The sequence below is a fragment of the Gluconobacter sphaericus NBRC 12467 genome (assembly GCF_006539125.1).
In the GTDB taxonomy this organism is placed as follows: domain Bacteria; phylum Pseudomonadota; class Alphaproteobacteria; order Acetobacterales; family Acetobacteraceae; genus Gluconobacter; species Gluconobacter sphaericus.
The window spans coordinates 56,380-114,050 of the sequence record NZ_BJMK01000006.1; the positions used below are offsets into that span (position 1 = coordinate 56,380).

Genomic DNA, 57,671 nt, shown 5'->3' on the forward strand with positions numbered 1-57,671 from the left:
GTACAGATCGCCCAGAACCCGGCGCCCAAGACCGGCAAACTTTTCATCCCGCGGAAACCAGGCAGAAACGAGAAGATCGACTTCCGCCCCTTCAAGAGCTTCTTCGATATCATCGGGGTCCAGATCGACATATTCGACCTCAACCTCGTAAGCCTCAAGAACGCGCGCGACCGCGCTGGCACAGCCCGCATGCAACGAGGTGTACAGATGGCCGATCGTCATTTGCGTCATGAGAATGGGTCCGTCAGGTAGAGAAAGTGAAACGTGAGACCGTGATTAGGCCCCACGTTCCGATTTGTCACGACCTTACCAGATCTTTACGCGCTGATCTGGTGCCAGATAGAGCTTCTGGCCGGGCTTCACGTCGAACGCATCATACCAGGCATCGATATTGTGAACCGGGATGTTGACGCGCGTGATAGCCGGGGCGTGCTCGTTCGACAGCATCTGCTGACGCAGCGCATCCGGACGATCCTTCTCACGCCAGACCTGAGCCCAGCCAAGGAACACGCGCTGGTCACCCGTCAGACCGTGCACGACCGGCGCGGGCTTGCCGTGCAGGAAATCATGATAGGCCTGCAGACCGAGGTTCAGCCCGCCGGAATCCGCGATATTCTCGCCCATGGTCATCTTGCCGTTCACATGCGCTCCCGGCAGAACTTCCTGCGCGTCGTACTGCGCGGCCAGACGGTCAGCCAGCTTCTGGAAGGCATCCGTCGAAGCCTTGGTCCACCAGTCATTCAGGCGGCCATGCTCATCGTAGTGACGGCCCTGATCGTCAAAACCATGACTCATTTCGTGACCAATCACGCCGCCGATGGCACCGTAATTAACGGCAACATCGCCCTTGGGATCAAAGAACGGCGGCTGAAGGATCGCAGCCGGGAACACGATCTCGTTCATGGTCGGATCGTTGTAGGCGTTCACCGTCTGCGGCGTCATACCCCATTCGTCGCGGTCCACCGGCTTGTCGAGCTTGTCCAGATCGTGCTGCCAGCTGAACGCCGCACCGCGCACGGCATTGCCGTAGACGTCGCCCTTGCGGATGTCGAGCTTGCTGTAATCCCACCACTTCTTCGGATAACCGACCTGAATGGCGAAATGGTCGAGCTTGTTCAGAGCGGCCTTGCGGGTCGGCTCGTCCATCCAGCTGTTGTGCTCAAGGCGGTCATGGAAGGACGCCTTCACTTTCTGCACCAGATCCGTGATCTGCGCCTGTGCGGAAGGCGGGAAGTAGCGCGCGACATATTCGCGGCCCAGTGCCCAGCCCAGTGCACCGTTCGTCACGCGCACGGCACGCTTCCAGCGCGGAGACTGCTGCGCCACGCCCGACAGTGTATGGCTGTTGAAGTCGAAGGACGCATCATAGAACGTGCTGGACAGATAACCGGCCGCATTGTCCCCGAGATGGAACGCCAGCCACGCGCGCAGCGTCGCAGGGTCTGCAGCCTTGAGAACTGTCGTCATCGCCTTGATACCGGCGGGCTCGCGCACGTCGATCTTGCGATTTTCCAGGCCTTCTGCCGGCAGTCCGGCGCTGGTCAGGAACGTGACCCAGTCGAAGTCCGGCGCAAGCTTCTGAAGCTCGGACACCGGCATCGGGTTGTAGATCTTGAGCGGATCGCGGGTCTGGTCGCGCGGCACTTCAACTTTGGCCAGAGCCGTTTCGAGATCGACCACCGCCTGCGCGTTCTTCGCAGCATCCGGCCAGTCCTCAAGCGTCAGCATCTTGGCGACATAGGCCTGATAGGCCTTCTTCTTATCCGCCAGCTTGGGATTTGTGTAGTAGCTCGTGTCCGGAAGACCGAGGCCGCCGCTCACACCGATGCTCATGCCCTGATCGAGCATCAGCATGTAGCGTTCCGGGTCCTTCTGGTCCTGCTCCACACCGATCTGGAACGTGGAGAACATCATGGATTTCAGGGACGCACCGAACGCTGCGGCAAGAGACTTGCCATCATTCACGTTCCGAATCGTTTCAAGATCGGCTGCGAGCGGCTTGCCACCCAGACGATCCACAGCCTTCTGGTCCAGGAAGCTGGCGTAATAGGTGCCGATCTTGCCCATGTCGTCCGTGGGCTGCTGGGCAACCTTCTTCGCGGCCTCGTCCAGAATGGTCTTCTGACGCGACAGGGAGAGTTCATACAGGATACGGAACGGGCCGTAGCTGCTCATGTCTCCAGGGATCTTGAGGTTCTTGAGATAGGTGCCGTTGGCGTATTCGAAGAAATTGTTTCCCGGCTGAACGGCACGGTCCATTCCGGCTTCGTCAAAACCCCAGCCCGCGTTGTAACCGGCAGCCTGCGCGCCGGAGACCATCAGACCCGCGGCAAGGGCTACAAGGCTGGCACCATGCTTCAGAGCATGTCGCGACGTAAGAAATCGTTTCACAATGTACCTCATTCCAGAATGGTGCCTCTAGAATGAGGTATAAAGTATCATTTCGTCAAAAGGACAAAACGCGCCTGCTCTGCTCAGCGGGTTTTGTGAGTTTTTTTGGTTTTTGCGCCTGTACCTTCTGGCGTGACGACCGCCGCAACCGGATAGTCAAAAACAACGATCTTTTCGAGATAGGGCGCGGCAAACTCTTTGAAGGCCTCATGGGCGGGGTCAATAAACGCCACATCCGTCACGACAGGTTTGCCGACATAATAATTTCGGTCTCCTTCAGAACGGAACGTCACAAGAAATGCCTGCTGAAGACCGGCATCAGCCCCTTCTCCGCTGTTCTGGAAGCCGGTTTCGATGCTGACGACAACCGGCTTACCGTCCGCACGCCGGCTGTCCTGAACGAGATGCAGGAAACGTCCCGACACTTCAGCGCGCTGTGCCGTGGTAGCTTCTTTGGTGTAGCGGAACATGACCATGTGCCTGACCGGACCAACACGCCAGTCTGGAGCAGTGAACTGCGCGTAACCAACCTGTTTGGCCAACTGCTGGGCGGACAGGGTAGCGGGGCTCACCGTATCGGTTTTGACCGGACCAGACGATGCGATCGGCAGTGAATAGGGGTCCGCTTTCGCCGTCGGAAACTGATACAGACCAGCGGCGCAAAGGGCCAGGGTTGCGCCGTAGACGGCACGACGGGAGAAAATAGCGGAAACGGTCATCGAAATCTCCGGACGCAGGCGAAAGAATCAGGCGTCTTTCATGGCACAGACGCCCGGTTTCGTCTTCTTTTTTCCAGTTTCCGGATGTTGCATGGAAGTCCTCAGGCCTGAACCTGCTTCCTGAAGACTTTCCGGCGCCACTGGATCAACCGGTAGACCAGCGAAGATGCAAGCTTCTGCCAGCGAGAATGCGGCGCAAACCCGATCGTCTTGAAAATCATCGCCGTCACGCGGTCGATATGTTTGGGCTGATAGAAGCCCATCGCCTTGGACATATAGGCCGCAATGCAGCGCTGATGGTCATAGGCCATGCCTGACGGCTCGTTCGTCGTATGATAGGCCGAGGCCAGCTCGTCGTCCTCGCTCTCCGTCACGCGACCCAGCGCAATGCGTGTCCGGGCCCAGACACTCAGCTTCTCGCGCTTAAGATAGCGGCGCATGTGATCGTAAAACAACTTGAAATGCCGGTATTCATCGGCCGCGATCTGCTTGCAGATAGCCTTGAGCAATGGCTCGTCCGTCCCGTCCGCGAGTGCCGTATAAAAAGACGATGTGCCGGTTTCGACCATACATCGCGCAATCAGTTCGCCCGTGCGGGAACCGCGGATCGAGGCATCTACATCGGCGTCGATCTTGTACGACGCACGATAGCGGTCGAACGCCTTTTCATAATCCCAGGACGGATCTGCCAGCATGGCCCAGCGGCCAAGCGCGTCGCCGTGCTGCACTTCCTCAACAGCCCAGTTCGCGGCAGCCGCGCTGAAATCCGGATCTCCGACGAAGACGCGACGCAGATATTCGGCATAATCAAGACCGTTCTTTTCTACCACGGAAGCGGCCTTCACGAGGGGGATGATCTCGGGGTCCACGCGGGACGGATCAAAGGAGTTCCAGTCCATCTGATCAATATGCCAGTGTTTCATTCTGCGACCTCGTCCGTTTTCCGGCTCATCAATAGTGACGATCAGATGACACGGTGGGACAATTTTGGGTAGGTGTGATGCAGCAACCCTTGGAGATTGATCCGTGACGGCCACCCATACGCCCCACCCAGACATCCGCCACGACTGGACCCGCGACGAAGTCGAAGCCCTCATCAGCCTGCCTTTCCCCGAGCTGATGTACCGCGCACAGACTCTGCACCGTCGCTACTTTGACCCCACGAAAGTGCAGATTTCCACGCTTCTTTCGATCAAGACCGGCGGCTGCCCGGAAGACTGCGCCTATTGTCCGCAGAGTGCGCTGCACGAAAAAAGCGTCAAGGCCGAGCGCCTGATGGCCGTGGAATCCGTCCTGAAGGAAGCACGCGCTGCAAAGAAAGCCGGTGCAGGCCGATTCTGTATGGGAGCGGCCTGGCGCACGCCGAAGGATCATGACCTCGACACCGTCTGCGAGATGATCGAAGGCGTGAAGTCGCTGGGGCTGGAAACCTGCGTGACGCTCGGCATGCTCGATGCGCAGCAGACGGAGCGCCTGAAGACGGCGGGGCTGGATTATTACAACCACAACCTCGACACGTCCGAAGAGTTTTACGGCTCCATCATTTCCACCCGCACCTACCAGCAGCGTCTCGACACGCTTTCGAACGTGCGCGACGCAGGTATCAATGTCTGCTGCGGTGGAATCGTGGGCATGGGTGAAGACCTGTCCGACCGTGCCGGTCTGCTGATGACGCTCGCCAACCTGCCCAAGCACCCCGAGAGTGTGCCCATCAACCTGCTTGTCCGCGTTGAAGGCACTCCACTGGGTGAGGCCGAAGCCGTCGATCCCATCACCTTCGTCCGCATCATTGCTACGGCGCGTATCATGATGCCGGAAAGTCATGTCCGTCTTGCCGCAGGGCGCGAAAACATGACCGATGAAGCCCATGCACTGTGCTTCCTCGCGGGTGCGAATTCGATCTTCTGTGGCGAGAAGCTCCTGACCACGCCGAACCCGGCTGAACATCGCGACCGCCAACTCCTCTCCGCGCTCGGAATGTCACCCATGGTGCAGTCCGAAGCCAAAATGGGCACGATGCGTCCGGCCGTGACGGAAGAAGCCGTGTGCGAGATGGCCGCGTCCTGATCTCAGCCACTGCACGAGAAGGGGAAGGACCTGAAAGGGTGCTTCCCCTTTTTTTATGCTTGGCCTTTGACGGCTTCTTCCCTAAACCCACGCCCTTTGCCCAAACCGGAAGAAAGCAGAACCAATGACGACGCCCGGACACAACCAGACCAAAATCCGCGTCGGAATTGACTTCGGCACCACCAACAGCGTGGTCGTGATTGCGGATGAAAACGGCAATACCCACCCTGCCCGCTTCGTCTTTACGGACCACGCCACCAGCGAGACCTGCCGCACCCTGCTTTGCCTATGGATGGATCAGGACGGACGACGACGCGTCATGAAAGACGCGATCGGGCTGGACGCCATCGAGGCCTATCTCGACGATCCGGCCGAGAGCCGTCTCATCATGTCCATGAAAACCTATCTCGCGCAGGGCTCCTTTCGCGAAACGCGGGTCTTCAGCAGTGTCATGACGCTCGAAGCCCTGATCGCCCGTTTTCTGACGTCTCTGATGGATAAGGCCGGGCTGGAGCCGTCCGATGTAAGTGCCACGATCGGTCGCCCGGTGCGATTTGCGGGCGAACTGGCAGATGATTCGCTCGGTGTCGCCCGACTGCGCGAGAGCTTTCTGAAAGCGGGCTTCCCCGAGCCTAATATCGTTCTCGAACCAGAGGGCGCAGGCTGGCGCTTCATGCAGCGCCTCGACAAACCCGCCACCGTTCTCGTCGGCGATTTCGGCGGCGGTACCAGCGATTTCTCGATCATGCGTTTCGACCCGCAGGGCAGCCCGCGCGTCACCACGCTCGGCCATTCGGGTGTCGGCATTGCCGGCGACCAGTTCGACTACCGCATCATCAGCCACGCCGTCGCCCCGGCTCTGGGCCGGGATGCGACCTATCGCGTCATGGGCGGCCAGCCCCTGCCCGTCCCGGCGGAATGGTTCGCAAGCCTGGGCCGCTGGCATCGCCTGTCGCTGATGCGCACCCCCCAGACCCTACGGGACATCGCAGACGTCGCCAAAACATCATCCGAGCCTGAAAAACTGCGCAGTCTGCTGCGTCTGATCGAGGATCAGGAAGGCCAGAACCTCTATCGCGCGGTCGGACAGGCCAAAAGTGACCTGTCGCGTCAGGACAGCACTGTCCTGCGCTTCATTCACCGCGATCTGAAGATCGAAGAAACCATCACCCGCAAGGACTTCGAAAGCTGGATTGCGCCTGATCTGACACAACTGGACGCCGCAATCGAAGACGCCCTGATTCAGGCCAGACTTGGGCCGGACGATATCGACCGGGTCTTCCTGACCGGGGGCACGTCCTTCGTGCCTGCTGTACGCAATCTGTTCGATCGCCGTTTCGGAGCGGAGCGTGTGGATGGCGGATCGGAATTCGTCTCGGTCGCCGAAGGGCTGGCCCTGATCGAGCGCGAACGCCATCAGGCCTGAATAGGTCCTGATCCAGTCGAGCGCCCCATAAATCCTACCAGACCGGTCTTCGAAAAGTTTGCCTAGCCATCCTGAAAATTGCAGCAGACCGCACGAACAGCGAGGCCTGCCATCGGGTCTGGGTCAATACCGCAACGCATGTCTATCATGTTCAGGGCAACTGCTGGCACAACGCCACGACACACAGGACGTATATGTGTAAAGCGGACGCCAAGCGTGCAGGCAATATCCGCAGCCACTCATGACAGACTTTACTAACAGGCTTCAAACCTCATGAACTGTGAGTTCCGAAGCCTGTGAGCGTTCAGTCAGATGCGCCGAGACCTGACTGGTCGACCGGGGTTCCATGAACCTGCACCGTAACCTTTCCAGGTTCTGCCTTTTCAGGGGCGGTCGCTTTAGGCGCGACGCTATCGTCTCCAGCCTGCTTTGCCGCCACCTGCTCGCTGATGTTTTCCTGCTGTCGAAGGGCCGCAGCCTGTGACTGATGCCCCGCCGCATCGGCCGCATCCGCCGCCAGAGTAAGTGCCCGGCGCATCCCGCGATAATCCAGCGCATCACGGCGACTTTTCACAACCGACAGGGACTCGCTACTGGCCAGTTCAGGCTGCCCGCGCAGCAGGTTCAGACGGGCTGTCAGTTCCTGCCGGTCAACCTGTGCGCTGGTTTCACGGAAGGTAGCCAAATCATTCACGCGCTGGGCCAGAACCGTGTCCTGCCTCAGATCCGCTGCGATCAGACCTGACAGGTAAAGCGCCCGTTCACGAATTCCCATATCCGGAGACTGAAGCGCGCGCGCCACAGCCTGCGAGGCGAACACCGTGTCATGAAGCCTGTACAAGGCAGCCGCGCGAATTACGGCCAGATCGGACGTATCCGAAACACCGCGCAGGCTGAGCGCGGCTTCGGTCTCTCCAAGACTTTGCAGGGCTTTCTGCGGCTCGTTTTCCGCCAGCAGGACTGCCGCCAGATTGAAACCGGCCTCGTGAATGGACGCCGCATCATCGCGCATCAGAGCACGGTCCATCGCGGTGCGATACTGAGCCTCAGCCTGTGTGGCCTGTCCGATCCCATAGACGCTCTTGCCGGTATCCATGGCATCTTCATAAGGCTGATCGGGCTTTGGCCCCTTCGTCGCGATTGAAGACGAGCAGCCGCCCAGCGTCAGGACCATCAGGCCCGTGCAGGCCAAAAGAACACACTTCATGGCCGCACCGCCTGCGCCGGCAGACGACGCGAGGGCTCCTGCTTGCTGCCCCCGCCACCCAGCAACCACAATCCACGCAGCTGATCCGTCAGCTTGCGCAGGCTGCTCGCACTGGCTTCCGCCTGAGCCAGAAGAGCCGGAAGCTGCGCCATGGCCGTATTGGCATGCGCCACGGTCTGCTGGACCTGCGGCATGCTCTGACGCAGGCTTGCCGTCGCGGCCCGTGCATTGGCCATCGTTCCATCCACCTTCGTCATGACGTCGCCTGCCTGCTTTTCAATGGGTCTGAGATCCGCGATGACAGCATCGAGATGAGCCAGCGCAGCATTGGCCTTGTCGAGTACGTCATCCTTGACCAGCAGTCCGCCGATCGTGCCCTGCCCCTTGCGCATGTCTGTCAGCATGTCGTTGACCTGCGTTGTAATGAGTTGGACGTTGTTCATGGCTGGTACGAGCTTGTTGCGCAGATCCACGACGGTCTGAGTAATCACATCCGCCGGATTGGCCTCAACCGTCGCCTGAAGGACTGCGTAATCCCAGTCGAGCGGCTTGCCCTGACCCCGGCCCAGTTCAATGTAACTTGCGCCCGCCACGATCAGACGATGGCGAATGATGGCCGTGCTGTCCTGACGGATAAAGTTGGCGAACTGCGGGTCCAAATCCCCTTCCGCATACATCCGCCCTGTCTCGTTGAGCTTCAGGCGCCGGATTTCACCCGCATGGACGCCCATGACCTCGATATCGTTACCAATCGCGAGCCCTGCCACGCCGCTCTCGGGTAGCACGAAATGGAGTTTCTTTTCCGGCGTCAGCCACTGTCGCAGGAAACCGGCCTCCACGACGGCGACCGAAAACATGACAATTGCGGCAAGGACAAGCAGCCCGACCCATTCATCCGCATAGCGGTTCTGAAAGAGCGGACGGGCGGTTTCGGTCTGGCGTACGCGAAACATCAGGAACCTCGCATCGAAAACAGTCCGTCATCATAAAGGCGCAGGCGGATGGTGGCGTCGGACGCATAATCCCCCCACCCGCTTTCATCCGGAGCCATCCACACAACCGCGCATCCCCGGTCCCGCAGATCGGTCACGAGAGACAGGAACGCATTCATCAGACCGGCCGAGGCCCCTTCCATCGGATGCTCCAGCAGCAGCAGCGCCGGCTCGCCCATCATGGCCCGCACACAGGCCGCGCGCTGGCGGTCCATGGCCGACAGGCGGTTCGGCGGGATTACCGGAAGGCCAGGCAAACCAAGCCGGACGGCAAGATGCACAGCCTGGGACTGAAGCCTGTCGATCGGGATGCGTGTATGGTGCAGTTGTGGCCACAGAATGTTCATATGCGTCCCGTACAGGTCCACCCATCCGCCCGTCATCACAACCCGTCCGATCCGACCCCGCAGCGCGTTGCTGCGCCGTTCATCGAGGTCGGCCCAGTCCAGCCCCATGCAACGGACATGGCCATCGCCCAGCGGAATGAGACCAACGCACATATCGGCAAACAGCGCCGCCTGGCCCATGTCCCGACACTCGATCAGGGCGCATTCTCCAGCATTGAGACGCAGGTTGTAACGGCTCGAAACCAGCCCGCTCTCATCGAACTGCGGCTTGGCATCCAGCAGTTCTAGCCGGGCGTCCAGCGTATTCGGTAAGACGTCGTCAATCTCAGCCATCGAAGCACACACTGAAAACGACGTTGATAACCATGATGGAGAGCATACCGCGCGCAAACCCGCGCGGCAGCATGCTCGACAGATCGTCCTCAGTGGTGACATCCATGCCGGACAGACACGAACACACCCCCACGGCATAGCCGCTGAAAATGAACTTGGCCGGAATCACGAAATAATCGATCGGCTTCACACTGCTGACGACCTGATCCAGAAACGCCCAGATCGGCATCGTGATTGCATCCTCGACACGACAGACGGCATAGCCAACAAGAAGAGCTGTCATGCTGAAAATGATGCCAAGGGTGAAGCCACTGATCGTCATGGCGAGGCTGCGCGGCAGCAGGAACGAGATGAACGGATCAACCCCCATTCCGGTCATGGCGCGCATCTGTCCCCCCGTCGTGAGCGTGCCGAGTTCGGTGAGCATCAGCATACCCGACCGCCCCAGCAGGATCACGCCAACCAACACCGGCGCAATCTCGCGCACCAGAACCGTAGAGAGGATGGAACCGGTCATCTGTGCCATACCCGCGAAACCGAGCCAGTAGACGGTCTGCGCCACAATGCCGAAACCCGTTAGTGCCGCCGTCACCAGCGTACTGAGAATACCACCACCGACTGCCTGATGCAGAGAAGCCCAGAACTCAATCCTCACCGTCCGCCGCCATGTCGTCAGCCGCGTCGCCTCGCGCATGATTCCCCAGCCGGCGCCGATCATCATGAGCGTAAAACGCATCTGCGTGCGGGAAAAATACCCCAAATGCACCAGCATGCTCCGGACCATCGTGATCCGGTCAAGATTGCGCAGCCCTTTCATCGGCGCCCCGCCAGCACAAAGCTGCGGGTAATGCCGCTGTTAGGCAGATAGAACATACCCCGCGCCCGAAAGAGAAAATGCTCGCGCAGGATCATATAGGCCTGTTCGGACACCTGGATCGTTCCTGCGTCCGGCGCGCTGCCGGTCAGGAGTTCGGCACCATTGAGCGCATCGCCCCAGATGTTGAAGACCGAAGGCGATTCACCCAGCTCCGAAGCCATGACCGAGCCGACATCCATGCCGATCCGGAAAACAGGATCCAGATCCGCCGCAGCCAGCGAGGACAGGCAGGCCTCACGGATCGAAACCGCAGCGTCTGCCAGCCTCACCGCAGCCGAGGGGTCCGGCGTCTGCGAGCAGCCGCCCACGAGGACGAGCCGGTTGCTCACGACCTGAACGGAGAACAACCCGCTGTCACGCGCGATTTTCTGGATTTCCAGACTAAGCGTACGGATGACATTCATGGCGCGCGCAATGCTGTCTCGGTCCGGCGCATAGGGGTCTACAAAGGAAATGACCATAACCGGAACCTGCGGATACACACCCGCTGCAACCGGTTCACCAACCGTGGCCGACGGCTCCAGAAGAAAGCCTTCGTCAAACCGCGTGTCGTGTTTTTCGGTTGGTATCGCCAGGCCGGAGGAACCCTCGCCCGCCGCCGCATCGAACGGATTGGCAAAACGCAGGGCCACGATAGAACCTACGATGGCGATGATGTGCTCCATTGTCTCCGGCTGCCCCGGATCTTCCAGAACGATCGCGCCAACGGTCTTGTGCGCATTGCGAACCGGCTGGAACAGCAGCGTACTCGCCCCTACGGACCGCATGATGACGCGTTGGAAGTGCTGGGTGCGCTCGTCCTGCGACGCATCCGCAATCGACAGGGTGTGCCCCTCGTCCAGAGCTTCGAACAGCTTACCATTGTCTCGTCGTCCGATCTCGACACCCGTGCTATGCACGTCGCGCGACGGATCGAAAGCATCTTCGCAGAGCAAACGATCCCCGTCCGGCAGCAGGCGCCACAGGCTGGCGCGTCGCGCGCTGGTCCGTGCCGTCAGGGCCTCCGTCAGGATCGGCACCTCGTTCGTAGGGTCGAACAGGTCCGGCGTGCTGGCAATTTCCAGCAGGGAAGCGTTTTCCGCCTTCACCTGCTCCCGTCCCCTCTGAAGCCGCTTTCTCAGACGTTCCACATGCCGCCCCTGCGCGACCAGCGCTAGCGCCAGCACCGAAGCCAGTCCGACGACCAGCAGCGAGAACCCGATATTCTGCCGCCGGGCCGTCTGGGCAAAATCGGCAAAATCACTTTCCGGCGCATTCAGCAGCAGCACCCAGTGCCGATGCACAAACGGCAGCTCGGTAGCGATAGTGACGTAATTCTTGCCCCGTGCCTGCACCACGCCCGTCCCAGGGCCCTTAATGCGAAAGCGGTTGAGCGCATGGGTGAAAACGGGCTGTGTCTTGGGATCAAGGAACACATTCCCTGGATCGAAGGTTTTCGGATCCTGCCCGGCTACGACATTGTGCCCGGCTATGATCTGGCCGTGCATGTCCACGATCACGGCCTGTCCGCTGCGCCCGACCTGAAGCTTGTTGAGAAAGGACGTCAGCTGGTTCAGGGAAATATTGATCGCAAAAACCGATTTGTGTCCGTCATGTCCGTCAAAGGCGATCGAGGCCGTGATGATGAACTGGCGCGTCGAAATATAAGCATAGGGATCAGTCCAATGGAGCTGCCGCTCCGGATCGTTCTGATGCTTTACAGCTTTGGCGAACCATGGGCGGGTGACGACATTATAGCCTTCCGCCGGATCTGCGCCTTCGCCCGTGATGTTACCGTCCTTGTCCGTGTAGACGTGATGATAGACCTGCTTGCCGTCATCAGTCTGGAAATGAGTCTGCTCGAACCCGTCCTGACCATGCCGCGTGATCATCCAGAACTGGCCCTGATCATTCGCGATATAGAAACTGTCTACCTGCGGCGTATGCGTCAGGATGGAGCGTCCGTAGAGCATGAACGTGTCAGGCGTAGTGTTGGTCAGCGTATCGCGCAACATGTCCTGCGCGATCAGGGCGCCAATAGAGGCCGGGGCCAGATAATCGCTAACCTCCTGCGTCACATAGCGTTGCTGGCTGCGCAGAAGATCGTTGGACAGTGAAATCGCGCCCTGGCGGGTCGTCTGGTAATTATGAAGGCTGATGCCTGTAATCGCAGCGATGACCAGAAGCACGCCCACGAAAGGCCCCAGGATCTGGAAGATCCGGCGCCGGTCACTGGCAGGATTCTGGGTGGGATTCACGATTTCTGCGGCTGACAACGTTCTTTCACTCCGAACAGAGACGGGATCGCGGAACAGGGCCGTACTACCACGATAAGCCAATATCCTCCGACTATTACCAGACTGCAACCCACAGTCATGAACTGAAACACGTCTGCACGTCCAAAGTTTACTGTTCCCACATAATCCAGTCAGAGATCTTCCGCGCACTCCATCCCGACGCAAAGATGGCGGGTGAAGGATTTGCCCGCTATGGTCAGGCGCTTTTCCAGCGGGGTAGTTTTGCTGGAAGCCGTCGGAACAGCGGTGTCTCACATGCACGAATATCTTCTTCACCGCGCCGTCCTGTCTTTTACGGGAGCGGACCGCGCCAGCTTTCTTCAGGGACTCATCACCAATGACGTCCAGGACCTGACGGACACGACAGCCGTCTGGAGCGCGTTACTCACACCGCAGGGACGCTGGCTGAGCGAATTCTTCCTGTATGCCACGCCTGATCGCATCCTGATGGACTGCCCGGCCGATCACACGGAGATGCTCACCAAGCGCCTCTCCCGCTTCCGTCTGCGCGCGGACGTGCAGATCGAGAGCACACCCTTTCAGGTCGTCACAGGCGCGGAAGGCTGCCAAATTCCGCAAAATATCCTCACAAGCGCCCCGGACCCGCGCTGCGACGGTGCAGGATGGCGAGCCATCGTGACCGAACCTGACCAAAGCGGCGAAACGGCTGCCGATTTTCTGGAACGTCGCCTGACGCTCGGCCTGCCAGACGTCATGGACTTCGAAAGCGAGCAGACACTGGCGCTCGAAGCCGACATGGACCTGCTACACGGCGTGTCTTGGAAAAAGGGCTGCTATATGGGGCAGGAGCTCACCGCGCGCACCCATTACCGCGGCCTCGTCAAACGCCGCCTTCTGCCCGTTACGCTGTCAGACGGTAAATTCCCGGACGAAGGCGGCGTCATCGTTTCCGGAGAGCGTGAAGTCGGTGACATCCGCTCCCGCAACGGCGATCGGGCGCTCGCGATGCTGCGACGTGACGCTTGGTCCGCATCGGATCTGACATGCAACGGGCAGCCGCTTTCTGTAGTCTGGCCCATTTGGTTTCCTGAGGAGATGCGTGCGTGAGCTATGTTCCCCCCACCCCGTCCATTATCGATGACATCATCGCGCAGGTGAAGTTCGATGCGAACGGCCTGATTTCCGCGATTGCGCAGGCACCGGATGGCGTGGTGCTGATGCTGGCCTGGATGAACGCAGACGCCCTGCGCGAGACGCTTCTGACGGGCCGAGTCTGCTACTGGTCGCGCAGTCGCCAAAAATTGTGGCGCAAGGGCGAGACCTCGGGCCAGCAGCAGAAACTCATCGAAGCGCGGCTGGACTGTGACATGGACGCCGTTCTCATGGTCGTCGACCAGACCGGCGTGGCCTGCCACACCGGGCGCCGGAGCTGTTTCTATCACGGAGTGACACCGGAGGGGCTGCGCGATACCGCACAGCCCGAAATCAGTGCCGAAGAACTTTACGGCCGCTGATCAGCCACAAACGGTGCAGTCCAGCCCGGCACGAGGAACGTAGCCGGGCAGCCGTTCTGGTCGTTGGGTGAGGACAGATAGGCGCCTTCATAGGGGAAACGCGACAGCTTCTTCGGATCCAGCGTGAACCAAAGCTGCGTCAGAACCATCTGCCCGTTATGGGCAGGTTCGCAACGGACCTGAAGAGCGCGGGTGTCCCCGACATTCATCAAACGCGCGAAAGTCGCCAGCATGTCATCACGCTTGACCTGAAATCCGGCCTGCTGCGACAGCCATAGCCCGAACGCCGAGGCTGCGAACCGATCCCGCATTTCCATGGATGTGACGAAAAAGCGGTCTGCATCATAGCCGAAGCAGCGGGCATGCTTGGTATATTCATGCATGTAAAGCGGCTTTTTCAGGTGCGGCACAACACCACGCAGCGCCTCGACGGTTGTCGGCAGGAGCTTCGGCGGCGTATCATTGTGATCATAGAGATCACAGCCTTTGGACCACCATTCCTGCACTGGCACGCCCTGTGCTTCCAGACTATGCGGCTCGGACGCCCAAAGTCCGTGCAGACCGATCGAGATACGATGCGTCTGGTCCCATTCACATCCTCCGCCCGTGGCACAGAAACCCGGCTGCCAGGTCAGGGCCAGCGTGTCATGCCGGAAATCGGTATGAGCCGTGGGCGTGATCGAAGGACCGGTCGGAGCCTGCGAGGCACATCCTCCCAGCAGGAAAAGAGCGGCAAGAACAGAACGCTTCACGCAGAAAGCCCTTTGGCATGGTGCGTCAGATGGTCCGCAATGAAACTCTGTATGAACCAGTAGGAATGGTCATACGCGGCATGTCGGCGCAGTTCGAGGGACTGTCCGCCTTCCTTTGCCGCGGCTTCGAGCGCATCGGGGCAGAGATCCGCCAGATACTGGTCCATCAGCCCCTGATCCACGAGAATGGTGGACGGATGGGTATGCTTCGAGCGCAGCAACAGCGTCGGGTCGCAACGCTGCCATTTCATCGGATCGCCGCCGAAATACGCATCAAACGCCTTCTGCCCCCAGGGCACGGTGCTGGGATGGCAGATTGGTGCGAAAGCCGAAACGGTTTTCCAGCGATCGGGATATTTCAGTGCCTGAAGCAGTGCCCCCATACCGCCCATGGAATGTCCCATGATGCCGCGACGACTGCCATCCAGCGGATAGAGTCGTTCTGTCAGCGAGGGTAGCTCCTCGCCGACATAGGTCTCCATCCGGTAGTGGTGGCTCCAGGGTTCGGACGTGGCGTCGATATAGAACCCGGCACCTGACCCCAGATCATAACTGTCATCCTCCCCCTTGATGCCTGTATGGCGCGGTGAGGTGTCCGGGGCGACGAGCGCGATGCCATGTTCGGCAGCAAAGCGGATCGCGTTAGCCTTGATAAGGAACGTCTCCTGCGTCGCGGTCAGCCCGGCCAGCAGATGAATAACCGGAACCTTTTGACCCGACAGGGCCTCTTTCGGCAGGAAGACCCCAAACGTTGCGGGAACACCGAGCGCCTGCGAGTTGTGCCGGACAAAACGCAGAGAGCCATCAAAACAGGCGTGATGCGCCAGAACCTCGATGTCGGACACGCTCAGTACTCCACGACGGTACGAATGCTCTCACCCCGGCTCATCATGTCGAAACCCAGATTGATGTCAGCGAGCTTGAGCTTGTGGGTAATGAGATCGTCGATGTCGATCCGGCCTTCCATGTACCAGTCCACGATCTGCGGCACATCGGTTCGCCCGCGCGCGCCACCAAATGCCGAGCCGATCCAGCGGCGTCCCGTCACAAGCTGGAACGGTCGCGTGCTGATTTCCTGCCCTGCCCCGGCCACACCGATAACGCAGGATACGCCCCAGCCACGATGCGCACTCTCCAGCGCCTGACGCATCAGGGTCGGATTGCCGACACACTCAAACGTGTAGTCCAGACCACCACCGGTCATCTCGATCAGATGCCCTACAAGGTCGCCATCCGGCCCCAGATCCTTCGGATTCACGAAATCCGTCATGCCGAACTTTCGGGCAATCGCCTCGCGCTCCGGATTGATGTCGATGCCGATAATCCGGTTGGCGCCGACCATCTTTGCACCCTGAATAACGTTGAGGCCAATGCCCCCGAGCCCGAAGACTCCAACCGTCGAGCCAGGCTCCACCTTGGCCGTGAACAGCACGGCGCCAATGCCGGTCGTCACGCCACAACCGATATAGCAGACCTTGTCGAACGGCGCGTCGGAGCGGATCTTGGCAAGTGCGATTTCCGGCAGCACTGTGAAATTCGCGAAGGTCGAACAGCCCATATAGTGATGGATCGGCTGACCTTTATAAGAGAATCGGGATGTGCCGTCTGGCATCAGGCCCTTGCCCTGAGTGCTGCGGATGGCCGTGCACAGATTGGTCTTGCGCGACAGGCAAGACGGACATTCCCGGCACTCCGGCGTATAGAGCGGAATGACATGATCACCGGGCTTAAGATGCTTTACCCCGGCCCCGACTTCTCGAACGATGCCCGCACCCTCATGCCCGAGAATGGCCGGAAACAGTCCCTCAGGGTCCTGTCCGGAGAGCGTGTACTTGTCGGTATGGCACAGACCGGTCGCCATGATCTCGACCAGTACTTCCCCGTCGCGGGGGCCTTCAAGCTGAACCGTGTCGATTTCCAGCGGTTTGCCGGCTTCGAACGCAATGGCGGCGATCACATCCATAACATCACTCTCCTCTGAAACAGTGCGGACAAGGTGTCGTATTAAACGGCATGGCGGCAAGAATGCACTGCAAAAGAAAGTAAAGTGACAGACACCCTTTGGTGTTGGCCAAAAACTGACTTCGCCGCTACGCTTCCACACGACTTCCCTGCACATCCCGTCATCCAAGGAGACAGCCATTTGATCGTCAATCGCCCACATGGACTGGCCATTCTTTTCCGGGAAGCCCTGCCCCCCCTGATCATCCTGACCCTGTGGGACTTCGTCGTGGTGGTACTGTTCCAGATCTTTCATCAGGACTGGATGGAACAACCGGCTCTTCCGATTTCCCTCATGGGCTCGGCGCTCGCGATCTTCCTGAGCATGCGCAACAACGCGGCCTATAACCGCTGGTGGGAAGGCCGGACCCTGTGGGGAGCGATCACCAACAACTGCCGTTCCTTCGGCCGCGAAGCCGCGACACTTCTGGGCGGGCGTCCGGATCTGGCCCGCGCCATGGCCGCCTATCCACATGTCCTGCGCGCGGCACTGAGGGGTGACGCACCCAACGAGGATACCAAAAGGCTCCTGACGCCTGAAATGTACGAGAAAGTTTTTTCCTGCTCGAACACGGCCAACATGCTGCTCTACCAGATCGGTCTGGGAGTGCGCGACGAAGTCGAACTCAAAGGAATCGACGGGGCAGTACACGGCACGGTGGACCGCATCCTGTCCGACATCGCCAACGCGCAGGGCGGGCTGGAGCGTATCAAAAACACTCCGCTTCCCGCGCAGTATTCCCTGCTGCCCGAAATCACAACGCATCTGTTCTGTATCATCCTGCCGCTTTCGGCCGTGCAGACGCTCGGCTGGATCACGCCGCTGGGCTCCAGCATCATCGGCATGCTGTTCCAGATGCTCGATCGCAGCGGACGCGATCTTCAGGAACCATTCACAAATAGTGTCCACGCCCTTCCCATGCTGACCATGGCCCGCACGATCGAGCGCGATCTTCTGCAACCGATCGGGGATCTCCCGCCCGCCCCCATACAGGCCATCCGCGGTGTTCAGCCCTGACAGATACAGAAGCCCACGCTTTTCCCCTTGCGATCAGACAAGACAGCAGGGGGTTTTTCTGCTATAAGCTGGGGCTATGAACACGTTCAAAAGCCCCCAGAAGGGCGGCATGACCGATGAAATGGCTCGTGTCGCAGCCAACAACACTGCCCGTCAGACTGATCCGGAACACAACGCGGACCCGTTCCGCGAAGGTGACTCCATTGTCTACGCCGCGCATGGCGTCGGACGCGTGGACAAGATCGGCATGGTCGAAGTCGCCGATACTGTCATCGAGATGATCCAGATCTCGTTCCCCGGCAACCAGATGACGCTGCGCATTCCGCTGGCCAAGGCCCGCAAAGCTGGCCTGCGCAAGATCGTCACGCGCGATATCGTCGATAAGGCGATGACCGTCATCAAGGGCAAGCCACATGTCAGCAAGGGCATGTGGGCCCGCCGCGCCGTGGCTTACCAGGAAAAGATCAACTCCGGTGACCTGATCCAGATTGCCGAAGTGCTGCGTGACCTGCGTCGCAACGTCGACAGCCTCGATGGCAGCTTCTCCGAACGCAAGCTGTTCGAAGCTGCGCAGGAGCGTTTCGTGGCCGAGGTCGCCGTTCTCGAAAATGCCGATCCCACACAGGTTCTCGAAAACCTGACCAAAACCATGAAGGCCGCCTGAATCGCGGTCAGGAGCGCAGTTTGAAAAAGCTGCACTTCTCTAATATGGATCAGGGTGTGGTTTTTTTCGCATCCCGGGCAGGGTCTTTCGCGTTGGCGACACGAAAGACCTTTTCCGTGACGCGTTTTCAGTCACCGTTTCAAACCTGCATTCCAGAGGAGAGGTGAGGCCACATGCCTGCCCCTTACAAAGACCGTTTCGCCGGCAAAAAAGTCCTCGTCACCGGGGCATCCCAGGGAATTGGCGAGGCCACTGCGCTTCGTTTTGCCGAAGAAGGCGCGCAGGTCGCCCTCAACGGCCGCAAAGAAGACAAGCTGATCGCCGTACGCGAAAAGCTGCCCAAAGTTTCTGGCGGAGAACACCCGATCGCCACGGGTGACATTTCCAAGGAAGACGACGTCAAACGTCTGGTCGCCGACAGCATCAAGGCCATGGGCGGTCTGGACGTTCTGGTCTGCAACGCAGGCTATCAGATCCCGTCCCCTTCCGAAGACATCAAGCTCGAAGATTTTGAAGGTGTAATGGCTGTCAACGTCACGGGCGTGATGCTGCCGTGCCGCGAAGTCATCCGCTACTGGCTGGAGAATGGCATCAAGGGCACGATCATCGTGAACTCCTCTGTTCACCAGATCATCCCCAAGCCGCATTATCTGGGCTATTCTGCCTCCAAAGGTGCGGTCGGCAACATCGTCCGGACACTGGCGCTGGAATATGCCGGTCGTGGTATCCGGGTGAATGCCGTGGCACCAGGCGCCATCGTAACGCCGATCAACATGTCGTGGATCAACGATCCAGAGCAATACAAGGCCGTTTCAAGCCATATCCCGATGAAGCGTCCTGGTGAAAGCCGCGAAATCGCGGACGCCATCACCTTCCTTGCCGCCGAAGACAGCACCTACATCACGGGCCAGACCCTGTATGTCGACGGTGGCCTGACCCTCTACGGCGACTTCGAAAAGAACTGGTCCTCGTAAACTTATATGGCCCCTTCCCTTACCGTTCTGCTGATCGAGGACGATTTCCTCATCCGGACCTGCCTGGCAGAGTTCCTGCTCGACAGCGGCCTGACGGTCAGGGAAGCGGACAACTGTGCCGAAGCCCGCGCCATCATAGGCGCGGAGCCGACGCTTGATGCCCTCGTGGCGGATATGTCTCTCCCGGACGGAGATGGCATGACCCTCGTCCAACCGGCCCGTGACCGCTGGCCCGATCTTCCAGTCATCTATATCAGCGGTCATGGCGACCTGCGGCGTGACGAGACCTCCGGCGATCCCGCACGGGACCGTTTCATCTCCAAGCCTTATACGCTAGCAAGCATTCTGGAGGTCCTTCTGGAAATGACATCAGCGGCCTCGGACTAGGAGATCCGTATGTCTGCCAGTCTGGACAGACCAGCCCCTGATGATCCGGCTCTACCCCACGAAGAAGAGCAACTTACATCAGACAGCCGTCTGGCCCGGGCACAGAATGCTCTCGTCCGCCGCAACCCCGAAGAAGCGCTGACCATCGCAGACGCCTTCGCGCACGATACGACTGAAATCCCGGCTCTGCATTACGTCAGGGCCCGCGCCTTGTTTCACCTTCACCGCTACGCCGAATGTGCAGAAGAGCTCGAAAAAGCCAGCGCCAATGTCGGCCCGCATGCCATTGTGCTGCTGCTGGACGAAGCCGTCTCCGTACGCCGGCGGGACGACCTGCTGCCGCTGCTGGAAATCTGCCGTAGGCGCAAACCCGATGATGCCCGGCTGATGGATGCCGAGGCGACGGTGCTGATCCAGCTCGCACGCTTCGACGAGGCAGAACTCCTGCTGCGCCAGAGTTTGCACCGCCGCCCCGGTAACCGCAACACGCTCAACCTGCTCGCCCTTCTCCTGACGGAAACAGGCCGTTTCGAGGGTGCGCTCGCGATCATGAATGACCTGCGCGTGAGCGATCCGCAGGACTGGGAACCGATCTGCAACATGGCCTGCATCCTCAGCAGCCTAGGGCGGATGGAAGAAGCGGCCAATCTGTACCGGCAGGCGGTCCCGATGGCGCCGAGAGACCCGCGTCTGCGTCTGAACCACTCCATTACCATGCTCAAAAGCGGACGCATGGCACAGGGCTGGGCAGAACATGAATGGCGTTTCGGGCTGCCGGGGCATACCAGCATGCCGCTGGATCGGCTCCTGCCAAACATTTCCCCATCGCTGGATCTCAGGGGAAAACGCGTTCTCATCACGCAGGAGGAGGGTCTCGGCGATACGCTGATGTATCTGCGCTACATCCCGCCCCTCGCCCGTACGGGCGCCATCGTCCATATCTGGGGCACCGAGACACTGGCGGCAATCTGCGAACGTGTCGTCGGGGTGGCGGAAGTTCAGTTTGGCGGTGAAACACCGGAATATGACTATCACTGCCCGTTTATCAGCCTGCCCCGCGCCTTTTCCGGAACGTCGGACGCAATGGGCGCGCCCGTTCCCTATCTCAGCGCGGACCGCCGGAAGGCGGAGATGTGGCGTCAGCGTCTGCAGGATGATCATAAGCTACGTGTAGGTCTGGTCTGGGCTGGCGCAGCACGGCCTGAGGATACGGCGGCGCTCATGGTGGACCGCCAACGTTCCATGCCGCTTTCCACCCTTACCCCTTTGGCCAACATTGAGGGCGCGAGCTTCTATTCCCTGCAGAAAGACCGCCCGGCAGAACAGATTCCCGATTTTCCGGGCAAACTGATCAATTTCATGCCTGAATGTCACACAATGGACGACACCGCAGCGCTGATGGTGAACCTGGACATCATCGTCTCGGTGGATACGTCAGCCGTTCATCTTGCGGGGGGGCTGGGCAAGCCAGTCATCATGATGGACCGAGTCAATAACTGCTGGCGCTGGCTGCATGGTCGTGAGGACACCCCTTGGTATCCTCAGATGACGATCATCCGTCAGACCCATTTTGCGGACTGGTCGGACGTCGTAGAACGCGTAAAACGGCGCCTCGAAGACGCCGTTGCAGCACATTAAAGCTCAGTAACTGTAGCCGTAGGACAGACCAATACTCGATCCCGGATCATTTTCCGGCGTGGTGAAGCCCGTGACCTGACCGCCGGTGCCGACCGTAGTGTTGAGCTTCAGCCGTTTCGTCAGATCGATTTGCACCTGCGCCTGCGTTCCGGAGCCGGATGTCGCCTGCTTGGCGCCGACATAGACACCTTTCATCACGTATTTTCCGGCCTCGACACTGGTGCCGCCATTGTCCACACCGCTGCCACCACCCACGGCCAGACGATCCAGCCCCAAGAGATTACGGACCTTGCTCAACGGATCAAAGGACGAGCCGCCCGCAAGCTGGACAACGGCCGCGCCTAACTCAGCGAGCTGCGTCGTGGAGAGCGAATGGCTGTCGGTGCCGAACAACAGGATAGACAGGACCTGATCACGCGGCAGGCTTGGCGTAGAAACAAAGTCTATCTTCGGTTCGCTGGCATAACCCGTCACCAGAAGGCTCGCGAGCGTGCCGCTGGCGTTGCGGTCGGCGCGGAAATCCAGCGTCGGATCAAGCTTGTGGTTCACGCCAGATCCATTGAACGCCACGCGTCCATTGGTGAAGTTGAGGTTGATCGCACCCAGGTTGAAATTACCTCGCTTGAGATCAAAGCCACCACTGACCGCAGGTTCCGCGCTCGTACCCCGAACGCGTAGACGGCCCTGCATTTCCGCGAAGATGCCATGACCGCGTACAAAGAATTCACCTGGCGAAATCACATCCACGCCCAGCCCGATAATCAGGCTCGAGCTAGAACTGGACGGCGGCTTCTGCCCCGGACGAATGACATCGAGTTGCGGGACAGAGGCCGGCATGGAGTCCGGAATATTGATCGCGGCATTGGGAATATTGACTTTCCCGTCCACATCCAGCCGCGTCGTGGCCTGCCCGTGGATATGCAGATCGGTGTTGACCGTCGCGGTCAACAAGTCACTTGAAACCGGCCGCGCCTTTTCGGACGTGATGTGCAGATCGACCGGAAGATCAGGCCGGAAGGCTCCGACTGTTCCTTCCAGCACAATCGTTCCCGGGCCTGCATGGGCAACGATATGATTGACGGCAATGCTGTCCCCGGAAGCGACAAGTGCGCCATCGATGTGATTAAGATGCACGCCCTGAGCGTAGTGATCGAAGGAAGCGTTTTCCAGCGTCACCTGCCCCGTCGCCCGTGGCTGCGCGGCCGTTCCGGCGACATTGAGGTTGATGCCGACCTTGCCGGCCACTCCCATGCCACTGGCCCCGAGGACGGCATTGCCCACGGACAGATCAACATGTCCCGTGGTCGCAAGCGCCATTGCTCCCGTGCTGGAAAGCGGCGCAGTGCCGCGCACGGCCAGGGCGACGGACGGACCGGCGCCCAGAGTTGCATCAATCTTCGCGGAGCTGCCGGCGAGACCCACATTGGCCAAAATCTGCGCAGCCGGAAGGGACGCCGCAGGGCCGGTCCGCATCCGCAGATCACGCCCGGTCAGCGAGACTGTGCCTGTCGGCGCGGCCAGCGTTCCGCCGAGTTTGGCATTCAGCGAGATTGCGCCCGTCGCTGACAGATCCGGCGCAAAAGGTTTGGCGATCGCAGGTGTAATGTGATCCAGACGCGCCGTAAGCGCGAGAGCCGGTTTCAGCGTTCCCGCCACATCGATCGTAGCAGGCGCGACACCCTGCGGGGCCACCGTTGCCAGAAGATGATCCACCCCCATCGTCTTGCCGAAAGAGACCACGGCCGGACGGCTCAGACGCAGGCTCTCGCCCTTTGCCAGAGCTGTCAGTTGTCCGAGGCGGACCGTCTTTTCGGGCACGTTCAGCACAAGGGCTGTCTCAATATTTGCCGGGGCGTCCATCACGTTCTGGAAAGCCGCGTTCAGCGCAATGGCCATCGCGGTTTGCGGCCCCTTAATCGTGGCATGCGCCTTGCCGGTCATAGCCTGATAGCGCATTCCGACCAGATCAAGGACCAGCGCGGGTTCGGGCGCATCGATCGGATTAGTGATGGTGCCGTTGACCTTCAGGGACTGGACAGCGGCCTGCGCCATCGACAGCATTCCGTCCAATCCAAGCTTCACGACAGGCGGTGCATTTTCAGCTTCCGTCGTGTGCAGACCCAGCGTCAGGTGACCTGAAATCGCCTGCCCGATCAGGCGCTGGAAATCGCCCAGATTGCGGATCGAGACGTCCAGATCTCCGAGCGGAACTTTTGCCCCTTTGGGCAGGCGCAACTTGCCCTTCCCGGTCAGGCTGTTCCAGTCCAGCGTGTTGAGATCCAGATGATACGCGCCCGCATCATCCTGCTGAAATGCCGTATCAAGCACGAGTGGCGCGTGATCCAGGGTGCCTTTGGCCGTCAGCGTCCCATCCGGATGAGAAGGCAGATGCTGGAAGTCCGCATGCAGCTCCACAGGCCCTTTCGCGACTTCTTTCGTGCCGAAATCACCGTTCAGCTCGACCTTGACCGCCAGATCATCCGTCGGGCCATCGGCCGTGGCCGTCAACGTCGTATTGCCGAGAATGGCAGGGCTGGCTTTGGCAAGATCGGGCAGTTGGACGGTAGCCTTCGTCTGCATCCGGTTGCCATGCGCCATATCGATCACGGATGATACCAGCACATGCAGAGCCGCGCCATCCAGTCCGAAGCTTTTCAACGTCAGGACATTGGCAGTGGATTTCGTCAGATCGAGCGAGAACGTGCCGCCCTTGCCGATCAGGTTCACGGCCTGGGCCTGACCGCCCGTGATCGCAAGCGTCCCCGTGCTTTTCAGCGTCAGATCGTCCTGTTTCGTGACCGGCATGGCAAAATCGGCATGCAATCCGGCGCTGCCTTTGATGTCCGTGCTGCCTATCGCCGCCAGCGGATGCAGATCCGGCAGGTCGAGATCCAGATGACCTTTCGCAGCAGGTTTCAGGTCCGCCGTGCCCGAAGCATGGAGCAATGGATGATCCAGCTTTGCCACGATTGGCACAGACGGCGCCAGCGGGTGCGCCAGAACATCCAGCGTCAGAGGAGCGGCGGCCAGAAGCGTGGGCTGGGAGCCCGGGATTCTCAGCCCGTCCAGAGAAGCGGTAAGATGGCCTGTCGCATTATCAGGCTGATCGCTCTCGATGCCCTCGAACTGTGCATGCAAATGCCCGATTCCGGCACCCGCCGCGCTCAGGGAGTCGATATCCAGAGCGCCCTGCCCGTTCGGCGCCATCAGCGGCCCATGCAGATCCGTGTCCAGCGCGATGGCATTCCATGCAATGCCGGGGCGTAACGTCATGGAAGGCGCGTTGGCCTTCAGATGCAGGTTCCCGACACGCGTCAACAGATTCATCGTACCAGTGGCTGAGGCCTTGATGGGGCCTGCGTCCAGTCCGAAATCCAGCACGGACGCCGTGCGCGGCCCGTTGAGGTTCAGGTGCAAATCCAGCGGGTCGAGCTGCGGCATCTGACCCAACGTCGTGGCAAAGCCGTTGGCACCTTCCTGAAACCGAATCCCGACTGCAATGCGTTTCTTCGGCGTCTGGACGTTCAGTGTCAGGCTGCCCGGTTGATCGAGCCGCTTCAACGCCAATGCCGCATCCATGACCGGCAACGTCTTCACCGTCACGCCATCCAGAAACGGTGCGATGCTGTAGATATGGGCGTGACCGTCCAGCGAGAAAGCCGTCGGCGTGACGGTATAGTCCGGCCCGACCTCCAGCCGCCCGACATGCAGGGACGCCAGATCGACGCGCAGATGCAGCTTAGACGGTGCCGTGCTGGTCGTCGTGGACTTTACAGGCGTCGTATCCGGAGCGGCGACCATTTTGCGCAAAACGGCGATCCGCGAGGCGCTCAGATTGGTGATCTTCGCATCCAGATGCAGCAGCGACAGCGGCGACCATTTCAGATCGGCATTATCCAGTTCGATCCAGGGGCCTTTCGTATCCTTGATAAGTAGTTTCGTCACCGCCAGATGATGCGGCAGGAAGCCCGAAAGGCCGGAAATTTCGACCATGCCTCCCGTCAGCGGGCCGATCTTGCGCTCAATCAGACGCTGTCCCGGCGAGATGTTGATCCCGACCAGAACTCCCGTAACAGCCACAGCCACAAGCCCCACAGGCACGATGACCAGACCGGCCGCGACACGGAGAAGAATCCTGCGAACACGCATCAGAATGTCTCCCCGAGGCCGAAATACAGTTCCCATTTATCGCCGTAAGCCGGGCGGTTCATCGGTAGCGCCACATCCACGCGGATTGGCCCGATCGGCGTGAAATAGCGCACGCCTCCGCCATAGCCGACACGCAGCGTGCCCTGCCCCGGTCGCGATCCCGTACCAACCTGACCGGCATCCACGAACCCGGCAAAACCTAGATTCATCGGCAGGCGCTGGCGGAATTCGACACTGCCTGCATCCATGGACGTGCCGCCGATACCGTATTTCGTCTTGCCATATTGAGGCCCCACACCCTGATAACGGAATCCGCGCACGGTCGCGGGGCCACCGGCATACAGACGCTGGTCAGGCGGGATCTGATAGGTGGACGCGCCCTGCACCGAGCCTACGATGCCACGCACGGCAATCACGCTGCGTCCGGGACGCGAAATACCAAGATGCTTCAGATCGAAATAGGTCGAGACCTGAGCCGAAAGCAGCGTGAAGAACGACGATCCGTTTTCAAGAGATTCCGATGGCGTCACCGAAAGCGAGGCGCGGACGCCATGCGTCGCCGGGTCGATCGGGTTGGAGAGCTGGGTGTTGTCGAACGTGGCGTTCAAGGGGGCGGCGATAATGAAGTAGCTCCGCGTATCGCCGAACTGCTTAATCTGTTCCTGTTCGCCCATCACGCCACCCGAGACGTTCCAGTATTTTCCGACATGGCGGTTCAGTCCGGCACGGCCGATAATGGCGGTCTGATGATAGGAATAAAGAAGCTGGCGGATACCTTCGAGACGCACGCTCAGGTTCTGCCCCTTCGAGAGGAAATCCGGCTTCATGAAATCCGCATAGACGTCATAACCCAGTCCCTGCTGGGCGGAGCCGCCAAGCCCCGTGACCAAAGCTGTCAGGCGCAGTTGTTCGGCATTACCAAGCAGGTTGTGATGCGTCCAGCTCACACCCACACGCCCACCGAGATCGGTTGAGTACCCGACCTGCGCCGAGAGTGTACGCCGCTTGGCCTCCTTGAACCCGAATTCGATCGGCATGGCCTGAAGGATTCCGGGCATGAGGGTGCGCGAGGGCGGCAATGTGATGATCGGCGGAGTATTGCGGACCTGAACAGACGCGAAAACACCCGTGCTGGCCAGATCCTGGCGCGCAGCCTCGATCCGGGAGGGGCGGTAAAGCTCACCTTCCCTCAATTCCAGCCGGTTCATGAGGTAGCGCTGTTTGGTATGCACCAGCCCGGTCATGCTGATAGGACCGATCACGACCTTTGGCCCACGGCTCACCCGGAACACAATATCCAGCGTATGCGTCTGGGGCTTCAAATAGGCCAGAGGGGGCGAGACACTCGCCGTAGCGTATCCTTCTTCCTGAAGCTGGTTGAGCAGGCTGTTCTGTGCGGCCAGGACGTCCGCCGCCACGGCAGGTTGCCCCGAAGACAGGCCGAATGCCTTGCGCTCTTCGGGCGAAAGGCTGATCGGCTGGGCCTGGGCGATCGCCTGCTCCGAGGTCGCCGCTCCCGCTGCAGCGGGCGGTGGGGTCGGGACGGATTTTCCGTCAGAAGGCCTTCTCCCCAAGGGGGTTTGGGCGGATGTCTTCGCAACAGGTGTCTTAGCAGCCGAATCCTTCACGGCGGGCGCCGTCGCCGTCGGTGCTGGAACGGCTGCGGTGGGGGCTTGCTGTGGCGGCGTGGTCAGCACTACGTTTCCCAGACTGAACCTCGGCCCGAGCGTGGCCGAAATCGTGATCGCGACCTTCTGGTTCTTGCCAAGCGCCTTGAGAATATCCGGCAGGGACGGATCCTTACCATCCACGGTCCGGGCGCCCGCCTTGACGCTGATTTTCACCGATCCCGCATAATATCCCTGCGATTCAAGGGCGCTGTTGACGCGATCATAATCACTGCGTATCCGCCCGGCGAGCGCATAGGCTCCGACGGTGTGGGATGTCTGAAGGGATTTGAGCTGCGAGGATGCAGCGATCGCTGCGTCCAGATCCGCCTGTTTCGTCGGTGTCAGCGTCACGTCATAGGGGATGGCAGGATCGGACGTGCCATCCGTCACCGGCTTTGCATTTGCAGCCGCTTTTGACGCCTTCGCCTCTGCCGGTAGAGGCACGCAGAACACCGTCACGATGCCCAGGATACAGGACATCGAAACAACTGAAAAAGAAACGAGGCTGCGGCCTGACTTCACCGTGCGTCCTGAAATCTGTCTTGAGGGCATTTCCGGCCTTGTAAAAACCGGAACACGAGAGCGCAGACCGAACAAGGCGACTGCTACCTATCCGAGGAACCTTGCACGGCGCTCTCTGTCAAGTCCTGCCGGACAGGAACGGTCCGGAAAACTGTCCTGCACCGGCGACGCCCGGCAGGCAACCCGACAAGCAAGCCAACAAACAAGATTGTGTCCCCCCCGCGAAAACCGTATCACTCAGCACCCATGCCCCATCGTGATGCCAAGACACCGAAGAGCCGACGCGGTCACAACCGTCCCGTCGTGGATGAAAATGCCGCCTTCCCGGCTTTTCAGCCGACAACATCCACATCCTTCTACAGCCGTCTGCGCTGTGCGCTGCGCCTGTCCCTCGTCCTGATCTGGACGTTCTGGACGTGCAGCCTTCAGGCCATTCTGGTGCGTCTGCCCGGGCGGTTAAAAATCATGATGCCGCGCATTTACTGGAGAGGCGTGTGCCGGATTCTGGGCATCAAGACAAAAGTCATCGGCAGCAGCGCGGGTGGCGTGCGGACGGCAAGGGACGTCCGAAACGGCAAACGCCCGGTTGTGTTCGTCGCAAATCACTGTTCCTGGCTGGACATCGCCATTATCGGCAGCGAGCTGCCTGTCGTTTTTGTCGCTAAGGGTGAGGTCGGAAAATGGCCCCTCATCGGCACGGCGTCCCGTTTGGGGCGCAGCATTTTCGTCAGCCGAAACCGTCAGGATACCGGCCGTGAACTTCAGGAAATGGCCGCACATCTGTGGGACGGTGACGACATTGTCCTGTTCCCCGAAGGCACGTCTTCTGACGGCTCGCGCGTTTTGCCTTTCCTGTCGTCGTTTTTCGCCGTTGCCAAACCCGGGCGTCTGGAGAAAGTCGGCCTACCCAAGGCCCCCCCCGTCCTAATCCAGCCCGTTTCCGTCGTTTATGACAGTCTTGAAGGCTTGCCGGTCGGGCGAAGCCGCCGGAATGTCTTTTCATGGTACGGCGACATGGACCTTGCGCCACATCTCTGGTCCTTCGGCCAGTGGCGGACCATGGGGGCATCTCTGATGCTACACGAACCGATCACGCCGGATGCATTTCTCTCCCGTAAGGACCTGTCCCGTGCTACCTTTGAAGCCGTCAACAACGGTGCCGCAGAGCTGCGTCGCGGTCAGCCGAAAGTGACAGAGTCCTGAAAATCTGTGCCAAAACCAGGCTGACAATCAGGTTTATCTTGACTTGAAGCCTGCCCCCGCGTCACCTTCAGAACACGACACGGCAGCAATCCGGTTTTCGTGTCCGGAGGTGGTATTACCCATTCAGGCCCGTCTGATCATCCGTCGGTCCATCGTGTTCGGGACACTGTTCCCCGGAACAGACTTGACCGCGCGGATTCCTGCCCCGATGTGTGTGCCTGATTCTGCCATTCCCGGACCGAGACCTTGACTGCCCCCACTTCCCCAGCCGTGCCTGCCTCTTCCGACACCGCGCCCATTGGACATGCTCCACGCGGCCTCCATGTCATTACATGGGGCTGTCAGATGAATGTCTATGACAGCGCACGCATGGCCGATGTCCTGCGCCCGCTGGGCTATGGACCGGTTGAGCGCCCTGAAGACGCGGACATGGTCATCCTCAACACCTGCCATATCCGCGAACGGGCGACTGAAAAGGTCTTTTCCGAGCTTGGACGTCTGCGCAAGATCCGTGACGAACGGATGAGCAATGGGGCTGACCGGACCATCATCGCGGTTGCGGGATGCGTCGCGCAGGCCGAGGGGGAGGTCATCCTCTCCCGCGCACCCTATGTCGATCTGGTTCTCGGTCCGCAGACCTACCACAAGCTGCCCGAAATGGTCGCCCGCGCTGCACGTGCCGGCGGTGCCGTGATCGAGACGGACTTCCCGGTCGAGCAGAAATTCGATTTCCTGCCCACGGAGGCCGCTCCCCAGACGCAGGGTAACCTCACGGCGTTCCTCACCATTCAGGAAGGCTGTGACAAGTTCTGTTCGTTCTGCGTCGTGCCTTACACCCGTGGCGCGGAAACAAGCCGTCCAGTGGCCTCAGTCCTGGCGGAAGCGCGACGGATGGCGGAAAGCGGCGTGCGCGAGATCACACTGCTCGGGCAGAACGTCAACGCCTATCATGGCGATGATGGCAAGGGCGGAAGTGCGACGTTGGCCGGACTGGTCGAACAGCTTGCGCAGATCCCCGGTCTGGGCCGCATCCGCTACATGACGTCCCACCCCCGCGACGTGGACCAGAGCCTGATCGACGCGCATCGGGACAATCCCGCTCTCATGCCGTTCCTGCATCTTCCAGTCCAAAGCGGCTCGGACCAGATCCTCAAGGCCATGAACCGTGGTCATACGGCAGACGAATACCGCGAAAGCGTCCGTAAGCTGCGTGAAGCCCGCCCAGATCTGGCCCTGTCTTCCGATTTCATCGTCGGTCATCCCGGCGAGACGGAAGAGGATTTCGAAGCGACCATGCAGCTCGTGCGCGATATCGGTTTCGCCATGGCCTACAGCTTCAAATATTCCCCCCGTCCCGGCACGCCGGCTGCTGGGCAGCCGATGCAGGTACCCGAGGACGTGAAGGATCGCCGTCTGGCCGAGTTGCAGGCGCTTCTGCGCGAACAGCAGGACGCCTTCAACGCCGACATGGTCGGGACGGTGCAGGAAATCCTGGTGACGAACCGGGGCCGCAAGCCCGGGCAGATCGCCGGGCGTTCGCCTTACCTCCAGCCTGTTCACTTCGACGGCCCCGATCATCTGATCGGCTCCACCGTCAAGGTCGCCATTACCACACGCCGCACCAATTCCCTAGGCGGCACCCTGATCCGGGAGACAGCCTCCGCTTGCTGACAACGCACCCGACCCGTCCCGTCGCCACCAGCAGTGGCTCCGAAGGCAACCGCACCGTTGCCTTGCGTTTCAACGACAACATCCTCCTCCAGCGCCTGCTGGGAGACCATGACCGGCATCTCGTCCGGCTGGAGGAAGGGTTCAACGTCAAGCTGTCCTGTCGTGGCAACAAGATTGCCATTTCCGGCGAAACGGACACGGTCGGACGGGCGCAGGCGGCCATCATCGCGCTGTACAACCAGCTCGAACAGGGCGGCACGATCGATGCCTCGCAGGTCGATGGCGTCATTCGCCTCACCGCCCTACCGAGCCGTCCCGAACGGCCGAGTGATACACGACAAGCCCGTCCGACGGCTTCGCAGGAACCTCCTCCACGCGGCAATAGCCAGCGCCGCCCGGAAAAAACTAACGGCAAGCAGCAGCCCCTGCCCGCCAGCCCGTTCGGAGATCTGCCTGCCATCCGGACCAAGCGTGGCGTCATTGCGCCCCGCTCGCATGGTCAGGCGGGCTATATGGAAATGCTGGCTAATACCGATATGGTGTTCGGCATCGGCCCAGCTGGCACGGGCAAGACCTACCTGGCTGTAGCGCAGGCCGTGGGCATGTTGCTCGCAGGACAGGTGGACCGGATTATTCTCTCGCGACCAGCTGTTGAGGCCGGTGAGCGCCTCGGCTTTCTGCCCGGCGACATGCGCGAAAAAATCGACCCCTATCTGCGCCCGCTCTATGACGCCCTGCATGACATGATGCCGGGTGATCAGGTGGTGCGCCGCATGGGGACGGGTGAGATAGAGGTGGCTCCGCTTGCTTTCATGCGCGGACGCACTTTGGCTCATTCCTACGTCATTCTGGACGAAGCCCAGAATACGACCGCAGCCCAGATGAAGATGTTCCTCACCCGTATGGGCGAAGGCACACGCATGGCCATTACGGGCGATCTGAGTCAGATCGACCTGCCGAATGGTGTATCATCCGGTCTGCGCGAAGCCGTCGAGACCCTTGAAGGGATCAAGGGAATCGGCATTACGCGCTTTTCTTCCGAAGATGTGGTGCGCCATCCGCTGGTTGCCCGTATCGTCGATGCCTATGAACAGAAAGCGCCAGCCCCCCGGGACGTGTTCCGGAACAGGCTGCGCCGGGAAAACAATGGAACCTCCAAGTCGACACGCCGGTACTGACATCATCATCGAGGACGCGCGCTGGCGCGCCTCGGTTCCGGGGACGGAGCGTGCAATCCGGCGCGCCCTCGTCGCGGTTGCCCGCCAGGGTGGACCCGACTTCACGCAGTCTCCGGCTCCTTCGATCCTTCTGGCGACAGACCGGATCGTCAAGCGCCTCAATGCGCGTTTCCGGGACAAGAACAAACCCACGAACGTCCTGACGTTCGAGCCGCTCTCCCCCATGCATGGTGGGGACATCGTACTGGGTTACGAGACGGTACGCCGCGAAGCCGCGGCGGCCCGGCGCTCGCTGCGGGCGCATCTGTCGCATCTTGTGGTGCACGGCGCGCTGCATCTTGCCGGTTACGATCATCATCATCCTGGCGAGGCCCGGGAAATGGAAGGAATTGAGACCCGTACCCTGCGGTCCCTCGGTTTTGGGGATCCTTGGCGGCAGGGAAACTGGCGGCAGGCTGGGAGTGTCCGGATATGAGCGACGACTCACACGACCGCCCGACCGAAGAATCGGGCAAGAGCCGCCCTTCCCGCGGCCTTTTCGGACTTTTCAACCGCCGCGGGCGTGATCAGGGTCTGCGCGAGTCCATCGCCACCCTCGTTCAGGAAGCCGGACAGCCAACCGAGGATGCGGGCGACGAGCCCGAACTCGACCGGCAGGAACGCGCCCTCATCATGAATGTGCTGCGTCTGCGGGGCATCACGGCGGATGATGTCATGATCCCGCGCGCGGACATCGTCGCCATGCCCGAGGCCCTGCCCTTCAACGAGGCGCTGGACCTAATGCGCCGGGAAAACCATTCCCGTCTTCCGGTCTATCGCGACCAGCTCGATGACATCGCGGGCATGATCCATGTGAAGGACCTGATTGCCTATGTCGGCGATCCGGAAGCCTTCGACATCCGCCCCCTCCTGCGTCAGCCACTGATGATCGCGCCGACCATCCCGGTACTGGACCTGCTGCTGCAGATGCGTCAGCGCCGGATGCACATGGCCCTCGTGATCGACGAATATGGCAGCATCGACGGGCTCGTGACGATCGAGGATCTGATCGAAACCATCGTGGGCGATATTTCCGACGAGCATGACGATCCGGTCACAACTATGTGGGTGGAACGGGCGGATGGCTCGTTTGATATCGATGCCCGTCTCCCTGTCCGACAGCTTGAGGAGCGGCTTGGTGCCGTGCTGACGGATTCTGAACGCGAGGCCGAGATCGAGACGGTCGGCGGTCTGGTTTTCCGTCTGGCGGAGCACGTCCCGGCCAAGGACGAGGTACTGACCCATGAAAGCGGCCTGGAATTCCGGGTTCTGGATGCAGATGCCCGGCATATCCGTTCCCTGCGTATGCGGGTTCCGGAAAGCTGGGAAAACAAGCCTCTTCCCGCCCTCAAAACGCAGGAAGATGACCGGGGCTCTTGACGGAGGCCTCGGTTCATCGTTCGAGTATCACATCGTTTCCAGCGGAGCCCCGCCCATGTCTGCCGACCAGCCTCTCGGCCGCCGTACCCTTCTCGCTTCCGGAATGGCCCTTGTGGCCTGTGCGGCCGTACCGTTCGCACAGGCCGATGACCTACCCGCCAGCGATCCGCGCATGGGGCCCCGCGTCATCGGCTCACCGGATGCAAAGGTGATCGTGGACGAATGGCTCTCACTAACCTGCTCGCACTGCGCCCACTTCGCGCAGGAGATCTTTCCCCAGATCCGCAAGAACCTGATCGATACAGGAAAAATCCGCTACCGCTTCCATGACTTCCCGCTCGATCAGGTCGCCCTGCTGGCGTCCATGGTCTCACGCTCTCTGCCCACCGAACGCTACGAACCCTTCGTGACGGATCTGCTCGACCATCAGGACGAATGGGCCTTCGCTCAAAACATCGACCCCGTGGCTGAGCTGAAGAAGCGCGCAGCGCTGTTCGGCGTAAGTGCTGCCGAATTCGACAAGATCAATGCCGATAATGCTCTGCGTGAGTCCATTATCAACAGGCAGGACCGTGACGGCGCTTTCCTCCAGATCCAGGGCACGCCATATTTCCGCATCAATGATGTTCCCGCACCCACCGTGGTCGGGAGCTATGATGATTTCGCCAAAGCAGTTGCAAAGGCTTCCTGAATGACCCGTCTTTCCCTTTCCCGCCGCTTTTTCGTTTCTGCGGCGCCAGCCCTCGCCGTGGCCGGAACTGCCGCTGGCACGGCCCGCGCCGCCGCTACCGGTTCGAGCGATGCCCGGCTGAGTCCGCGTATCATCGGCAACCCGAATGCCAAGATTCTTGTTCAGGAATGGTTCTCCCTGACCTGTACGCATTGCGCGCATTTTGCGACGGAAGAGTTCCCCAAGGTCAAGGAACAGCTCATCGATACCGGCAAGATCCGCTATCAGTTCCATGATTTCTGCGGCGATCGCGTCGGCCTGACGGCGGCCATGGTGGCCCGCTCTCTGCCGGAAGAGCGCTACGTCCCCTTCCTCGAAGCCCTCTTCTCCAGCCAGATGCAGTGGGCCTTTGCATCAGGTGGTGACCCGATGCAGCGCCTGCAGCAGATGTCTGCCCTCGCCGGCGTTTCGGCTGCTCAGTTCGACGCCATCAGCAAGGACAACGTGTTCGCCGAAGCCCTGTTCAATCAGGTCAAGAAGGATGCGGACACCTACAATATCCAAGGCACGCCGTATTTCCGCTTCAACAACACGCACTACGATCAGGATCCGGAAACCTACGAAAAGTTCGCCGATCTCGTCGCCAAGGCCTCCTGATCCAGAACCGTAGGACCAGTATCTCCATACCCTGATGTCGAGCCGCACCACGACGATCGACCGCCTGAGCATTGGCGGTTTCAAGAGTTTCGCCGATGAGGTGCATCTCGATATCCTCCCGGGTCTGACGGGGATCATCGGGCCAAACGGCTGCGGCAAGTCCAATGTCGTGGAAGGCCTGCGATGGGCGATGGGCGAGACCTCCGCCCGCGCCCTGCGGGGCGGGGAACTCGATGACCTGATCTTCGCGGGCACGGGCGCACGCTCGGCCCGTAACATTGCTCAGGTCACGCTGCATCTGAGCAACGCCAGCGGACTGGCCCCGTCCCCGTTTCAGGACGCGGACGAGTTGGAAATCAGCCGTCGAGCAGAGCGCGGATCGGGTAGCGAATACCGCATCAACGGACGCGTCATGCGCGCCCGCGACGTCCAAACGCTATTTGCTGATCTGGCATCTGGTGCACGTAGTTCCGCCATCATCAGCCAAAACCGCGTTGGCCAGCTGATCGCGGCCAAACCCGAGGAACGGCGCCTTCTTCTGGAGGAAGCCGCAGGCATCACCGGCCTGCATGCCCGCCGCCATGACGCCGAACTCAAACTGCGCCAGACCGAGACGAACCTTTCCCGCGCTGAAGACTTGCGTCTTCAGCTCGAGGAACGGCTGGAAAGCCTTGAAGGCCAGACGGTTCAGGCCCGAAAATACCGTGAGATTTCAGAGAAAATCCGCCAGACAGAAACCGAGCTTCACGTCCTGCTTCATGCCCGCGCCAACCTGGCCGTCCAGCGCAGCCGGGACGATCTGGCAAAAGCACGCGAAGACCTGAAAAAGGCCGAGCAAGCCGCAGAAGCCGCCGCCACAGCCGAGTTCGAGGCCCGCAAGGCCGCCCCGCAGGCACGCGAAGAAACAGATCGTCTTCGCAGCGCTCTGGAGCGGCTGAAAGTCCAGTCTGAAATCCTGAAACAGGATCTCGACCGTGCCCGACAGACCGAATCCGAAACCCGCCTTCGCCTTGAACAGGCCGAAGGAGATCTGAGCCGCAGCGAAGCCAGTCTGACGACGGACCGGGAAGCCTGGCAGAATGCCGCGGAAGAATGTGCAGCTCTTGAAGTTGAGATGATCGCACTACCCGGCCTGCGATCATCCTGCACAGCAGAGTATGAACGTCTCGATGCGCTCGAAAAAGAACAGGCTCTCGCTCTGGAAAAGGCAATCCGCCTGCGTGATGCTGAAGCCATCCGCAGAGACAGCGTAATGGAAGGGCTGGATGCCCTGACCCTTCGTCTGGATGCGGAAATTGGCGCACTGAACGCTCTTGAAGCGGAAATCGCGGCATTGGATCATGCGACACCTGATAACGACACACTGGAGACACTGCGTCAGAAGACCGCGTCGATGCAGGAACAGTCGCAGCTCGCCAGCCGTCAGGAACAGGACTACACGACCGCCTTGCAGGAGGCCCGTCTCAAGGCCGAGTTGGACGGACGGGCTCTGGCTGAAGGCAGAAGCCGCCTCGAAGCGCTTAAGGCCACCGAAGTCGATCTGGCCAGACGCCTTCAGACGACCCAGACCCAGATCACGCAGGACCGTACCACACGCAATGCCGCTCAGGCCGAACTGCTGACCAGAGAAGGAAGAGCAGAGCTTGAGGCAGCCCGCGACAGCACGGCACAGGCGTTGACCGAAGCCCGCGACCGCGAGGACCACGCCCGACAGGAACAGGAGCGACTTGGCGCTCTCTGGCTGGAAGCACGCGCTGCGGCAGAAGAAGGCACACAGCGCCGCAAGACGCTTTTCCGAACAGTTGAACAGGCTCGGCAAGCCCTCGATCAGACGCGACAGAAAGCTCAGTTGGCGGCCACGGCAGAAACAACGGCCCGGGTCGCCCTCGTGCCCGAACAGGCTGTTCAGGATGTCCGTAATACCGTCACGCAGACGGAAGAACGCCTGACGGGTCTGCAAAAAGCCCTCACCGAAGCGGAAGCCACGCTGGCAGAGACGCGTGAACAGGAAGCACAGGCCCGGCAGGCCCTGTCCGCGCTGGAAACGCTCATCCTACGCACAAAAGGCGAATGCGAGGGGCTGGAGCAGAGCCTCAACGCCGTTGCCGCCCAGCCCGATCCGCTGGAAGACACGCTGGACCTCCCGGCAGACATGGCCCGCGCCGTCGCGGCAGTGCTGGCAGACGGGCTGGACGCTTCCCTGGCTCCGGACAGTATTCCCGCTGACAGACGTTGGCGGTCTCTTGATCGTCTTGGAAGTGCGCAACTGGCGGGCTGTCGTCCGCTCTCAGACCTTGTTCAGGCCCCTGCGGCGCTTGGACGCTGTCTGGACGCCGCATTCCTTCTTGAGGACCCCAGTGCTGGAGCGAACCTGCAGAAAACCCTCCAGCCGGGACAGGTTCTGGTCTGCCGTAGCGGCGCGCTCTGGCGCTGGGATGGATTTACCCGTTCCGCCGATGCGCCGGATGCCGGAGCCGCCCGGCTGGAGCAGCGACGCCGTCTGACGGAAACCTATGCTCTGCTTCAGTCCCATCAGGCCGATCAGCCCCGCCTGAGCAAGGCCTGCACCACAGCCATCGAGGCACGCGAACGCGCCGAAACGACCCTTACGGCCCTGCGTCGCGACCGCACAGCGCTGGAGCCTCAGCTTGCCGAAGCCAGGACCGTGGCATCGCGGATCGAGCAGAAAGCGGCTCTGGCCCGCACCCAGTGGGAACAGGCCGTAGATCGCCTGAAGGACGCCGAGGCTGCACTGGACACCGCCCAGTGTGCGACCACGCAGGCCGAAGCCGAACTGGAAGCCCATCCTGCTCCCGACGACCTGTTACTGAAAGCACAGACCAGCGCTCAGGACTCTGAAAACGCCCGCAATGCACTGCGAGACGCCAGCAGCAGGCTCCAGACTGCGCGGAGTGCCGCAGATACTACAGCACGCGCCCTGGATCAGGCCCTTCTGCGGCACGACAGTACGCTCACCCGCCTGCGGGATCTGGACGAAGGACTGAGGCGGCTTGAGCAGGAACACGAGCGTCTGACGGCCCAATGTGTCGCACTCCAGCAGCAGGACAGCCGGCCCGATATCCCCGCACTGGAAGCCTCTGCCCAGGCCTCACAGCAGGTTTTCGATCAGGCACGTTCCTCTGCCGAGGCGGCATCGCAGGCAGCACGGGAAAGCCGCAACAATGCTGCCCACCTGACGCGAGAGCTTCAGGCGCTCGACCAGTCCGCCGCAACGGCCCTCGCCCGACGCTCGGCGTTGGAGCCACGTCAGCAGGAGCTGCAGGAGCTGGTCACCCGCTTGCGCGAAGATCATACCAGACGAACAGCCGAACTGACCGAGAGGCCGGATCCTGCGATTCTGGAACAGGCAGTTGTGGACGCCACGGCGCCCCTTCACGAAACCCGCCATCTCCTGGAAGCCGCCCGGACCGAAAGCGCCCGCCTGTCTCTTGAAGACGTCCGTCTGACCGGCGCGCTGGTTGCGGTCCGCGCCCAGCTTGAAGCACTCAGCACCCGGATCGCGGGGGAAGAAGCCAGTCTTGCACATCTCCGCAACCGGCGGGACGAGTTGCGGGACGGCTTTCAGACACACAGCGCAATGCCTGCCGAGCTGGAACGGAAACTCTCCGGTCACGATCAGACCCTGACGGACGCCCAAAACACCTATGACGCGGCACGCGCCCGAGACGAAGCGGCGGGTGCCGCAGGGCTGGAAGCGCAGGAGCAGCGCCGCAACGCCGACCTGGCACTGGCGGCGGGACGGGAAGCCATCGCACGCCTGACCGAGCGTGCCGAACAGGCCATGGCCGCCCGCGAGCGACTGCTGGCCGACAGCGAGCCTCCCGAAGGTGGCGCACAGGGCGCTTCCTATCCGTCCGACCTTTCCGAACAGGCCGAAACCTCAACCCGTCGTCGCCTTTCCCGCCTGACCCGCGAGCGCGAAGACCTGGGCGCGGTCAACCTACGGGCCGAAGCCGAATTCGAGGAAGCACGCGAAACGGCCGATACCATCGCTCGCGAGCACGCCGAACTGACGGCAGCCATCAACAGGCTGCGCGGGGGGATTGGGACGATCAACCGCGAAGGACGCGAACGCCTGCTGGCGGTCTTCTCGGAAGTGGACCGACATTTCCAGTCCCTGTTCGCACGCATGTTTGGCGGCGGACGCGCACATCTGGGCATGGTGGGCAGCGATGATCCACTGGAAGCCGGGCTTGAGATTTTCGCCCAGCCGCCAGGCAAGAAGCTCTCGACGTTGTCCCTGCTCTCGGGTGGCGAACAGGCCCTGACTGCGCTTTCACTGATTTTCGCGACCTTCCGCTGTAACCCAGCCCCCATCTGCGTACTTGATGAAGTCGATGCGCCGCTGGATGACGCGAATGTCGAGCGTTTCTGCTCCCTGCTGTCTGACATGACGAAAGAAGCCGGCACACGCTTCCTGGTCGTGACGCATCATCAGCTGACAATGGCGCACATGGATCGTCTTTATGGTGTCACGATGCAGGAGCGTGGTGTAAGCCGGGTTCTGTCAGTCGATCTGGGGCGTGCCGCAGCACTTGTGGACGGATGAGGTCAATTTTCTCAAACAGATAAATTGACGTTGGACCGTTCTGGCCCTTTGATAGAAGGAAAACCAGAAAGCACGCGCCATCTTCGTTGATCCACCCCTTCCCGCCCCCATCATGATGCGAATCCGTGAACACGGCATCCGCGTGGTTGGAGACGTGCATGGTGATTTCAACGCTTTCCGTCATGCCACCGCAACCGAGCGTTTTGTCATCCAGCTCGGAGACCTCGTTGATCACGGTCCCGACAGCGCCGGCGTGATGGAGCTGATGCTCGAACTTCTGGAGCAGCAGCGTGGGCTGTTCATTCTCGGCAACCACGACCGCAAGCTCGGCCGCGCCCTCGAAGGCAGGCGCTTGAGGCGCGATCCACCGCTTGAGGAAACGCTGCGCCAGATTTCGCTTCCAGAATACGAAGGGCTTCCCGAGCGCATATACATGGCCATCGATCAGGCGCCGACATGGCTGCGGATCGGCCGCTCCCTATTCGTGCATGGCGGATTTCATACGGCCATGCTTTCCCATTCCCCGGTGCCGGGTTTGGGCGAGATGTCTGCGCCTCTGTCCCGCGCCCTTTTTGGTGAAACCACCGGCCGGATGCAGCCGGATGGCTATCCCGAACGCCGCCTGACCTGGATCAACCGCATCCCCGAAGGGATGACGGTTTATGTCGGCCATGACCGCCGCTCGACCGACGGACGCCCCTGGCGCCGGACGGGACGCCTGGGGGGTACGGCCGTCTTCACCGATCTCGGTGCCGGAAAAGGCGGCCATCTTGCATGGATTGATCTGAATGAGCCCTGACCCCTCCAATACACCTCACACATCCAAGTCGGCCGCCTCCGATCCTGCCCTGGCCGAACTCGAACGCCTGCGCGCGAGTATAGACAACATCGACGCCGCCCTGATTCACATGCTGGCAGAACGCTTCCGCTGCACGCAGGAAGTTGGCAAGCTCAAAGCCCGCGCCCATCTCCCGCCGGCTGACCCGTCCCGGGAGACGCGCCAGATCGAACGCCTGCGCCAGCTTGCCCGCGATGCCCATCTGGATCCGGATTTCGCCGAGAAGTTCCTGGCCTTCGTCATCCGTGAGGTCATCCGCCATCACGAAGCAATCGCTGCAGACGCCCGTCGGACATCGAAAGGCTGATGCGCTGCCTCCTGCTTCTGCGCCACGCCGAAGCAGTTTCCCATCTCCTGACGGCGAAGAGCGACAGTGCCCGTGCGCTTACACCGAAGGGGCAAGAGCAGGCTGCCAGCATTGGCAGACAGCTTTCCACACTGGATCTACCTTCCCCCATCCGGATCCTGTGCAGCCCTGCCATCCGCACCCGGCAGACCACGCAAGGCGTTCTTGCCGCTTCTGGCACGGCCGCATCACTCGAAATCGAAGAGAGCCTGTATTCCGCAACGGCTGACGATCTTTACAGCCTCATTTATGCCACGCCAGAAACCGCCGAGACCCTGCTGATCGTCGGCCATAACCCAACCATCGGCGAGTTCGCCTGCGATCTTCTCGGGCCAGCCCTTCAGAGCGCCCGGTTTTCCGCGCTCTATCGATCTTATCCGCTGGCTGGCCTGACGGTTCTGGGCGTTCAGGGGCAGTGGCTGGATGTTCGTCCGTCCACGATCCAGCCCATTACGCTTATCCAACCCTGAAAGAGCGTCCAGAGGGCTTCTCTGGACATAAAAAACCTTTCGGAGATAAAACAGCACAACATCCTTACATTTCAGGCGGGTTATCAACTACATGTCCGAAAATCGTTCCGTAACCTTTGGTCTCGATGGCCTCAGCCGTCAGTTTCCAGTTCTGGAAGGAACGATCGGTCCGGATGTCGTGGACATGCGCGCTCTGTCCCAGAAAACGGGCGTCTTCTCCTTCGATCCTGGGCTGGGCAGTACCGCGACCTGCACCAGCGCCATCAGCTATATCGATGGTGACAAAGGCGTCCTGCTGCATCGTGGCTATCCGATCAAAGACCTGGCCCTCAACGCCAGCTTTACCGAGACGGCCTATCTGCTGCTTTATGGTGAGCTTCCGACCGCCGCGCAGTATCAGGCGTTCCGTACGGATATGAACACCCACCGGCTACTGAACGAGCAGATCCGGAATTTCTTCAATGGCTTCCGCCGAGATGCGCATCCCATGGCGATCCTGTGCGGAACAGTCGGCGCGCTTTCGGCCTTCTATCATGACGGGCTGGACATTTCAGAACCCAAAGCCCGGGACCTCTCGGCCCGTCGCCTGATCGCCAAGGTCCCGACCATCGCAGCCTGGGCCTATAAATATTCCATCGGCGAGCCCTTCATCTATCCCGATGAAGAAATGTCGTTCTCCGAGAACTTCCTGCACATGCTGTTTGCCCGCCCCGGAAACCATTACCGGGTCAATCCCGTACTGGCCCGCGCGATGGACCGCATCCTTCTCCTACATGCCGATCACGAGCAGAATGCCTCCACGACGACCGTCCGCCTCGTGGGCTCGACCGGTGCGAACCCCTATGCCTGTATCGCAGCTGGCATTGCCGCCCTGTGGGGGCCTGCGCATGGCGGCGCCAACGAGGCCGCACTCAGCATGCTGGAAACCATCGGTACCCGCGACGGTATTCCGGCCTTCCTCAGCGAGGTCAAAAACCGCAATTCCGGCGTGCGCCTGATGGGCTTTGGCCATCGTGTCTACAAAAACTTCGATCCACGCGCGAAGATCCTTCAGGCAACCTGCCACGAAGTCATCGAGGAACTCGGCCTTAAGCGCGATCCACTACTGGATCTGGCGATGGAACTGGAGCGCGTGGCCATGGAGGACGACTATTTCGTCAGCCGCCGTCTTTATCCAAATGTGGATTTCTATTCCGGACTGATCCTCAAGGCCCTCGGAATTCCCAAGAGTATGTTCACCGTTCTGTTCGCGGTCGCTCGGACAGTCGGCTGGATCAGTCAGTGGAAGGAAATGATCGAGGAACCGTCCGTGCGCATCAGCCGCCCGAGACAGCTCTATATCGGTGCAGCGGAACGGAGTTTCGTCCCCATGAGCGAGAGGCGCTGAAGCGCCTCCGCAACATTCAGCAGTCGCAGCCCGGAGTCTCGCCACGAGCCTGACGAACGACATGATGGTCGATCCATTCGGCCACGAGGCGACGTGCTTCCTTCACAGAAGCTTCGGGATGGTGGATGCGATACAGCGTTGTGCAGGCCGCAAAGGCCTGCATGTCCGGCTGCCCGACTTCACGCAGTTCCTGATAGGCCGTTACAACAGCGCGTTCGCATTTCCGGCCGATCCGACTGGTCTCTATGCTCACTTCTGTTCCTGCCGTAAATGAGAATGAATATCGATATCTCTCCCTAGAACTCCGGACGCTCCCATGCAAGCACGAAGATCGATGGGACCGGTGACACTGACAGGCAGCAGATAAAATTCACACACCCCGGAAGGGGAACATATTGCCCCTACCCTTCCCGGCAACAGCCCGGTAAACCACGAGAAAACGACGTCAGCGGAGACAAGCATGACCCAGTTCGCCGAAAGCCCGATGGCGGGCCGCACCCAGTGGGACCGTGACGCGGCCCTCACCACGGCCCGTATCCTGCTTGAGATCAAGGCCATAAACTTCCGCCCGGAAGACCCCTACACCCTGACGTCCGGCTGGAAGTCCCCGGTCTATATCGACTGCCGCAAGATCATTTTCTTCCCACGCGCCCGCACCAAAATCATGGAACTGGCTGTTGAGAAGATCGGCCGTCACATCGGCTATGAAAGCATTGACGCCGTCGTGGGTGGCGAGACCGCCGGTATCCCGTTCGCCGCCTGGATTGCGGACCGGATGATGACCCCAATGGCCTATGTCCGCAAAAAGCCGAAGGGCTTCGGCCGCAATGCGCAGATCGAAGGCGACGTGCCCGAAGGCATGCGCACCCTGCTGGTCGAGGACCTGACGACGGACGGCGCATCCAAGATCCGATTCGCCAATGCCCTGCGCGATGCAGGCGCCATCGTGAACCACACCTTCGTTGTATTCTTTTATGGCGTCTTCCCGGGCGCCCATAAGACACTGGCAGACATGGACATCTCGCTCCATTCGCTCTGCACCTGGTGGGACGTTCTGGAAGCCTGTGCAGGCGGCGACTACTTCTCCGAAAAGGACAGCGCCGAAGTCCGCCGCTTCCTGGAAGATCCCTGCGGCTGGTCCAAAAAGCATGGCGGCGTGAGCAGCGCGGAAGAAGCGCTGGCTCTCAAGGCCAAAGCCGAAGCCTGATGGACACTGGCGCATCCGTGCCAGCCGGCCGGAGTCTGGTTTTTGACTCCGGCATTGGCGGGATGGGTGTCGTGCAGGCCCTGCGCGACCTCCTCCCCGCCCTGCATATCGATTATCTCGCCGACACGGCTCTCTTCCCGTATGGCGAACAGCCTGACGATCTGCTGACCTCCCGGATCGTCAGCCTTCTGGTTGCCGCCTGCGAGCGCCTACAACCCGACATTCTGGTTATTGCCTGCAACACCGCCAGCACAATTGCCCTGCCTGCCTTGCGGCAGCGCCTGAACATTCCCGTAGTCGGCTGCGTGCCACCGATCCGCTGGGCCGGCCGCGTCTCGACAAGCCGGGTCATCGGTCTGTTATCGACATCAGCCACGGCGCGACGCCCTTACATCCTCCGGCTTCATCAGGATTTTGCTCCCGACTGCCGCCTGATCACTCATGGTGCACGCCAACTGGCGGATCTGGCAGAGCGCGCCTTTCTGGGTGAGGCCATCGCGGATTCAGACGTACAATACGAACTGACCTGCCTCTTCAGTCAGCCCCATGGCGGCGAGATCGACACTGTAGGCCTGGGCTGCACGCATTACACATTTTTGATGGACGCTTTCGAGCGCCTGTCTCCCCCCGGCATCACCTGGCTGGACCCGGCCCCGGCCGTCGCACGGCAGGTCCGAACAATCCTTCAGGAGGCATCCTGCTCCTCAGCAACATCCCGCCCCGGCAGACTTCTGATGACCCGCGCACCACAGAACGCCGCAAGACTGGAAGGGGCAGCGCAAAAACTTGGTTTTTCGCAATGGGATGTGTTTTCGGTTCCCGCACCAGGCATGGCGGAAGCCTGAAAAAACGCCCTGTCCACTCAGGAGCAGGGCGTTTCAAAGTGTATCAGCGTGCGCGATCGACGGTGTACTGGACCGTCTCCGTCATAAGGCGCCGCAGTTCACTATCGGGAAAAATCGACAACGCATCCACAGCCTCTGCGGCATAAGCCTGCGCACGGGCGATCGTCGTTGCAATGGCACCCGTCTTCTCTATCAGGGCCAGGGCATGCGGCAGATCGGCTTCCGTCTGCTCGCCCTTTTCAATGACTCGTTCCCAAAAAGCGCGATCTTCGGGAGAGCCGGATTCATAGGCAGCTAGAACCGGCAGCGTGATCTTGCCTTCACGCATGTCGTCGCCAATCGTCTTGCCCAGAACCTGCTGGTCGGCGGCATAATCCAGCGCATCGTCAACAAGCTGGAACGCCATGCCCAGATTAGTGCCGAAACGGTCCAACGCCACTTCTTCCGCTTCCGGACGATCCGCGACAACCGCGCCAACCCGACAAGCCGCCGCGAACAGGGCAGCCGTCTTGCCGTGGATGACTTCAAGATAACGATCGACCGGTGTGGACAGGTCGTTCTGCGTCACCATCTGCAGAACTTCACCTTCGGCAATGGTTGCCGACGCGTCGGACAGAATTGCCATAACCTTGAGCGACCCGTCCGCTGTCATCAGCTGGAACGACCGCGCAAACAGAAAGTCCCCTACCAGAACGGAGGCCTTGTTGCCGAAGACGGCATTGGCCGACGCCAGACCACGACGCAGATTGCTCTCATCGACCACGTCATCGTGAAGCAGCGTTGCTGTATGGATGAACTCCACGCAGGCCGCCAGCCCGACATGACGCTGATTTTCGGGAGTCGACTGATAACCACACAAGCGGGAGGCAGCGAGCGTCAGCAATGGCCGCAGACGCTTGCCACCAGCCGCGACAAGATGGGCGCCAAGCTGTGGAATGAGCGGAACCGGGCTCTCCATCCGCGCAATGATCGCACGGTTGCAGGCCTGCATGTCCTGTTCCAGGTAGGCGGACAGAGCGGAAAGGGCGCTCTCGCCCCCTGCATCCCTGACCACAGCTTTCTCAACGGTCGCAGAAACGTCCGGTGCGGCAGAATCCAAGGGTCATTACTCCAGTTCCCGCAGCGGACCCGGAGACTGGCCCAGGACCGCACGGGCACGATATGATGTGGCGTGGCCCCGTTCTTTCTCTCCCATCGCAGGAAGAACGAACGGACCATGTAACGCCGGACGACAGGTTGGGAAGATCATATGAGCGGCAGCAGGAAGACGGTCAACCCATTGCCCCGCCCGAAGTCCCTTACCGCTCCCCTATCTGCCCCTCCTACCCCCGCCAGGGAAGAGGGTTTCCTACTGGGCGGGCGTGTGCGCTACGATCAGTTCACCAAAGGCTACAGGACCGGGCTTGAGCCTGTCCTCATGGCGGCCTCGATCCCCGCAAAACCTGGCGAAACGGTACTGGAAGGAGGATGCGGCGCAGGGGCTGCCCTGCTTTGCCTCTCGGCGCGCATTCCGGGGGTGCATGGAGTCGGCCTGGAGTCCGATCCCGAGACACAGGCGCTGGCCGAACAGAATATCCGCAATAACCAGCTTTTGGAGAATACCCCGAAACTCCGGATACTTCAGGCCCATCTGCCGGCTATCCCCCGGAGCCTGCGTGCTCTCACCCCCACAGCGAACGGCCGCTTCCATCACGTCATGGCCAACCCACCATGGCACAGCCCTTCCGGGCCCCCCTCGCCTGACAACCGACGCCGTCTGGCACTGAGCGCGGAAACGACCACGCCGGAAGACTGGATCTGCGCTATGACGAAATGGGTGCTTCCGGGCGGGACACTGACATTTATTCTCTCCGCTGCCGTTGCGGACCGGGCGTGTCAGACATTGCTGGAAAATGGATGTGGTTCGATCCAGCTCTATCCCTTCTGGCCCCGTCATGGACGTGAAGCAAAGCTGGTTCTGGTCCGCGCGGTGCATGGAGGCCGCGGGATTTTCCGGTTGCGAGCCGGGCTGGTCCTGCATGAGGCAGATGGCCGCTTCACTGCCGCGGCCGAGCGCGTCCTGCGTGACGGAGAAGCCCTGCCCGAAAGCGAAGCTTCTCCTTGAGCAGGTCTTAGCTGAAGACGTTGCCTTCGAACGCTTCTTCCCATGTCCCGGACGTAGACGCACGGGAGTATTCGGTCGAGCGGTTCTCGAAGAAATTTGCGTGCTCGACGGCATTCAGCATGTCGTCGATCCACGGCAGCGGGTTGCTTTCCTGCCCATAAACCGGGTCCAGGCCCAGCTGCGTCAGACGACGGTCAGCAATGAAGCGGATGTACTTCTTCACGTCGTCAGAGGACATGCCTTCAACCGGCCCCATCTCGAAGCACAGATCAATAAACGCATCTTCATGCTCGACCGTGGTGCGGCAGATCTGCGTCAGTTCCTCGCGGAAATCCGGAGTCCAAATTTCGCTGTTTTCGCGGACGAAGGTACGGAACAGGCGGATCATGGACAGGCAGTGCAGCGTCTCGTCACGCACCGACCAGGACACGATCTGCCCCATGCCCTTGAGCTTGTTGAAGCGTGGGAAATTCAGCAGGATCGCGAAGGACGCAAAAAGCTGAAGCCCTTCCATGAACGCCCCGAAGGCCGCCATGGTCTTGGCGATTTCACGCTTGTTGTCGATGTTAAACGACTGCATGAAATCGTATTTGTCCTTCATCTCCTTGTATTTCAGGAAGGCCGAATACTCGGTCTCGGGCATTCCGATGGTGTCAAGGAGATGGGAATACGCGGCGATGTGAATCGTCTCGATATTCGAGAACGCGGACAGCATCATCAGCACTTCGGTCGGTTTAAAGACCTGACTGTAATACTTCATGTACGCGGAGTTCACCTCCACGTCCGACTGCGTGAAGAAGCGGAAGATCTGCGTCACGAGATGACGCTCGGCTTCCGTCAGCGTCCGGTGCCAGTCCTTCACATCATCTGCCAGCGGCACTTCCTCAGGCAGCCAGTGAACGCGCTGCTGGGTCAGCCAGGCATCATAGGCCCAAGGATAGCGGAACGGCTTGTAGACCGGATTGGCGGTCATCAGGTCGAAATGCTGTTCGTCCGGCATGCCGGAGATCGGGGTGGTGTCGCTCATGATCGCGTCCTTTCAAATCCCGCCATTACTGGCAGGACAGGCACTCTTCGTAATCGCCGCTGCTCATTTCGCCGCGCGGGGCGGCCTGAGCCGTGGCTTCGTATTTTTCGTCTTCCAGAATGTCGCTCTTTACCGCCAGCGTGGACACCGCATCGGCGCGCTGCACGGACAGGGAGCGGCAGTAATAGAGAGACTTCAGGCCCTTCTTCCAGGCCTGAAAATGGATCTGATGCAGGTCACGCTTGTGCACGTCAGCGGGCAGGAACAGATTGACCGACTGCGCCTGACAGATGAACGGCGCACGATCGGCGGCATGCTCCACAACCCAGCGCTGGTCGAGCTCGAACGCCGTCTTGAACACGTCCTTCTCATCCTGCGTCAGGAAATCGAGATTCTGCACCGAGCCCTTGTTCAGCGTAATCGCCGACCAGACTTCGTCCGTGTCCTGCCCACGCTCTTCCAGAATTTTCTTCAGGTGGCGGTTGCGCACCGAGAACGAGCCCGACAACGTTTTCTGCAGGAACACGTTCGCACTGATCGGCTCAATGCCCGGGCTGGCATTGCCCGTGATGATGGAGATCGAGGCCGTCGGCGCAATGGCAAGCTTGTGCGAGAAGCGCTCCATAAAGCCGTATTCGGCGGCATCCGGGCACGGCCCGCGCAATTCTGCCAGATGCTTCGATGCAGCATCGGCCTGCTTGCGGATATGTTCAAAAATCTTCCGGTTCCAGACCTTCGCCATCACAGACTCGAACGGGATCATCCGGGCCTGCAGAAAGGAATGGAACCCCATCACGCCCAGACCGACCGAACGCTCGCGGGCAGCCGCGTATTTAGCACGCGCCATATCATCCGGTGCGCGGTCGATGAAGTCCTGCAGCACATTGTCGAGGAACAGCATGACGTCCTCGATGAACTGCGGGTCATCCTTCCACTCGTCCCAGGTCTCAAGATTGAGCGAGGACAGGCAGCACACGGCTGTCCGGTTCTTGCCATGATGGTCAATACCGGTCGGCAGCGTAATCTCGGCGCAGAGATTGGAGGTCTTCACTTCCAGCCCAGCCAGCTTGTGATGCTCCGGACGGGCGCGGTTCACATGATCGGAATAGATGATGTAGGGCTCGCCCTGCTCCATCCGCGCCGTCAGGATCCGAATCCACAGACCCCGCGCCGACACCTTGCGGATCGTGCTGTGATCCTTCGGAGAGAGCAGCGCCCATTCTTCGTCCGCCTCGACCGCACGCATGAACGCATCCGTCACGAGCACACCGTGATGGAGGTTCAGCGCCTTGCGGTTCGGATCACCGCCCGTCGGACGGCGCATCTCGACGAATTCTTCCACTTCCGGATGCCAGACCGGCAGATACACGGCTGCCGAGCCACGACGGAGCGAGCCCTGCGAAATCGCAAGCGTCAGGCTGTCCATAACGCGGATGAAGGGAATGACACCGGACGTCTTGCCGTTACGGCCAATATTTTCGCCGATGGAGCGCAGATTGCCCCAGTACGACCCGATGCCGCCGCCCTTGGACGCCAGCCAGACATTCTCGTTCCACAGCCCCACGATTCCCGAAAGGCTGTCTTCAGCCTCGTTCAGGAAGCAGGAAATTGGAAGACCGCGCTCAGTGCCTCCATTGGACAGAACGGGTGTGGCGGGCATGAACCAGTGGCGGGAAATATAGTCGTAAATCCGCTGCGCATGACCCGCATCCGCGCCGTAATAAGACGCCACACGCGCGAAAAGCGACTGATAGTCCTCGCCCGGCAGCAGATAACGATTGTTCAGCGTAGCCTTACCGAAATCCGTCAGCAAAGAATCGCGCGAACGATCCACACGCACGGCGTGATGACCCGGAAGCTGCACAACATCATCGAACATGTCCGCGGAATCGGCATCACCCGGAAGCGGTGCTTCACCGATGGGATGGTTGAGCGGCGAATGCACGTCATGCGGTCGGTCGGACTGATCGGGCACGTCCATCGTCACGTCATGAAGGGTCATTCGCTCTCTCCGCAGGGCATCTATTTTCGAAATCTTGAGCACTCATTTCCATCACTCCGAACCCGACCGCAAGCACGAAGTTCGCTTGCAAAATCGGCAGAGCTGTGAATTGGACCTATCCCATATCTAGGGAGAGAATTCGTTAATGCCCCTAGATATAGTAGCAACCGCAGAAAACCGCCCCTAAGCATTGTTATCCCAAGAGTTTTCCCCCGGAGCATTTTCCCGGTGTGTGATACCGGTCACAGGATTGGGAAATTTCGTGAACATCACGTCGAGCAACGATCCACGCAACACCACGTTTGGGGATCCAAGCCCACAAAACGAAAGAGCCCATTATGACCATCAAAAAAACAGCCTCAGCCCACTGGACCGGCGGCCTCAAAGACGGCAAAGGCACGATTTCCACCCAGAGCGGCGCTCTGCACGATCAGCCTTACGGCTTCAATACCCGCTTCGAAGACAAGCCCGGCACGAACCCCGAGGAACTGCTTGGTGCGGCCCATGCCGGGTGTTTCACGATGGCGCTGTCCATGATGCTGGAACAGGCTGGCTTCAAGGCCGAATCACTGGAAACGAAAGCGACCATCTCACTGGACAAGTCCGGCGAAGGCTTTGCCATCACCCAGTCTCACCTCACCGTGCGTGGCAAGGTTCCGGGCGCGTCTGAAACGCAGTTTCTCGACATTGCGAACAAAGCCAAAGCGGGGTGCCCGCTGTCGCAGGTCATCAAGGCAAACATTACGCTGGATGCCACCCTCGAACACTGAAACGTCGCTTGTACTGGCGGGGCCTAACGGCCCCAGCCACATTGCGCGTGATCACGCAGAAGATGATCGGCCAGCACACAGGCCATCATCGCTTCGGCCACGGGAACAGCCCGGATGCCGATGCACGGATCATGCCGCCCCTTGGTCATCACTTCAACAGACTCACCCTCGCGCGTGATGCTGGGAACGGGTGTGAGAATCGAACTGGTCGGCTTGATCGCAAAACGCGCCACGATGGGCTGTCCTGTGGAAATACCACCCAGAATGCCGCCGGCATGGTTTGATGCGAATTGCGGCCCAGGCGAAATCGGATCGGCGTTCTGTTCGCCGCGAAGGGCGGCCACGGCAAAACCGTCCCCAATCTCGACACCCTTGACCCCATTGATACCCATCATGGCACCGGCGAGATCAGCATCAAGCTTGCCATAGACCGGCGCACCGAGTCCGGCAGGTAGACCTTCCGCCACAACTTCGACAGTTGCCCCGATCGACGATCCATCTTTGCGGATGGAGTCGAGAAGAGCTTCCCATGGCCCCACGGATTCCGCATCCGGGCACCACAGTGGGTTGCGCTCGACCTCATTCCAGTCCCAGCGGGCAGGATTGATGGTCTGGCCACCGATTCCCGTCAGGGCGGCACGGATCTTCACGCCCTCCCCTACCAGCGTTTTGAGCAGTACGCGCGCCACGGCCCCTGCTGCAACCCGCATGGCCGTCTCACGCGCTGAAGAACGTCCACCCCCACGATAATCGCGGATGCCGTATTTCATGTCATAGGCGATGTCAGCATGACCGGGACGATAGCGGGTTGCGATATCACCGTAATCCTTCGACCGCTGATCGGTATTCTCGATCATCAGCGAAATGGGTGTTCCGGTCGTCTGCCCTTCAAACACGCCTGAGAGGATCCGGACCTGATCCGGCTCCCGGCGCTGCGTGGTAAAGCGGGACTGCCCCGGCCGACGGCGGTCGAGCCAGGGCTGGATGTCCTGCTCGGACAGCTTCAGGCGGGGTGGAGAGCCATCAATGACGCAGCCGATCGCCGGTCCGTGACTTTCCCCCCAGGTAGTAACGCGAAAAAGATTCCCGAAGCTGTTGTCCGACATGTCAGGTCCCGGAGCCGACCGCTGCGATGTCCGGAGCGTCCGGGTTCTTCATGCCGACCGTGTGGTAGCCGCAGTCAACATGATGAATCTCTCCCGTCACGCCGCTGGACAGGTCGGAGAGCAGGTACATGCCCGAACCGCCGACATCCTTGAGGGTCACGTTACGCTCCATCGGAGCATTGAGCTGGTTCCAGCGCAGGATATAGCGGAAATCGCTGATCCCGTTGGCGGCCAGCGTCATGATCGGACCGGCGGAGATGCCGTTCACGCGGATATCGTCACGGCCCAGATCGGCAGCCATGTAGCGCACGGAGGCCTCCAGAGCTGCCTTGGCCACACCCATCACATTATAGTGCGGCATGACGCGCTCGGCGCCGAGATAGGTCATGCTCAGAAACGATCCGCCCGGATTCATCATCGCAGATGCACGACGAGCAACGCTCACGAAGGAATAGCAGGAGATGTCCATGGCCTGCAGGAAGGCATCGCGCGGCGTGTCGATATAGCGGCCGCGAAGATACTGTTTGTCTGCAAAAGCGATGGCATGGAGCACAAAGTCGATCTTGCCCCAGACCTTCTCGATTTCGTCGAACGTGCTGTTGATGGCGTCGTCATCGCTGACGTCACAGGAGAGGACGAGTTCGGACCCGACACTCTCGGCCAACGGACGGACGCGCTTGCCCAGCGCCTCGCCCTGATAGGTAAAGGCAAGCTCCGCCCCCTGTGCCGCACAGGCACTGGCAATAGCCCAGGCAATAGAGTGTTTGTTGGCAACACCCATGATCACACCGCGCTTGCCCTTCATAAGGGTTCCGCTCACTGGAGCCGGGATGTTGTCTTCCGTTTCAGACATGGTGATTTCCTGAATCGCGTTGGCGTATTGAGGGCCGTGGTTGCACAAGCGCCCGTTACAAACAAGACTTTGCGACGATTGCGCCGTTTTTTGCCCTCTGACAGGACATTAAGGCATCACTCCGGCGCTTAAGGAATTTTTACCCATGTGTTCGAAATCCGCCTGCGCCACCATGGACCCATTCGATTTTTCCGAACGACACTCCATCCTGATCCGCGCCCGGCCCGAGAGCATTCTGAACTCCGTACGCCGCTACCGTCTGGGGGATGATCCGCTTCTCCGCCCCGCCCTTTACCTGCGTGGACTGCCTGCCCGTCTGCTGCACACCCCGCCTCCACCGCCTCTGGAGCTTCAGGACTTCACGCTTCTTTCACAGACCGATCGCAGTCTGATCTACGGGCTGAAAGGCTCTTTCTGGCGGACGAATTACGGTCTGCGCCGTTTTGACACACCTATGGAATTTCTCGGTGACAGGGATGCGTCCAGTGCAACCCTGGTCCTGTCCTTTATGACAATGCCAGCCGGGCGGGAACGGACGCGCCTGGTTACGCAGACACATATCCTTTGCCCCACTTCCTATGTCCGGCGGCGCTTTCTCCCCTACTGGCTCATCATACGCCCTGTCAGTGGCCTGCTGCGACGACGCATGCTGTCCCAGATCAAGGTGCGATGTGAGCAGAGCGCCTAAACTGTTTTCATAGCGGGCCGGATGACTGAAACATGCCATCCGCGTTATGATCTTCACACTGACGAGCCGGTCTGCACCGCTCCTGCCGCGCCACGCCTGTTCCGCCAATCCAGTTCCAAGGAGATTCTCATGTCCGACATCCCCCTGATTGACCTGAAGGCCGATCCCTTCGCTCTGTTTGCGGCCTGGATGTCGGATGCCGAGACATCCGAGCCGAACGATCCCAACGCCATGGCCGTGGCAACCGCCACGTCCGACGGGCGACCTTCCGTCCGGATGCTCCTGCTCAAGGGTGTGGATGAGCGTGGCTTCGTTTTCTACACCAATCTGGAAAGCCGCAAGGGGCGCGAACTGCTATCCAACCCGCATGTCGCCCTGCTTTTCCACTGGAAATCCCTCCGCCGCCAGATCCGGATCGAAGGCCCGGTCGAGGCCGTCAGCAGTACTGAAGCTGATGCGTATTTCGCAAGCCGCTCGCGCATGTCCCGCCTTGGCGCCGTCGCTTCCGAGCAGTCACGTCCGCTGGACAGCCGCAGCACCTTCGAGGAACGCCTGAAAGCCGCGGACGAGAAATATGGCGAGGGTCCGATCCCCCGCCCTGCCAACTGGTCAGGCTTCCGCGTTCTGCCCGAAGCCATCGAATTCTGGCAGGATCGCCCCTACCGCCTGCATGACAGGGCCGTGTGGACCCGTGACGGAAACAGATGGAACGTCACACGACTTTATCCGTAAATACATCATAACAACGTTCTGCAGATTTTGACCGGGGAGCCCTGACCCATGCTTATCGACATCAAGAATATCCTCCTCCCCCTGAACGGCTCCGGTGACCTCGAAGCCGTCATGTCGGTCGCGCTGGATTTCGCGCACCGCTTCGATGCCCATCTGTCCGCTGTCGTGGTCGGCTCGGACCCGTCCGAAGTCGCAACGCTGGCTGGCGAAGGCATCTCGGCTGGCATGGTCAATGAAATGATCGACACGGCCACGACCGAGGCCCAGCGCCGTGCGATCGCGATCCGCAAGGCCTTCGACGCTTTCATTCACGCGCATGGCATCCGACGCGTCGAGCCCTCGAAAATCGGCTCGTCTGCGGGCGATGGCGTCAGTGCCAGCCTGGATGTCCTCAACGGGACGGAGCACGATTCCCTGACATGGCGTTCGCGCCTTGCCGACATGACTCTGGTCCCGAACCTCGCCCAGGACGGCGACCCACGCGCCTCTGAAACGCTGCATGCCATACTGTTCGACAGCGGGCGCCCGCTCGTGATCGCTCCGCCCGCCCCGCCGAAGACAGTGGGCAAGCGCATCGCCATCGCCTGGAACGGCACGCCCGAAGCCTCATTGGCCCTGCGCTGCATCCTGCCCTGGGCCCATAAGGCCGAAGCCGTGCAGGTCCTGACCTGTCAGGACTACCAGCGTCGTGGACCGGGCGCGGACGAGATCGTGACCTATCTGCGGATGCACGGCATTTCCGCCACGGCCCGCGAGTTCGAGGCCGTCAACCGTGACATCGGTGCGGGGCTCCTGAAGGCGGCCACGGAGTTCAATGCCGACATGCTTGGCATGGGCGCCTATTCCCACTCCCGTCTGCGCCAGATGATTCTGGGCGGTGTCACCCGTCACATTCTGGAACAGGCGCAGCTCACCGTTCTCATGAGCCGCTGAACCCGCTCTCCCTGCCTGCCGACCTGGAAGGAACCTTCATGTCCCTGTCCCGCATCTTCTGCTCAACCTGCCTGACCCTCGCATTGTCAGGTACCGCGCTGCTTCCTGCATCGGCCATGGACACACGCTCTCTGCCACAAGCAGGCAGCTTCACCCTTCAGGAGCCACAGGCACGACTGAAACTGCACCTTGTTCCGGGAAGCAGGCTGGCAACTGGCTATCACAGCCCGTTCTATCAGCAGAGCCCCACAACAAGTGCCATCACCCTGCGGACGGATGGGCTTCAGCCCTCCATCCGGGGACAGACAGCCCCCGCAACTGTCCTGCGTGAAGGCACGGCCTGGTATTTCCAGCAGACACCTGCCGACATGACCGCCAACCTGCATATTGACACCTGGCCCAGCAACCAGCGTGTCATTATCGGCCGTATCCAGAGTGCGCGCGGAGCAGTCGTGGAACTGGTAGCTGATGGCAAACACTCGCAGGTCACGGTGACAATCCATGACGGCAACACGAGCCGGAGCGTCGTCGCCGGGACGATCTACCCGGACCGCAACATCAACTACACCCTCTCCTCGCGCCCGAACGGAACACTTGTTGTTGTCGTCAACGGAAGCCGCAGCGTGCTCGCCATGCCGACGTCCGCGACGGCACCCGTCATGTGGTTCGAGGCCGTCTCCGGCCAGACAGGATGGCACATGCCCTGCCATGGCGATGTGGCTCAGGTGACCTTCACGTCCCTTGAAGTCCGCCATCCTGCACCCTGAGGAGGTAAGGCGGCCAAGGATACATGCCCAGCCTTTGCCGCCCGTAACGCCGCGTGCTACGCGACACGGAATGACCCTGTCTTCACGCCTTCTTCGCCTGTGGTTGGGGGTCTGTCTGCGTTCCACACGCTGGCAGATCAGCGGCTCTCCCCGTGCGGTCGAAACGCTGCTGACGCCCGGTCAGGGAAGTGTGGTCGCCTTCTGGCACCGCTCCCTGGCACTCAGCCCGGCCCTGTGGTTCTGGGCGCGCCCGCAGGAGCCGCGTCTGGCCCTCCGCTTTCTGGTCTCCCGCAATCCCGACGGTGTGCTGATCGCAAATATTGTCCGGCCATGGGGCATCATCGGCATCCATGGCTCCTCCAGCAAAAAGGGCAAAGACAAGGGCGGGGCCGCGGCCCTCCGTACAGCACTGAAAGAAATTCAGAGCGGCTCGATTGTCGGGATCACCCCGGACGGTCCCCGCGGACCGGCTGAACAGGTCCAGCCCGGTGCCATCGTCCTGTCCCGCCTGGCTCAATGCCCGGTAGTGCCCCTCGGCATGGCCTGCACAAGTCTGCGCCTGCCCTCATGGGACAGACTGGTTTTCCCCCTTCCGTTCGGACGCGGCGCCCTCATCATGGGCGAGCCCCTGTTTCAGCCCGATGCCACGATCCTCCAGAACGCCCTGAACGACGTCTCGCTGCGCGCCGAGAGCGTGGTGCGGCACCAGCAGTCCAATCTGGCGGACCATCTATGGCGTGCAGCCGGAACCCTCATGGCCCCGGCCCTGACGGTCATGCTGCGCATCCGCCTGCATCGCGGACGCGAGCTACCCGGCCGCCTTCGCGAGCGCATGGGACTGGAGCGCACGGGACCACGCCGGGGCCACCGCCCCCCGGGGCAGCTTCTGTGGATCCATGCCGCCAGCGTCGGCGAGACCCTCTGCGCCCTGCCGCTTGCCGATGCCCTGCTCAAGGCCCGGCCCGACATGCGCATCCTTTTTACGACCGCAACCGTCACCGGCAGCGAGATCGTGGCTCGGCATCCACTCTACGAGCAGCGGATCATACACCGCTTCATCCCCCACGACGTACCACGCTGGCTTAGGCGCTTCCTGAACATTTGGCAGCCGGAAGGCGTCATATTCGTGGAAAGCGAACTCTGGCCAGGCATCATTGCAGCCTGTTCGCACCGCGACATCCCGGTCATACTCGTCAACGGGCGCCTGTCGGATCGTTCGGCCCGTCTGTGGATCCGTCTGGGAGAGCCGGCACGCCACATGATGAAACGCCTGTCTTGGGTGGCAGCCCGTGGCCCCGAAGACGCTGCGCGCTTCCGGGCATTGGGGGCTCTCCCGATCTATGAAGACGGCGACCTCAAACAGGACGCTCCGCCTCTTGTCTATGACGAGACGGAATATGCTCGGCTAAAAACCTTGATCGGCGTCCGCCCCGTCTTCGTCGCCGCATCTACCCACCCCGGCGAAGAAGAGCTTGTCCTTCAGGCCGCGGAAAAAGCCCGAAAGCTCCAGCCCGATCTGCTGACCATCATCGTCCCACGACACCCCGCCCGTGGCGCAGAACTGGCAGCACGCTTTGACCTGCCCCGCCGGACGGCAGGACAGGACCCAACACCCCAGACACAGACCTGGCTGGCCGATACGCTGGGCGAACTGGGTCTGTTCTACCGTCTGGCGGACCGCTGTTTTCTGGGCAATTCCCTTGTCGGAAAGGGTGGCGGCCACAACCCGTTCGAGCCGCTGCGTCTGGGCATTCCTACGGCGACTGGGCCGAAAATGGAGAACTGGCGGGAGGCAATGGCCACTGTTTCTGATACAATCTATGTCGTGACCGATGTGGAGTGTCTGACACGATGGCTCGAATCCCCTCTCCCGCCCGTCAGGACAACGGGATTGCAGCGCTCCGTGGTGAGCGTCCTGCGAGACCGCATCCTGAAAACGGTTGAACGATGACGCGTCGTCCACCCCGCTTCTGGCTGCGTCCCACCCGCAGCACCGCCGCCCGTCTCCTGCGGCCGTTCTCCTTTATCGCCACAACCCTTACCCGCCGCCGCCTCAGACAACCGACCTTCCATGCTTCCGTTCCAGTCCTGTGCTGCGGCAACATCACCACAGGCGGCACCGGTAAAACCCCTCTCACCCTTGATCTCGTCCAGCGCCTCAGGGACCTGGGCCATCACCCCCATATCCTGAGCCGAGGGCATGGCGGCCGCGAGCGTGGCCCGATCGACGTCAATCCAAGCCGCAGCACGCCCCGCGACGTGGGCGACGAACCGCTTCTCCTTGCACAAAGCGCGCCGACCTGGATCGGGGCCGACCGTTCTGAAACTGCCCGCCTCGCCATT

51 protein-coding genes (2 of these 51 only partly in view) are annotated in these 57,671 nt (G+C 60.7%); 31 read left to right on the plus strand and 20 right to left on the minus strand.

The genetic code is table 11. The annotated features are described in order from the left end of the window. The 4 genes from GSP01_RS06110 to GSP01_RS06125 all read right to left on the minus strand — a co-directional run. A protein-coding gene (locus GSP01_RS06110) for a glycine betaine ABC transporter substrate-binding protein (RefSeq protein WP_141351777.1) crosses the window boundary here: on the minus strand, positions 1–231 show its start. It extends 495 nt beyond the left edge of the window; only the first 231 of its 726 coding nucleotides appear in the window; its start codon is at positions 229–231; its stop codon lies off the left edge, out of view. A 75-nt stretch (positions 232–306) separates the two neighbouring features. Further along, a complete protein-coding gene (locus tag GSP01_RS06115) occupies positions 307–2,403 on the minus strand; it encodes a M13 family metallopeptidase (RefSeq protein ID WP_141351779.1) in 2,097 nt (698 codons plus the stop codon). 71 nt (positions 2,404–2,474) lie between these two features. Continuing rightward, positions 2,475–3,110 (minus strand): Dabb family protein, encoded by a 636-nt coding sequence (locus GSP01_RS06120; RefSeq protein WP_141351781.1) that lies wholly within the window; start codon positions 3,108–3,110, stop codon positions 2,475–2,477. A 101-nt stretch (positions 3,111–3,211) separates the two neighbouring features. Then, entirely contained in the window at positions 3,212–4,033 is an 822-nt protein-coding gene (locus GSP01_RS06125; RefSeq protein WP_141351783.1) for an acyl-ACP desaturase, read from the minus strand. Positions 4,034–4,136: 103 nt separating this feature from the next. Here GSP01_RS06125 and bioB point away from each other — a divergent pair, with 103 nt between their 5' ends. Together bioB and GSP01_RS06135 are read left to right on the plus strand one after the other, a co-directional pair. Next, positions 4,137–5,177, plus strand: a complete 1,041-nt coding sequence (gene bioB / locus GSP01_RS06130; RefSeq protein ID WP_141351785.1) for a biotin synthase BioB — start codon at positions 4,137–4,139, stop codon at positions 5,175–5,177. A gap of 124 nt (positions 5,178–5,301) precedes the next feature. Next, the gene (locus tag GSP01_RS06135) at positions 5,302–6,603 is read left to right on the plus strand and encodes an Hsp70 family protein (protein ID WP_141351787.1); all 1,302 of its coding nucleotides are present in this window, start codon (positions 5,302–5,304) and stop codon (positions 6,601–6,603) included. A gap of 304 nt (positions 6,604–6,907) precedes the next feature. On the opposite strand, the gene GSP01_RS06140 is transcribed toward GSP01_RS06135, so the two are convergent. From GSP01_RS06140 to GSP01_RS06160, 5 genes are read right to left on the minus strand one after another with little or no spacing between them, the layout of a single operon-like run. Further along, complete coding sequence (locus tag GSP01_RS06140) at positions 6,908–7,810, minus strand: hypothetical protein (RefSeq protein WP_141351789.1); 903 nt, start codon at positions 7,808–7,810, stop codon at positions 6,908–6,910. Then, entirely contained in the window at positions 7,807–8,763 is a 957-nt protein-coding gene (locus tag GSP01_RS06145) for an MlaD family protein (protein WP_141351791.1), read from the minus strand. The genes GSP01_RS06140 and GSP01_RS06145 overlap by 4 nt, the downstream gene beginning before the upstream one ends. Beyond that, on the minus strand, positions 8,763–9,482 hold the full coding sequence (locus tag GSP01_RS06150) for a P-loop NTPase family protein (protein ID WP_141351793.1): 720 nt from the start codon (positions 9,480–9,482) through the stop codon (positions 8,763–8,765). Before GSP01_RS06150 ends, GSP01_RS06145 begins: the two co-directional genes overlap by 1 nt. Next, positions 9,475–10,299 (minus strand): MlaE family ABC transporter permease, encoded by an 825-nt coding sequence (locus GSP01_RS06155; protein WP_141351795.1) that lies wholly within the window; start codon positions 10,297–10,299, stop codon positions 9,475–9,477. The genes GSP01_RS06150 and GSP01_RS06155 overlap by 8 nt, the downstream gene beginning before the upstream one ends. Further along, the gene (locus tag GSP01_RS06160) at positions 10,296–12,677 is read right to left on the minus strand and encodes a cache domain-containing protein (RefSeq protein ID WP_228123646.1); all 2,382 of its coding nucleotides are present in this window, start codon (positions 12,675–12,677) and stop codon (positions 10,296–10,298) included. Before GSP01_RS06160 ends, GSP01_RS06155 begins: the two co-directional genes overlap by 4 nt. A 150-nt stretch (positions 12,678–12,827) precedes the next feature. On the opposite strand from GSP01_RS06160, the gene ygfZ reads away from it, so the two are divergent. Together ygfZ and hisI are read left to right on the plus strand one after the other, a co-directional pair. Further along, entirely contained in the window at positions 12,828–13,703 is an 876-nt protein-coding gene (gene ygfZ, locus GSP01_RS06165) for a CAF17-like 4Fe-4S cluster assembly/insertion protein YgfZ (protein WP_228123647.1), read from the plus strand. Beyond that, positions 13,700–14,110, plus strand: a complete 411-nt coding sequence (gene hisI / locus GSP01_RS06170; RefSeq protein ID WP_141351797.1) for a phosphoribosyl-AMP cyclohydrolase — start codon at positions 13,700–13,702, stop codon at positions 14,108–14,110. The genes ygfZ and hisI overlap by 4 nt, the downstream gene beginning before the upstream one ends. On the opposite strand, the gene GSP01_RS06175 is transcribed toward hisI, so the two are convergent. Genes GSP01_RS06175 through GSP01_RS06185 form a run of 3 tightly spaced genes read right to left on the minus strand, consistent with a single transcriptional unit; the run spans position 14,098 to position 16,825 of the window. Further along, positions 14,098–14,862 (minus strand): ribonuclease T2 family protein, encoded by a 765-nt coding sequence (locus GSP01_RS06175; protein ID WP_141351799.1) that lies wholly within the window; start codon positions 14,860–14,862, stop codon positions 14,098–14,100. The genes hisI and GSP01_RS06175 overlap by 13 nt on opposite strands. Next, a complete protein-coding gene (gene fghA / locus GSP01_RS06180) occupies positions 14,859–15,707 on the minus strand; it encodes an S-formylglutathione hydrolase (RefSeq protein ID WP_141351801.1) in 849 nt (282 codons plus the stop codon). Before fghA ends, GSP01_RS06175 begins: the two co-directional genes overlap by 4 nt. A 2-nt stretch (positions 15,708–15,709) precedes the next feature. After that, a complete protein-coding gene (locus GSP01_RS06185) occupies positions 15,710–16,825 on the minus strand; it encodes an S-(hydroxymethyl)glutathione dehydrogenase/class III alcohol dehydrogenase (protein WP_141351803.1) in 1,116 nt (371 codons plus the stop codon). A 180-nt stretch (positions 16,826–17,005) separates the two neighbouring features. Between GSP01_RS06185 and GSP01_RS06190 the strand changes: the two genes are divergently transcribed. From GSP01_RS06190 to GSP01_RS06210, 5 genes are all read left to right on the plus strand, one after another. Beyond that, positions 17,006–17,881: a bestrophin family protein gene (locus tag GSP01_RS06190; RefSeq protein ID WP_141351805.1), complete on the plus strand. Its 876-nt coding sequence runs from the start codon at positions 17,006–17,008 to the stop codon at positions 17,879–17,881. Between the two features lie 76 nt (positions 17,882–17,957). Continuing rightward, positions 17,958–18,545, plus strand: a complete 588-nt coding sequence (locus GSP01_RS06195; protein ID WP_141351807.1) for a CarD family transcriptional regulator — start codon at positions 17,958–17,960, stop codon at positions 18,543–18,545. A gap of 173 nt (positions 18,546–18,718) precedes the next feature. Next, positions 18,719–19,519: an SDR family NAD(P)-dependent oxidoreductase gene (locus GSP01_RS06200; RefSeq protein WP_141351809.1), complete on the plus strand. Its 801-nt coding sequence runs from the start codon at positions 18,719–18,721 to the stop codon at positions 19,517–19,519. A 6-nt stretch (positions 19,520–19,525) separates the two neighbouring features. Further along, on the plus strand, positions 19,526–19,906 hold the full coding sequence (locus GSP01_RS06205; protein WP_141351811.1) for a response regulator: 381 nt from the start codon (positions 19,526–19,528) through the stop codon (positions 19,904–19,906). A gap of 9 nt (positions 19,907–19,915) precedes the next feature. Beyond that, on the plus strand, positions 19,916–21,544 hold the full coding sequence (locus tag GSP01_RS06210) for a tetratricopeptide repeat protein (protein ID WP_141351813.1): 1,629 nt from the start codon (positions 19,916–19,918) through the stop codon (positions 21,542–21,544). Positions 21,545–21,547: 3 nt separating this feature from the next. On the opposite strand, the gene GSP01_RS06215 is transcribed toward GSP01_RS06210, so the two are convergent. Together GSP01_RS06215 and GSP01_RS06220 are read right to left on the minus strand one after the other, a co-directional pair. Next, complete coding sequence (locus tag GSP01_RS06215) at positions 21,548–25,693, minus strand: translocation/assembly module TamB domain-containing protein (RefSeq protein ID WP_141351815.1); 4,146 nt, start codon at positions 25,691–25,693, stop codon at positions 21,548–21,550. Further along, positions 25,693–27,843 carry an autotransporter assembly complex protein TamA gene (locus tag GSP01_RS06220; RefSeq protein ID WP_167495481.1) on the minus strand — a complete coding sequence of 717 codons (2,151 nt, stop codon included), beginning with the start codon at positions 27,841–27,843 and terminating at the stop codon, positions 25,693–25,695. The genes GSP01_RS06215 and GSP01_RS06220 overlap by 1 nt, the downstream gene beginning before the upstream one ends. Positions 27,844–28,131: 288 nt before the next feature. On the opposite strand from GSP01_RS06220, the gene GSP01_RS06225 reads away from it, so the two are divergent. The 12 genes from GSP01_RS06225 (at position 28,132) to GSP01_RS06280 (ending at position 42,294) form a co-directional block, all read left to right on the plus strand. Further along, entirely contained in the window at positions 28,132–29,088 is a 957-nt protein-coding gene (locus GSP01_RS06225) for a lysophospholipid acyltransferase family protein (protein ID WP_141351819.1), read from the plus strand. A gap of 270 nt (positions 29,089–29,358) precedes the next feature. After that, positions 29,359–30,759 (plus strand): tRNA (N6-isopentenyl adenosine(37)-C2)-methylthiotransferase MiaB, encoded by a 1,401-nt coding sequence (gene miaB, locus GSP01_RS06230; protein WP_141351936.1) that lies wholly within the window; start codon positions 29,359–29,361, stop codon positions 30,757–30,759. Next, positions 30,753–31,937: a PhoH family protein gene (locus GSP01_RS06235; protein ID WP_141351821.1), complete on the plus strand. Its 1,185-nt coding sequence runs from the start codon at positions 30,753–30,755 to the stop codon at positions 31,935–31,937. Before miaB ends, GSP01_RS06235 begins: the two co-directional genes overlap by 7 nt. After that, positions 31,906–32,412, plus strand: a complete 507-nt coding sequence (ybeY, locus tag GSP01_RS06240) for an rRNA maturation RNase YbeY (RefSeq protein ID WP_141351823.1) — start codon at positions 31,906–31,908, stop codon at positions 32,410–32,412. Before GSP01_RS06235 ends, ybeY begins: the two co-directional genes overlap by 32 nt. Next, positions 32,409–33,356, plus strand: coding sequence for a hemolysin family protein (locus GSP01_RS06245; protein ID WP_141351825.1), 948 nt, complete (start codon positions 32,409–32,411; stop codon positions 33,354–33,356). Before ybeY ends, GSP01_RS06245 begins: the two co-directional genes overlap by 4 nt. Before the next feature lie 55 nt (positions 33,357–33,411). After that, positions 33,412–34,047 carry a thioredoxin domain-containing protein gene (locus GSP01_RS06250; RefSeq protein ID WP_141351827.1) on the plus strand — a complete coding sequence of 212 codons (636 nt, stop codon included), beginning with the start codon at positions 33,412–33,414 and terminating at the stop codon, positions 34,045–34,047. Next, entirely contained in the window at positions 34,048–34,683 is a 636-nt protein-coding gene (locus GSP01_RS06255) for a thioredoxin domain-containing protein (RefSeq protein ID WP_141351829.1), read from the plus strand. It abuts the gene before it with no gap. A 34-nt stretch (positions 34,684–34,717) separates the two neighbouring features. Then, a complete protein-coding gene (locus tag GSP01_RS06260) occupies positions 34,718–39,253 on the plus strand; it encodes an AAA family ATPase (protein WP_141351831.1) in 4,536 nt (1,511 codons plus the stop codon). Between the two features lie 112 nt (positions 39,254–39,365). Further along, positions 39,366–40,052 (plus strand): metallophosphoesterase, encoded by a 687-nt coding sequence (locus GSP01_RS06265; RefSeq protein WP_141351833.1) that lies wholly within the window; start codon positions 39,366–39,368, stop codon positions 40,050–40,052. Next, positions 40,042–40,398 carry a chorismate mutase gene (locus tag GSP01_RS06270; protein WP_141351835.1) on the plus strand — a complete coding sequence of 119 codons (357 nt, stop codon included), beginning with the start codon at positions 40,042–40,044 and terminating at the stop codon, positions 40,396–40,398. Before GSP01_RS06265 ends, GSP01_RS06270 begins: the two co-directional genes overlap by 11 nt. After that, on the plus strand, positions 40,398–40,907 hold the full coding sequence (locus GSP01_RS06275) for a SixA phosphatase family protein (protein WP_141351837.1): 510 nt from the start codon (positions 40,398–40,400) through the stop codon (positions 40,905–40,907). The genes GSP01_RS06270 and GSP01_RS06275 overlap by 1 nt, the downstream gene beginning before the upstream one ends. Before the next feature lie 91 nt (positions 40,908–40,998). Then, positions 40,999–42,294, plus strand: coding sequence for a citrate synthase (locus GSP01_RS06280; RefSeq protein WP_141351839.1), 1,296 nt, complete (start codon positions 40,999–41,001; stop codon positions 42,292–42,294). Positions 42,295–42,310: 16 nt separating this feature from the next. Here the strand turns inward: GSP01_RS06280 and GSP01_RS06285 are convergent, their stop codons facing one another. Next, positions 42,311–42,547 carry a hypothetical protein gene (locus GSP01_RS06285; protein ID WP_141351841.1) on the minus strand — a complete coding sequence of 79 codons (237 nt, stop codon included), beginning with the start codon at positions 42,545–42,547 and terminating at the stop codon, positions 42,311–42,313. Positions 42,548–42,754: 207 nt separating this feature from the next. Here GSP01_RS06285 and GSP01_RS06290 point away from each other — a divergent pair, with 207 nt between their 5' ends. Both GSP01_RS06290 and GSP01_RS06295 read left to right on the plus strand, forming a co-directional pair. After that, positions 42,755–43,501, plus strand: coding sequence for an orotate phosphoribosyltransferase (locus tag GSP01_RS06290; protein ID WP_141351843.1), 747 nt, complete (start codon positions 42,755–42,757; stop codon positions 43,499–43,501). Between the two features lie 62 nt (positions 43,502–43,563). Continuing rightward, positions 43,564–44,346 carry a glutamate racemase gene (locus GSP01_RS06295; protein WP_237469081.1) on the plus strand — a complete coding sequence of 261 codons (783 nt, stop codon included), beginning with the start codon at positions 43,564–43,566 and terminating at the stop codon, positions 44,344–44,346. Between the two features lie 43 nt (positions 44,347–44,389). Here the strand turns inward: GSP01_RS06295 and GSP01_RS06300 are convergent, their stop codons facing one another. Continuing rightward, on the minus strand, positions 44,390–45,445 hold the full coding sequence (locus tag GSP01_RS06300) for a polyprenyl synthetase family protein (RefSeq protein WP_141351847.1): 1,056 nt from the start codon (positions 45,443–45,445) through the stop codon (positions 44,390–44,392). A gap of 150 nt (positions 45,446–45,595) precedes the next feature. On the opposite strand from GSP01_RS06300, the gene GSP01_RS06305 reads away from it, so the two are divergent. Further along, on the plus strand, positions 45,596–46,450 hold the full coding sequence (locus tag GSP01_RS06305) for a tRNA1(Val) (adenine(37)-N6)-methyltransferase (RefSeq protein WP_174787557.1): 855 nt from the start codon (positions 45,596–45,598) through the stop codon (positions 46,448–46,450). A 7-nt stretch (positions 46,451–46,457) separates the two neighbouring features. On the opposite strand, the gene GSP01_RS06310 is transcribed toward GSP01_RS06305, so the two are convergent. Beyond that, entirely contained in the window at positions 46,458–47,477 is a 1,020-nt protein-coding gene (locus GSP01_RS06310) for a ribonucleotide-diphosphate reductase subunit beta (RefSeq protein WP_141351849.1), read from the minus strand. 25 nt (positions 47,478–47,502) lie between these two features. Beyond that, positions 47,503–49,356: a ribonucleoside-diphosphate reductase subunit alpha gene (locus GSP01_RS06315; protein ID WP_228123687.1), complete on the minus strand. Its 1,854-nt coding sequence runs from the start codon at positions 49,354–49,356 to the stop codon at positions 47,503–47,505. Positions 49,357–49,817: 461 nt separating this feature from the next. Between GSP01_RS06315 and GSP01_RS06320 the strand changes: the two genes are divergently transcribed. Next, positions 49,818–50,249, plus strand: coding sequence for an OsmC family protein (locus GSP01_RS06320; RefSeq protein WP_141351853.1), 432 nt, complete (start codon positions 49,818–49,820; stop codon positions 50,247–50,249). A gap of 23 nt (positions 50,250–50,272) precedes the next feature. On the opposite strand, the gene aroC is transcribed toward GSP01_RS06320, so the two are convergent. Further along, positions 50,273–51,355, minus strand: a complete 1,083-nt coding sequence (gene aroC, locus GSP01_RS06325) for a chorismate synthase (RefSeq protein ID WP_141351855.1) — start codon at positions 51,353–51,355, stop codon at positions 50,273–50,275. 1 nt (position 51,356) lies between these two features. Next, the gene (fabI, locus tag GSP01_RS06330; RefSeq protein ID WP_141351857.1) at positions 51,357–52,208 is read right to left on the minus strand and encodes an enoyl-ACP reductase FabI; all 852 of its coding nucleotides are present in this window, start codon (positions 52,206–52,208) and stop codon (positions 51,357–51,359) included. Positions 52,209–52,353: 145 nt separating this feature from the next. Between fabI and GSP01_RS06335 the strand changes: the two genes are divergently transcribed. The 6 genes from GSP01_RS06335 to lpxK all read left to right on the plus strand — a co-directional run. Beyond that, on the plus strand, positions 52,354–52,896 hold the full coding sequence (locus GSP01_RS06335) for a hypothetical protein (protein ID WP_228123649.1): 543 nt from the start codon (positions 52,354–52,356) through the stop codon (positions 52,894–52,896). A 129-nt stretch (positions 52,897–53,025) separates the two neighbouring features. Then, positions 53,026–53,628 carry a pyridoxamine 5'-phosphate oxidase gene (gene pdxH / locus GSP01_RS06340; protein ID WP_141351859.1) on the plus strand — a complete coding sequence of 201 codons (603 nt, stop codon included), beginning with the start codon at positions 53,026–53,028 and terminating at the stop codon, positions 53,626–53,628. Positions 53,629–53,676: 48 nt separating this feature from the next. Beyond that, positions 53,677–54,561 carry a universal stress protein gene (locus GSP01_RS06345; protein WP_141351861.1) on the plus strand — a complete coding sequence of 295 codons (885 nt, stop codon included), beginning with the start codon at positions 53,677–53,679 and terminating at the stop codon, positions 54,559–54,561. Positions 54,562–54,599: 38 nt separating this feature from the next. Next, entirely contained in the window at positions 54,600–55,328 is a 729-nt protein-coding gene (locus tag GSP01_RS06350; RefSeq protein ID WP_141351863.1) for a polysaccharide lyase family 7 protein, read from the plus strand. Positions 55,329–55,398: 70 nt separating this feature from the next. Further along, positions 55,399–57,279, plus strand: coding sequence for a glycosyltransferase N-terminal domain-containing protein (locus GSP01_RS06355; RefSeq protein ID WP_141351866.1), 1,881 nt, complete (start codon positions 55,399–55,401; stop codon positions 57,277–57,279). Continuing rightward, positions 57,276–57,671 carry the beginning of a tetraacyldisaccharide 4'-kinase gene (gene lpxK, locus GSP01_RS06360; RefSeq protein WP_141351868.1) on the plus strand. The gene runs 588 nt beyond the window's last position, so only the first 396 of its 984 coding nucleotides appear in the window; it begins with the start codon at positions 57,276–57,278; the stop codon falls past the right edge of the window. Before GSP01_RS06355 ends, lpxK begins: the two co-directional genes overlap by 4 nt.

What these genes read in the sequence shown, in the direction of transcription:
- GSP01_RS06280 (WP_141351839.1), top strand. Translation starts at nt 40,999, where the DNA reads ATGTCCGAAAATCGTTCCGTAACCTTTGGTCTCGATGGCCTCAGCCGT.
- GSP01_RS06200 (WP_141351809.1), top strand. Translation starts at nt 18,719, where the DNA reads ATGCCTGCCCCTTACAAAGACCGTTTCGCCGGCAAAAAAGTCCTCGTC.
- GSP01_RS06120 (WP_141351781.1), bottom strand. Translation starts at nt 3,110, where the DNA reads ATGACCGTTTCCGCTATTTTCTCCCGTCGTGCCGTCTACGGCGCAACC.
- GSP01_RS06355 (WP_141351866.1), top strand. Translation starts at nt 55,399, where the DNA reads ATGACCCTGTCTTCACGCCTTCTTCGCCTGTGGTTGGGGGTCTGTCTG.
- GSP01_RS06155 (WP_141351795.1), bottom strand. Translation starts at nt 10,299, where the DNA reads ATGAAAGGGCTGCGCAATCTTGACCGGATCACGATGGTCCGGAGCATG.
- GSP01_RS06215 (WP_141351815.1), bottom strand. Translation starts at nt 25,693, where the DNA reads ATGCGTGTTCGCAGGATTCTTCTCCGTGTCGCGGCCGGTCTGGTCATC.
- GSP01_RS06220 (WP_167495481.1), bottom strand. Translation starts at nt 27,843, where the DNA reads ATGTCCTGTATCCTGGGCATCGTGACGGTGTTCTGCGTGCCTCTACCG.
- pdxH (WP_141351859.1), top strand. Translation starts at nt 53,026, where the DNA reads ATGTCCGACATCCCCCTGATTGACCTGAAGGCCGATCCCTTCGCTCTG.
- GSP01_RS06195 (WP_141351807.1), top strand. Translation starts at nt 17,958, where the DNA reads ATGAACACGTTCAAAAGCCCCCAGAAGGGCGGCATGACCGATGAAATG.
- GSP01_RS06350 (WP_141351863.1), top strand. Translation starts at nt 54,600, where the DNA reads ATGTCCCTGTCCCGCATCTTCTGCTCAACCTGCCTGACCCTCGCATTG.
- ygfZ (WP_228123647.1), top strand. Translation starts at nt 12,828, where the DNA reads ATGGTCAGGCGCTTTTCCAGCGGGGTAGTTTTGCTGGAAGCCGTCGGA.
- GSP01_RS06305 (WP_174787557.1), top strand. Translation starts at nt 45,596, where the DNA reads ATGAGCGGCAGCAGGAAGACGGTCAACCCATTGCCCCGCCCGAAGTCC.
- GSP01_RS06140 (WP_141351789.1), bottom strand. Translation starts at nt 7,810, where the DNA reads ATGAAGTGTGTTCTTTTGGCCTGCACGGGCCTGATGGTCCTGACGCTG.
- GSP01_RS06290 (WP_141351843.1), top strand. Translation starts at nt 42,755, where the DNA reads ATGACCCAGTTCGCCGAAAGCCCGATGGCGGGCCGCACCCAGTGGGAC.
- GSP01_RS06150 (WP_141351793.1), bottom strand. Translation starts at nt 9,482, where the DNA reads ATGGCTGAGATTGACGACGTCTTACCGAATACGCTGGACGCCCGGCTA.
- GSP01_RS06125 (WP_141351783.1), bottom strand. Translation starts at nt 4,033, where the DNA reads ATGAAACACTGGCATATTGATCAGATGGACTGGAACTCCTTTGATCCG.
- GSP01_RS06265 (WP_141351833.1), top strand. Translation starts at nt 39,366, where the DNA reads ATGATGCGAATCCGTGAACACGGCATCCGCGTGGTTGGAGACGTGCAT.
- GSP01_RS06225 (WP_141351819.1), top strand. Translation starts at nt 28,132, where the DNA reads ATGCCCCATCGTGATGCCAAGACACCGAAGAGCCGACGCGGTCACAAC.
- fabI (WP_141351857.1), bottom strand. Translation starts at nt 52,208, where the DNA reads ATGTCTGAAACGGAAGACAACATCCCGGCTCCAGTGAGCGGAACCCTT.
- GSP01_RS06295 (WP_237469081.1), top strand. Translation starts at nt 43,564, where the DNA reads ATGGGTGTCGTGCAGGCCCTGCGCGACCTCCTCCCCGCCCTGCATATC.
- GSP01_RS06205 (WP_141351811.1), top strand. Translation starts at nt 19,526, where the DNA reads ATGGCCCCTTCCCTTACCGTTCTGCTGATCGAGGACGATTTCCTCATC.
- GSP01_RS06270 (WP_141351835.1), top strand. Translation starts at nt 40,042, where the DNA reads ATGAGCCCTGACCCCTCCAATACACCTCACACATCCAAGTCGGCCGCC.
- GSP01_RS06255 (WP_141351829.1), top strand. Translation starts at nt 34,048, where the DNA reads ATGACCCGTCTTTCCCTTTCCCGCCGCTTTTTCGTTTCTGCGGCGCCA.
- GSP01_RS06135 (WP_141351787.1), top strand. Translation starts at nt 5,302, where the DNA reads ATGACGACGCCCGGACACAACCAGACCAAAATCCGCGTCGGAATTGAC.
- GSP01_RS06310 (WP_141351849.1), bottom strand. Translation starts at nt 47,477, where the DNA reads ATGAGCGACACCACCCCGATCTCCGGCATGCCGGACGAACAGCATTTC.
- GSP01_RS06335 (WP_228123649.1), top strand. Translation starts at nt 52,354, where the DNA reads ATGTGTTCGAAATCCGCCTGCGCCACCATGGACCCATTCGATTTTTCC.
- GSP01_RS06250 (WP_141351827.1), top strand. Translation starts at nt 33,412, where the DNA reads ATGTCTGCCGACCAGCCTCTCGGCCGCCGTACCCTTCTCGCTTCCGGA.
- GSP01_RS06320 (WP_141351853.1), top strand. Translation starts at nt 49,818, where the DNA reads ATGACCATCAAAAAAACAGCCTCAGCCCACTGGACCGGCGGCCTCAAA.
- GSP01_RS06210 (WP_141351813.1), top strand. Translation starts at nt 19,916, where the DNA reads ATGTCTGCCAGTCTGGACAGACCAGCCCCTGATGATCCGGCTCTACCC.
- GSP01_RS06115 (WP_141351779.1), bottom strand. Translation starts at nt 2,403, where the DNA reads ATGAGGTACATTGTGAAACGATTTCTTACGTCGCGACATGCTCTGAAG.
- GSP01_RS06315 (WP_228123687.1), bottom strand. Translation starts at nt 49,356, where the DNA reads ATGTTCGATGATGTTGTGCAGCTTCCGGGTCATCACGCCGTGCGTGTG.
- GSP01_RS06260 (WP_141351831.1), top strand. Translation starts at nt 34,718, where the DNA reads ATGTCGAGCCGCACCACGACGATCGACCGCCTGAGCATTGGCGGTTTC.
- GSP01_RS06275 (WP_141351837.1), top strand. Translation starts at nt 40,398, where the DNA reads ATGCGCTGCCTCCTGCTTCTGCGCCACGCCGAAGCAGTTTCCCATCTC.
- GSP01_RS06185 (WP_141351803.1), bottom strand. Translation starts at nt 16,825, where the DNA reads ATGGATGTGATCGCCGCCATTGCGTTCGAAGCCGGCAAACCGCTGGAA.
- GSP01_RS06245 (WP_141351825.1), top strand. Translation starts at nt 32,409, where the DNA reads ATGAGCGACGACTCACACGACCGCCCGACCGAAGAATCGGGCAAGAGC.
- GSP01_RS06145 (WP_141351791.1), bottom strand. Translation starts at nt 8,763, where the DNA reads ATGTTTCGCGTACGCCAGACCGAAACCGCCCGTCCGCTCTTTCAGAAC.
- GSP01_RS06345 (WP_141351861.1), top strand. Translation starts at nt 53,677, where the DNA reads ATGCTTATCGACATCAAGAATATCCTCCTCCCCCTGAACGGCTCCGGT.
- ybeY (WP_141351823.1), top strand. Translation starts at nt 31,906, where the DNA reads ATGGAACCTCCAAGTCGACACGCCGGTACTGACATCATCATCGAGGAC.
- aroC (WP_141351855.1), bottom strand. Translation starts at nt 51,355, where the DNA reads ATGTCGGACAACAGCTTCGGGAATCTTTTTCGCGTTACTACCTGGGGG.